We start from the raw sequence: 57,076 nt of genomic DNA on the forward strand, positions 1-57,076 counted from the left end.
CCGCCACTGCAGCAAGAATGTCCGCCGGCGGCAGGGACAGATCCAGCGGAAACTCCACAATGTCGATGTCTGTGTTGAGTATCCGCCGCAACTTCACCTCCCCGGCTCCTGCATAGATGAGCCAGGCGGTGGGCACACCGAGGGCCGTACAGTGGGCGAGCATCTGATAGTGGTCTGCGGTCAGGGACGCTCCCAGGTCCGTGGCGGCCTTGTATTTGGCGTTGTAGACCACTACAGGGCGTCCGCCCAGCAGGTGCACGGCATCCGGGCGCACCGAGAGCCTGTCGGTGTCGTGAACGGCCTCGCTGAGGAGCGCGTTGTAATGGAGCCGCATCTCCCCCGGATACGCCGCCATGGCCTCTCGGAGCGCCGCGCCCACGAAGTCCCCAAACACCTGCGCCATGTCCACCACGAACGATGCCGTGTGCTGCTTGCCGTGGCCGGCCTCGGCGGACGCGTTCCGTAGGATCAGCCCGGCGAGGCGCAGCACCGAGTGGTAGCGGACGTTCATCCTGTTCGGTGTCCACGGCGGCAGCGGCGCACCAGCCGGAAGGCGGGTGACGGCGTCGAGCTTTCCCTTGAGCTGGCGCAGGCGGCTCAGCACCTCAGGGCGGACGCGCGGGACCTGGCCCATGTGCTCCAACGCCGCGCGCAGGATCCGGTTTTCGGCGATGTCCTCGGTGAACCCGTCGTACGACACTTCCAGTGGCACCAGCATGCCGGGGCGGCGGGAAATCTGGTCCGAGATCCGGATGCGGCCTTTGACGGTGCGGAGGGACTCATCCACGGTCCGGTAGCCCTGAAGCACACCACGGCCCAGGGCACGCTCCGCCAACTGGGCCAGGGACTCCGCCAGCGCGCTCCAGAGTTCGCAGTCCTCGGCCGCCGCCACTGAATCAGGCAGGAAACCCTGGTTGCCGGCGTAGCTGAGGAGGAAGAGCAGCCGGCTCAACCCCAGCCGGTCCTTTGGCCGGACGTCCAGCTGCATGGTGGCAGTGCGGACTGACCCCACTTTGCCCACGGGCTCGATCCGGTAGAGGCCCATGCCCATGGGCGAGGCCTTGGCCAGGCCGCTGGCGTTCAGGAAAGCCGCGCTGGCAGCGTCGAGCCGGTCCACAACGCGGCCGGACAGCTCGTCGAGGACCAGGTGTTTTGTGCCCTTTGCCCGGCCGCCGTGCACCGGCGCCTGCACGGGCTTCGCTGGCAAGCGCCTGGCTGACTGGTGCTTGGCTGGCAACTGCTGAGCCGGCGCGGGTTCAACTTCCCCCAGCCGCCCACCTAATCCCGGCTGAGCCGGGAACCGCCTAGCCGGCGATCCCTTAGCCGGCAGCAAAGCGTCCCAGCAGCGGCTCCAGCCCGAACCGTTCCTCCAGTTGCGCCCGCGTCAATTGGCCGTGGTATTGCTCTTCGAGCAGCGGCATGAGCTCGTACTTCCAGATCCGGCGGAGCCCGGCCGGTGTCTGGGCAGCGGGCTTCATGAAGTACGACGGGCCGATCATCAGGTCCCGGTCCCACTCGTCAATGGCGGCGTTCAGCGCATCGAGCAGCAACGCCGGCGTGGTGTCCAGCTGCCGCGCCTGCAGGAACCGCAGCAGCGTGCCCTTCACAGGTTCGGTCTGCGGATGCAGTTCGATGAAGGCGAACCGGCGGCGGATGGCGGCATCCATCATGGCGATGGACCGGTCAGCAGTGTTCATGGTGCCGATGATGTACAGGTTGTCCGGCAGCGTGAACGGCTCGTTGGGGCTGTACTGCAGGTAGATCCGGTCATCGCGGTACTCCAGCAGGAAGTACAGCTCGCCAAACACCTTGGCCAGGTTGGCGCGGTTCATCTCGTCGATGATGAGGAAGTAGGGCTTCTTTTCGTTGCCGGCCTTCGCGGCTTCCTCAGCCAGGCGGCGCAACGGTCCCGCCACGAGCTTGAAGGACACCTGCCCCTCGTCCGTCTTGTCCGGCCGGTAGCCTTCGAAAAAGTCCTCGTAGGCGTACGACGGGTGGAACTGCACCAGCTTCACCCGCTCGTCGGTACTGTCCTGCGCGAGCTCCGCCGCAAGGTGCTTGGCCAGGTACGTCTTACCGGTTCCGGGCGGACCATAGAGAACCAGTTGGCGGTTCTCCGCCAACAGTTCCGCGATCTCCTGCAGCGGTTCGAGGTCCATGTGCAGCGAATCCGCGAAGCCGCGGCTCAGCGGGCGGAAGCCCTCCGGCACAGGGACGACTTCGACGGCGGCCGTGGCGGGGTCGTCGTCGTCCGGTTCCGCCTCGCCCGGGACGAGCGCCTGGAGCGCCTGCACCACTTTGGTGACATCCACGATGATCCCGGCCGTGGCCAGCTGGCGCTGGACGTGACGGGGCAGGTCGGCCGTGGCGTGGCCCTCGTCGTCGAGCCAGCGAACCTTGCGCCGCATTTGCCGGTTGTCCTCGTTGTGCTCTGGCTCGCCCAGAATCACGCCCAGCCGCACCGTGCCCGAGTTCTGGTACAGGACAAGGTCACCCGGCTTCATGACCGTCAGGAAGGCGAAGACCGCGGTCTTGGTGTCCTCCCGCTCCACATAGCCCAGGTGTTTGTAGTCCTCGTCCACCGCGTGCTGCACCAGCCCGGCAGTCACGCCTGGCTCGAGGTGGCGGAGATGTTCCACGTCGAGCGTCACCTTTCCCTCGTCCTGCCACGCGGTGAGGAGCTCGGCGTTGTCGCTGTGGGTCCGCGGCAGCCAGGCCCGACGGCCGGGGTCCCCGACTTTGCGCCACTGGCTGACCAGCTGGCGGGCGTACCAGTCGATGCGCTGGCCGGCCTGTTCGTCCAGGTGCTGGCGGATCCGCTGGATGTCCGCAGTGATGTCCTCGTCCGAATCCCCGTTGGCGCCGCCCACCAGGGAAGCAAACGCGTCACGGATTTCGCGGCGTTCGACGTCGGCCACCACCGGTTCGAAGTAGCTGGGCCAGGCGAGGTACTCGATGCTGCGGCGGATGGCAGGCTGGTCGTCCGGGGTGCCTATGGCCAGCTCGTGGAACTTCAGCGGGTCCTTCAGTGCCTTGGTGATTGCGGCCGGAATCTGCTGGTCCACATGCTGCACAAACCGGCAGAGCCATTTGAGGTGGTCCCAGATGGTCCAGTTGAATTCGGCGGTGCGGTCCCTGATCACGCCGTGGTCCGTCATGCCCTTGTAGAGTTCCTCGGGCAGTCCCAGTTCAGGCTCCAACCAGGACGCGGCTTCAGCCACGCGGGCACGCTTGACCTTGAGCGACTTGACCTCGTGGGCCAGAGGCAGCGACTGCAGGAAGAGCAGTTCGACTGCGAGCTGTTTAGCTTCGCGCGACGCATCCTCGAGGTTCTGCCGGAGGTTAGTCATCATGGGAGCCTTGGCGTCCGCCACTCCCCGCTCCAGGCGCTCCAGCAGCTCGGCTGCGGCCTCCGCCGTCCAGGTCAGGGTGCGGCTGTCCAGGGCCGAGGGCTTACCCTGCAGACCCGGTCCCAGCACAAACCATGCCGCGTCCTCGATCTCCTTCGAGACTCCGAGGGCGCGGTGCATTGCAGTCTTCGGGGCAGGGGTCATGGCTTCAAATTTACAGGCTCAAGCTGAGCTAGTGCTCCACGGTCCCAGCACGCGGGGAGGCGGCCGTGAAGCCCTATGTCATGGCTTCAGGCCGCTTGCGCCCCAGAACGAAGTAGCCGATGGGTCCGATGAAATTGATCAGCGCGGCCATCCGCCAGGCCGCCTTTGGCCCGTTGATCTGGTCCGCCGGGCGCTTGCTGATGTCCCGCTGGGCGGCCAGCATCAGCGATCCCTGCGCGATTCCGATGGCCACGAAACTTGCCCGTGCCGCCGGTGACATTTCCTTCCAGGTCTTTTTGGTTTTCTTGGGCATGCTTAAGCTCCTTAGTCGTCAGTCCCAGTCTCCGGTGTGCGCCCTGCCCGCGCAACGGATTCAGGGTATGTGTGCAGGGTGTTGGTGTGGGGGAAATCTACCCAGCTCAAAAGGTGAAAGGCGCCATCCGCCCCTTTTGCTCCGGGGTCAGGCGCAGAATACGCCCGGACGCCTCGTCCACAAACGCCAAATGGCTGCTGGCGCGCACGCAGTCCTCCCGGGTGACCGGGTCCTGCACCACATAGTGAATGTCGAAGCTGGCGCCCTTCACTGCACCGATCCAGACCTGGACCACGGCCGGGACGTTGCGGTATTCGAGGGTCTTCACGTAGCGGATCTTGTGGTCCACCACCAGCGCCAGGGTTCCCTCGGGCACCGCGTTGAAGAGGGCCACTTCAGGTTCGATCCCGGGCAGGCCGGTGCCCCGTGGCGGCCCGAACGCCGCGATCCGCGCCTCCTCCAGCATCCGGACAATCTGGACGTTGTTGATGTGCCCGTAGGCGTCCATGTCCCCCCAACGCATCGGGACCAGAACCTCGATGCGCCGGGGCTCGGAGTTGCTCTGACTGCCTGCGGTCAGGGGAACTGCTGCTGTGCCGTGGCCGTCGGCCCCGGCGCCCTGCGCGCTCAGCTGTGTACCGCCGTCGAATCGTCCACAACGGTTTCCCCCACGTCGGAACCTGCGAACTGGGACATGTACAGCCGGTAATACGCACCTTCGGCGGCCAGCAATGTCTTGTGGTTGCCCTGCTCCACGATCTGGCCGTCCTCCATTACCAGGATGGTGTCGGCGTCCCGGATGGTGGAAAGCCGGTGGGCGATCACAAAGCTTGTGCGGTCCGTCCGCAGCGCCGCCATGGCCTTCTGGACCAGCAGCTCCGTGCGCGTATCCACGGAGCTGGTGGCCTCATCCAGGATGAGCAGTGACGGGTTGGCCACAAACGCGCGGGCGATGGTGATGAGCTGCTTTTCACCAGCGCTGACGTTGTTGCCCTCCTCATCGATCACTGTCTCGTAGCCATCCGGCAGTGCGCGCACAAAGCGGTCCACGAATGTGGCCTTCGCCGCCGCCAAGACCTGCTCTTCCGTGGCGTCCAGGTTCCCGTACCGGATGTTGTCGTAAATGGAACCACCGAACAGCCAGGCGTCCTGGAGCACCATGCCCACTTTGGACCTCAGCTCGGAGCGGCTCAGCTTGGTGACGTCCACACCGTCCAGGGTGATGGACCCTGAATTAAGCTCGTAGAAACGCATTACCAGGTTGACCAGGGTGGTCTTGCCGGCACCCGTGGGACCGACGATCGCCACGGTGTGCCCGGGCTCGGCCGTGAAGGACAGATTTTCGATCAGCCTTTTGTCTTCGGTGTAGCTGAAGGTGACGTTTTGGAACTCCACGTGCCCGTCGGTCTGGGCCGGCAGGTGATCGGTGGCGGTCTCGGGGTCCTGCTCGTCGGCGTCGAGGAACTCGAAGACGCGCTCGGAGGAGGCAACGCCGGACTGCAGCATATTGGCCATGCCGGCCATCTGCCCCAGCGGCTGCGTGAACTCGCGTGAGTACTGGATGAACGCGGTGGCGTCGCCGAGCGACATCGAGCCCGAGGCCACCCGGAGGCCGCCCAGCACTGCGATACCCACGTAGCTGAGGTAGGAGACGAACTGCATGACCGGAAAGATCATGCCCGAAACAAACTGGGCGCCGAAGCTGGCCTTGTACAGGGCCTCGTTGCGTTCTTCGAATCGTTCCAGCATGTCGGCGTCACGGCCGAAGACTCGCACCAGGTCGTGGCCGGAGAAGGATTCCTCAATCTGGCCGTTGAGTGCGCCGGTGTTTTTCCACTGGGCGGCAAAGAGCTTCTGGCTGCGGGAGCCGATGATGCCGGCGGCCACACCGGAAAGAGGAAGCGCAATCAGGGCGATAAGCGCGAGCTGCCAGGAGACGATGAACATCATGATGACAATGCCGATGACGGTCAGGAGGGAGCTGATCAGCTGCGCGAAGGCCTGCTGCAGGGCCTGCTGGACGTTGTCGACGTCGTTCGTCACCCGGGAGAGGACGTCGCCGCGCTGGCGGGTGTCGAAGTAGTTCAGCGGGAGCCGGTTCAGCTTCTTTTCTGTGTCGTCGCGGAGCCTGCGGATCACCTTCATCACGATGCGGTTCAGCACGTAGCCCTGCAGCCACAGGAAGATGTTGGCCACGAAGTACATCAGCAGCACGATGGCAATCAGCACCGAGAGTCTCTGGAAGTTAATGCCCGTGCCGGGAACAAGCTCCATCCGCGACACCATGTCCGCGAAGTTGTCCTGCCCCTGCTGGCGCAGCCCCTCAACGAACTGTTCCTTGCTTGCGCCTGCGGGGAGCTGCTTACCCACTACCCCGCCGAAGATCAAGTCCATGGCCTGGCCCAGGATCTTGGGCGCGATGACGTTCAGGACCACGGAGACCACCACCAGGGCCACCACGGCGTAGATGCCGGCGGCTTCGGGCTTCAACAGGCCCAGCAGTCGCTTGGCGGACGGCCAGAAGTGTTCGGCTTTCTTGGCGGGCACGCCGCCGAACATGTCACCGTCGGCCTCGGAGGGCTTGTATTCCTCCTCGAACGATTCGTCCTCCTCCAGGAGTTCCTCGGGGGTTGCGGTGCCTGTTGCGGTGGCAGTTGTCTCGGTAGTCCCGGTAGTTTCGGGGGCAGTGCCCGTTGAGACATTCTTGGCGGCACTCATGCCATTTCCTCCACGCTCAGCTGGGATTCAACAATTTCCTGGTAGGTGGGGGATGTTTCCAGGAGTTCCTCATGCGTTCCGCGGTCAACAATCCGGCCGTTGTCCAGCACCAGGATCTGGTCCGCCTCGGTGATGGTGGAGATTCGCTGGGCCACGATGATCACGGTGGCGTCTGCGGTGGTCCGCTTCAGCGCGGCGCGGAGCCTGGCGTCCGTGGCCACATCCAGTGCCGAGAACGAATCGTCGAAGAGGTACACCTTGGGTTTGGTGACCAGGGCGCGGGCGATGCAGAGCCGCTGTCTCTGGCCGCCGGAGACGTTGGTGCCGCCCTGTGCGATGCGGGAGTTCAGGCCGTTTTTCTTCTCGCGGACAAAGTCTTCGCCCTGGGCGATGTGCAGCGCGTCCCAGAGTTCCTCATCCGTGGCTCCGGTCTTGCCGAAGCGCAGGTTGTGCTCGATGGTGCCGGAGAAAAGGTACGGCCGCTGCGGGACCAGGGCCACGCGTTTGGTGATCTCGGCCCGGTCCAGGTTGCTGACGGAGACGCCGTCCAGCAGCACCTCGCCCTCGGCGATGTCGTAGAGGCGGGGCAGCAGGGACAGCAGCGACGTCTTGCCTGCGCCGGTGGAGCCGATGATGGCCACCGTCTCGCCCGGCCTGGCGGTGAAGCTGATGTTGCTCAGCACCGGTGATTCGGCACCGGGGTAGGCAAAGGTGACGTTCCGGTACTCCACCACACCGGCCAGCGTGGCCGGCGTTTCGGGATGTTCGGGATCGTGGATGGAGGGTTCGACGTCGAGCACTTCACCGATGCGGTCCGCGCAGACTGAGGCGCGCGGGATCATCATGGCCATGAATGTGCCCATCATGACCGCCATCAGGATCTGCAGCAGGTACTGCAGGAAGGCAGTCAGGGCCCCTACCTGCATCTCGCCCGAATCCACGCGCTGGCCGCCGAACCACAGGACTGCGGCCGTGGAGATGTGCAGGATCATGCCGATCGCAGGGAACATCAGGACAAACAGGGCCCCGATCTTCAGGGAAACATCAGTCAGGTCCTTGTTGGCAACACCAAAACGGTCGGTCTCAAAGGGTTCGCGGACGAAGGCGCGCACCACCCTGATGCCGATGATCTGCTCGCGCAGCACGGCGTTGATGCGGTCAATCTTCTTCTGCATGGTGCGGAAGAGGGGCATCAGCCGGACCACCAGGTAGCCCACCACCAGGATCAGCACGGGCACGGAGACCCAGACCAGCCACGACAGGTTGAGGTCCTCGCGCAGCGCCATGATGATGCCGCCAATGCACATGATGGGGGTGGCCACCATAAAGTTGAGGCCCATCAGCACCAGCATCTGGACCTGCTGCACATCGTTTGTGCCGCGGGTGATGAGCGTGGGAGCACCGAAAATGTTGACGTCCCTGGCGGAGAAACTGGTGACCTTGCGGAACACCCCGCGCCGGAGGTCGCGGCCCACAGCCATGGCCGTTTTGGAACCGTAGTAGACGCCGGCGATGGCGGCGCCCACCTGCCCAATAGCTACCAGGAGCATCACGGAGCCGGTGCGCCAGATGAAGTCCGTGTCTCCGCGGGAAACACCTTCATCGATGATCTGGGCGTTAAGGCTGGGCAGGTAAAGAGCTGCGATGGTGGACGCCAGCTGGAAAACAATGACGGCCACGATGTACGGCGTATACGGCTTGGAGTAGCGCCGTATGAGGGTGAGAAGCATGCCCACGGATCCTTTAGGGAAAGAGCGCGAAATGGTGGGATAAGTAGTAGCAGCAGAGGCTGACATTTCTTAGCCTGTCTACTCTACAAAATCCGTTGCCCGGGCGAAACATCTGCGGGAAAAATCATCCCACCGGAGTACTGGGCCGTCTTTGCCCCGCGCATCTCCCTTAACGGCTGCTTGAGGCCCTGTTTGCAGGGCCTCAAGCAGCCGAGGGGGTCAGCACTCGGGAGTTGCCGCTCAGGTGGTTGCCGCCCAGGTCAGCGGTTCACGGAGGTAAGTTCCGGCGTCGTACGTTCTGCGTTTGCGTCCGGCTGGACTTCCGATTGGCTGTCCGGCTGGACCTCCGGCTGGATGTCCACCGTGCTCCGCAGCGGGCGTTCCTTGATGAACAGGACCGAAAGCAGTGCCACCACTGCCACGCCGGCGGAGATCAGGAAGATCTCGGCGGTGGCATCACCGTAGGCGGCGCGCATGATTTCGCGGACCGGTGCCGGCATGTCGACGAGGTCCATGCTGGCCCCGCCAGCGCCGCCCGACACCGGGATGCCGGCCGCCGCCAGACCCTGCGTCGCGAGTTCGGTGACCCGGCTGCTGAGCACAGCGCCGAGAACGGCGACGCCGATCGCCCCGCCAACCGACCGGAAGAAGGCCACAGACGCGCTGGCCGTTCCGATGTCCGAGGCGCGGACCGTATTCTGGACAGCCAGCACCAGGTTCTGCATCAACATGCCCAGTCCCAGGCCCAGGATGGCCGTGAAGATCCCGGCCTGCCACAGTTCGGTGGTGTGGTCCATGGTTCCTGCAAGGCCCAACCCGCCGATCAGCAGGATGGAACCACCGATCAGGTAGCCCTTCCATTTGCCGGTGCGGCTGATCAGGAGCCCCGAAACTACGGAGCCGGTCAGGTTGCCGGCAATCATCGGCAGGGTGAGGAGCCCTGCCTCGGTGGGGGTGGCGCCGCGGGCCACCTGGAAGTACTGGCCCAGGAAAGTGGTGGAGCCGAACATCGCGATGCCCACTGCAACGGAGGCGAGGATGGCCAGCGCGGTGGTGCGTTCGGAGATGATCTTCAGCGGGATGATGGGCTGCTCTACTTTGGATTCAACCAGTACCAGGAGGGCCAGCAGCACAACGCCGCCGCCCACCATGGCGGCCGATTGCCAGGAGACCCAGTCGTAGTAGGCGGGGTTGCCAGCGAACGAAACCCAGATCAGCAGGAGGCTGACGCCGGAGGTCAGCAGGATGGAGCCGAGCCAGTCGATCTTGGCAGGGCGTTTGATGTGCTGGATCTTGAGGGTGACCTGGAGCAGGATCAGCGCGACGACGGCGAGCGGCACGCAGACGAAGAACGTCCAGCGCCAGCCCAGCGGGCTGTCCACAATGAATCCGCCGAGCAGAGGTCCGCCGGCAGTGCCAACAGCCATCACGGCTCCCATGTAGCCGGAGTATTTGCCGCGGTCGCGGGGCGGGATCATGGTGCCGATGATGGACTGTGCCAACGCGGTGAGCCCACCCATGGCGACACCCTGGATCACGCGGGCAGTGAGCAGCAGTGGGATGGTCTCGGAAAGCCCGGCCATCACCGAACCGGCCACGAAGATGACAATGCTCAACTGGACCAGGAGCTTCTTGTTGAAGAGATCAGACAGTTTGCCCCAGATGGGTGTGGTGACGGCGTTGGCCAGCAAAGCGGCCGTGATCACCCAGGCGAAGTCCGTCTGGGTGCCGTGCAGATCGGACATGATGGTGGGCAGCGCGTTGGCCACGATGGTACTGCTCAGGATGGCGGTAAAAAACGCCGCCAGGAGTCCGGTGAGGGCTTCCATGATCTGGCGGTGGGTCATTGCCACGGGTGGTGCGGCGGTTGGCTGGCTGGACATATCAGTGCTCCTAAAGGTTCGCGGTGATGATGGGTCCGGCCGTCGCTGCCCGGGCTGATTGTTTGAGGGAATCGGAAAGTTTGCCCAGGCTCCGTGCTGCGTCTGCGGCGTCTTCCTGGCTCCAGTCGCTGAGATAGTGCTGCAGGGTTTCCGTGCGGTCCTCTTCGATCTGGCGCAGCTTCTCCACGCCCGCAGGTGACAAGGCAACCAATTGGGCCCGGCCGTCCTTGGGATCCTGCCGCCGGATGACATAGCCCTGCTCTTCAAGGTCCGCTATGTGGCGGCTGAGGACGGGGGCGCCGACCCCGAGCCGCTCCGCGAGGTGCGTAGCGCGGGATTCCCCCTCCCCCACATACCTGAGTACCCCCTGCAGCGCTACCCCGGTGTCCTGTCCGCGGAAGCTCGCCGCGGCAACGCAGCGGACCACCCTCTGGAGGTCAAAGATGCGGTAGACCAGGTCCGCAGCGGTGTCCGGCGCAAGTGCCATGATGGGAATCTCCTCAGTTGTTGCCTGAAGCAACTATATCTTAAATGGTTGCTTAGGGAAACTAAGGAGGCAAGTGAGGCCCCCGATCCTTACGGAAAGGGGGCCTCAGGAGTTGTTCTGCGCTGCCGCGGAGCGGATTTTTTTTGCTGTCCAGGTGGTTTAGTCGCCCAGGTGGGTAGGGCCGAACATCTTGAGCAGGGTTTCGACGACGACGACGTTGGGTCCGTCGGCGGCGAAACCAGCCCTGAGCGCGTCCCCCACATCTTCGGGGGCCACGCGCGTGGCCGGCACGCCGAACGCTTCCGCGAGCTTGACGAAGTCCGGCCGGGCGAGCTCGGTGGCCGTGGCCTTGCCGAACGCGCCTACCATGTATTCGCGCAGGATGCCGTAGCCGCCGTCGTCCACGATCAGCCAGGTGACCGGGATGTTGTGCTGCTTGGCGGTGGCGAGTTCGGAGATGGAGTACATGGACGAACCGTCCCCTGATACCGCGAGTACCCGCGACGAACTAGCGGGCCTGCCCAGCATTTCCAGCCCCACGGCGCCGCCGATGGCTGCCGGGAAACCGTAGCCCAGGCCGCCGGCGCCCTGGGCGGAGTGGAACTGGCCCTGGCGCGCATCCCAGCAGCTCCAGCCCCAGTACGCCGAGATGGTCATGTCCCAGAAGGTCTGCATGTCCGCCGGAACGGCTTCGCGGATGTCGGCCATGAACTTCAGTTCCTTGGCCAGGTCCTGCGATTCCAGCCGGGCGCCCACCCTGGCAAGGGACTCCTTGACCACCGCTTCGGGGGTGGTGCCGTGCCAGTTGGGCTGGGTTTCGGGTTCAACCACCAGCGCTTCGTCGAGGGCGGCGAGCGCCTGGCCGGCGTCGGCGCGGATGCCCAGGCCTGGGCGGTTTGATTCAAGCACACGCGGTTCGGCATCAATCTGGATGATCCGGCCGCGCGGTTCGAAGGTGAAGTAATTGGAGGTGACTTCGCCCAGGGACGAGCCGATCACAATCAGGACATCGGCATCTTCCAGCACGTCCGTCATGAAGCGGTCCTCGATCCAGGACTGCAGCGACAGCTCATGGTTCCAGGGAAACGCTCCGTTGCCGCCCGGCGTGCAGATGACCGGCGCCCGCAGCTTTTCGGCAATCGAGAGCAGCGACTTCTCGGCCCGGCCCCGGCGCGTACCGCCGCCGGCGATGATGGCTGGACGCTCCGCCGTCGACAGCCATTTCACGGCTTCGCGGACCAGCTCCACCCGCGGCGGATTGTCTGCAGCCTCGGCGAGCGCATCCTCCACCGGGGGGACCATGATGGGATCCAGCAGCACGTTCTGCGGGATTTCCAGCCACACGGGACCCTGCGGCGAGGAGATCGCCTCGGTCCAGGCGTCCTGGATGGCCGACGGGATGCCGGAGGCGTGCTGGATCAGGCGCTGGCTCTTGGTGACGTTTGCGGCCGAGGCCTTCTGGTCATCGAGCTGGTGCAGCATGCCCTTGCGGCGGGCGCCGAGCCCTTCGAGGGGGATCTGGCTGGCCACCACCACCATGGGCACCCCCGTTGCGTAGGCCTCCTGCAGGCCGGCCAGGGACGTCAGCGCGCCCGGCCCGGTGGACAGGAACAGCACTCCCACTTCCCCGGTGGCGCGGGAATACCCGTCCGCGGCGAAGGCTGAGTTGTTCTCCACCCGCGACGAGACAAAGCGCAGGTTGCCGCGGCCCATGGCGTCAAAAAGGCCCAGTGCGTGCTGGCCAGGAATGCCGAAGACAGTCTTGGCGCCGAGTGCTTCAAGCGTCTCGACGACGAGGTCCCCCCCGTTACGCTGGCTGGTCCGCTTGGCGTCCCCTGCAGTGGCAACTGCTGCGCCAGGATCGAAATCGATCATCTTGCCTGCTCCTTGATTCCGGCGGCGAAACCGGCCGGCTGGCGGACTTCCTGGCCGAGCGCCTGGGCTGCGTAGCCGGTGGCTGCCCCGAGGCGGTCGCCTTCAACAGCATTGTCCGCCATCAGGGTGACCAGTTCATAGGCCAGGTGGCTGGCTGCCACGCCGGTGATTTCGGCGTGGTCGTAGGCGGGGGCAACTTCGACGACGTCCGCGCCCACGAGGTTCATGCCGCGGAGGCGGCGGATAATCTCCAGGAGTTCGCGGCTGGTGATGCCGCCGGCTTCAGGGGTTCCGGTGCCGGGCGCATGGGCGGGGTCCAGGACGTCGATGTCCACGGAGATGTACAGCGGGCGGTTGCCGATCCGGTCGCGGACCTTGGCCACCGTTTCCAGCACGCCCTGGTAGTAGACGTCGGCGGAGGTGACAATGCCGAACCCGAAGCGATGGTCGTCGTCGAGATCCTTCTTGCCATAGAGCGGACCGCGGGTGCCGATGTGGCTGATCGCTTCGGTGTCCAGGATGCCCTCCTCCACGGCGCGGCGGAACGGGGTGCCGTGCGTGTATTCGGCGCCGAAGTACGTGTCCCAGGTGTCCAGGTGGGCATCGAAGTGCAGCATCGCGACGGGGCCGCCGGCGCGTTCGGCTGCCGCGCGCAGCAGCGGCAGTGCGATGGTGTGGTCACCACCGAGGGTCACCATTTTGCTGCCGGCAGCAGTGAGGTCCAGGGCGTTCTGCTGGATGGTTTCGATGGCTTCGTTGATGTTGAACGGGTTCACCGCCATGTCGCCGGCGTCCGCCACCTGCACGTTCTCGAACGGGCTGACGTCCCAGGCCGGGTTGTAGGGCCGCAGCAGGCGGCTGGCTTCCCGGACATGGTTGGCGCCGAACCGGGCGCCGGGCCGGTACGAAACGCCGGAATCGAAGGGCACGCCCACCACGGTTACGTCAGCCTTGGCCACCTGGTCCAGGCGCGGCAGGCGGGCATAAGTGGCGGCTCCCGCGTAGCGCGGGATGCGAGCAGAATCAATGGGGCCAAGGTTGCCGTTGGCTTCGATGCGCAGCTCTCTCACAGTGAGCCTCTCCTTCGAGGATTGATCCGCAGTTGTGACAGCCATCATAGCCTCAAGTTTCCTTATGCGCACCAGATGTTTACAATATGTACTCAACAGTTCACGTGGACAGCAGTGCTACCGGCTCGCGGCCGGGACGAGGACCCAGAGAACCTCGACGGGTTCGTCAGTGGGATTGACCCACGTATGGGGTTCCCGTCCGGGGAAGGTCACGGTGTCGCCGGTACCGAGTTCGTATTCCTCATTGGTCAGGATCAACCGGATGCGGCCCTTGATCACATGGAGCACATCCACGTCGCAGTCCACAGCGTAAAGCTCGGCCTCGCCCCGGCCGTGGGGCTCAATGACGGCTTGGATGATCTGGATGCGGCGCTCGGAACGCGCGGTCAGCAGCCGCTCCACAATGCCTTCGCCCCCCAGCGAGATCCGGGGTCCGTCATTCCGCTTGGTCAGGTGTGTTTCGGGGGCAGCAAACAGGTCACCGATGGAGATGGACAGAACCTGGCACAGGGTCACCAGCGAGGCGACCGACGGCGACGTGAGGTCCCGCTCCACACGGCTCAGGAAACCCTTGGTCAGGCCGGTCGCATCGGCCACCTGTTCGATGGTCAGCCGCTGTGACTGCCGGGCGGCACGGATTCTGGACCCGATGGCAACCGGAATGTTGCTCGGCTCTACTGGCAGTGCCTTCATGTGCGGACCTTTCATGGCCGGCGGTCCGGCCCCATCTCTGGGGCAATCCTAATAGCCAGCAGCAAGCGCGAAGCCGCGGGACGCCCTTCAACAACAAGATGGCGCGTCCATCCTTGCCTCATACGTCACTCGCGATCGTCAGCAAGGATCACCGAAGGGCAGAGCACGACGGCGGCACTTCCGTTCGCTTTCCCGGAACCGGAAGCGCCGCCGTCGTCCGTTTCTACTCGGTTTCGCGGAATTCGTCATCGTCCACGGGAACCACGCGCTCCTCGGCATCGGCTTCCACCGGGGTCGTCGGGACAACGGCCTCTTCGCCGTCCAGGAATTCGTCCTCTGCGTCCCAGTTGTCCTCGCTAGCGGGGACATCGTCGGCGTAGTCGTACGCCGGATCCGATTCAACGGCATCGAGGTGCGGCATGTCCGGGTGCTGTCCGGTGGTATTCATGATCCAACCTCCGTTTGATCGCCTGACGTGCTCTTTTCGGTGGGCGCGGGCGCGCTCCACTCCTTCATCAGAGCACCGCCCGGCAGCCCGGTCAAGGGCCAGTGCAGCGGCCCGGGGGCATGGCCGAAGTGGATGGATTTAAGGGAAACCGAAACTATGCAGTGAGGCCTGCCAGCCGAAAATCCACGGAAATACGCGGTAGGCTGGCTGTGCAATGGGGCCGAACCATGCCCCATCCAGCACAGGAGCCCCCGTGTCGCCGCACGCCAATTCAAGCCAAGCCCAGCCCGCGGAAACATGCCTCCGCGCCCAGCCCACACCGGCCGACATTCGCAGGTGGCGCCAGTACTTGGCGGACGAGCGCGCAGAGGCCGCCGTCTACCGGCATCTCGCGCAAAACCGCGAAGGCGAAGAACGCGAGATCCTGCTGGCCCTTGCCGAAGCCGAAGGACGGCACGAGGCCCACTGGCTCAAGCTCCTCGGTGAACAGGCACAAAAGTCCCGGCCCGCGTCGCTCCGCAGCCAGTTCCTGGGTTTCCTCGCCCGCCATTTCGGTTCCGTCTTTGTCCTGGCCCTGGCCCAGCGCGCCGAAGGCCGCTCCCCCTACGCCATGGATCCCAACGCCACCGACGCCATGGCCGCGGACGAACAGATCCACGAGGAAGTGGTCCGTGGCCTGGCAACCCGTGGCCGCAACCGCCTGGCTGGCACCTTCCGGGCGGCTGTCTTCGGCGCCAACGACGGCCTGGTCAGCAACCTGTCACTGGTGATGGGCATGGCCGCCTCCGGCGTGGCCAGCAGCGTGGTGCTCCTCAGCGGCGTGGCGGGCCTCCTGGCCGGTGCTATGTCCATGGCCGCGGGCGAGTTTGTTTCCGTGCGCTCCCAGCGTGAACTGCTGGCGGCCACCAAGCCCACCCAGATCACCCTCGCCGTGGCGCCGAAACTGGACATCGAACACAACGAACTCCTGCTCGTCTACCTGGCGCGCGGGATGACCCACGAAGCCGCCGAGCACCGCGTGGCCGAACGCATGGGCCTGCTCGGCTGCGACTGCGATCCCAGCCTGTCCCTCCGGCCCGAACTGCCGGAGCCGGAAGACCAGCACGAAGCAGTGGGCACTGCATGGGGTGCGGCGCTGTCCAGTTTCTGCTTCTTTGCCTCCGGCGCTGTGATCCCCATCCTGCCCTTCCTGTTCGGCCTGACCGGAGTTGCCGCCCTGGTGATCGCCGGCGTGCTCGTGGGACTGGCCCTGCTGGTGACCGGCGGAATCGTTGGCCTGCTCTCCGGGACGTCGCCCCTTACCCGCGGCCTGCGCCAGTTGGCCATCGGCCTGGCCGCCGCCGCCGTGACCTACGTACTGGGCCTCGCCTTCGGCACCGTGGTGGGCTAACGGGCGCTCATCCGCCCGTCCCTGCCCTGTCAAGCACCGCGAGTGCTTCGGCCACGCTGTCCACCAGGAAAATCCGGTCCGCCATGGCCCGCCCTGCCGCAAGTTTCTGGAGCATGGGCCACGCTGGCAGTTCTTCTTCCCAGTGCCGCCTGCCCACCAGCACCATCGGTGTGACCGCTTCACGGGCGCCGTAGTAGTTCTCGCACGCGTCCTGGAAGATTTCCTGCACCGTGCCCGCCGCTCCCGGCAGGAAGATGATGCCGCCGTCGCAGAGTTCCAGCAGGATCGCTTCTCGGATGGCGTTGGCGAAGTACTTGGCAATGTGGGTGGCGAAATAGTTGGGCGGCTCATGTCCGTAGAACCACGTCGGGATTCCCAGCGACGGCGTCCCGTCCGGATGGCGTTCGACGACGGCGGCCGCCTCGCGTGCCCACGCGGACACTGAGGGCCGGAACCCCGGGACGGACTGCAGGGCTGCGAGCGCCTGGTCGAAGTCACTGTCCGGGGTGTGGCTGAGGTAGGCGCCCAGGTTGGCGGCTTCCATGGCGCCGGGGCCACCGCCTGTGGCCACCAGCCGTCCGGATTGGGCGAGGAGCCGGCCCAGAAGGGCGGCCTGCGCGAATTCCTCGGTGCCCCGTTGAGCCGCGTGTCCGCCCATGACCCCCACGGCGGTCCGGCCTGCGCAGAGGTCTGAGTTCCTGAACTCATCAAGGGCGTCACCGATGGCATGGTCGTGAAGCGCAGAGGCAAGGGTGGCGTCCAGCCGGTGCCGCTGGCCGGCGCGGATGCTCCATTGATAGATGCAGGCATCCGGAAGGTCCTCATAAGGCGCCGATTCCAGCCCCGCGTAAAGTTCCTGCGGTGTGTACAGCCGGGCCCGGTACGGATCGAACGGCACACCGGCCAGCCTGGGGAAGATCAGTGCGCCGCGGTGCCGGAGCCCGTCCTCCACTCCGGGGTCGAAGGTGCAGCCGAGGAAAATGGCGCCCTCCACGGCCAGTGCCTCCAGGGCGGCCTTCCGGCCGCGCAGGTCGAGGGACTGGGCGTGCCAGCCACGCATGGCCACGGCCCCTGCCGCAATGAGCCGGTCGAAGCTGTCAAGGCTTTCGACTTCAAGGGTGCGCGGGCTGGGGGCCAGGCCGCCGGAAGGGTTCATGCCCCCGGACCTAGCGTGCTGTTCCGTCGGCGCCCGTCAGGTGCCGGTCCAGCCTGAGCAGGGTCTCCTCGATGCTGGCCGGGTGGCGGCGCAGGTAGCCTGCCAGCCGGAGGAAGAACTTGCCCCGGACTGCCCTGGCATCCCACTGTTCGGTGACCTTCGTCCCGGCGTTGCCGGCGCCGTCGGTGGCGGGTTCCAGGATGTACCGCCAGACGTGGCCGTAGAAATGGCGCCACGCGATGCGCCGGCCCTCCTCAAACTCGCAGACAGTGTTCAGGATCTTGTAGTCCACGGCCATGTTCATCTCCATGCCGAACCGGGCCCCGAGGTCCAGCCGCTCCGGGCCGCGCGGCTGGGCACCTTTGACGGTGCCGGAGCCGTCGATCACGCTGTGCAGCGCCGGCGTGGCCAGCACGTCAAAGATCTCTGCCGGTGCCGCGGGGATGAATCGCTCACGGGACACCAGGTATCGGTTATTCATCCCCCCAGCCTAGTCAGACCGGCTTTGACAGCCGGGAGGCAGGTCCGCGGCTTCACGCGATCGACCGGGCACCACCCACCCTCGAATTTTTGTCCAGATAATGTGCGCAAGCCACGTGGAACAGGCCATTATCTGGACAAAAACTCCTTGACCGGGAACGTCTGGCGGGAATATTCTTATTCAATCAACATGTTGATCAATGAATTAATTGATTATGGAAGGTTGATGGAGTAGAAAGGCCCGCAGCACATGAACCCCGACGACGGCACCCTGGACTCGGCCTTTATGGCCCTGGCCGATCCCGTGCGGCGCCGGATCATCGCCCGGCTCAGCCGGGGGCAGGCCACAGTCAACGAATTGGCGGAACCCTTCGCGATCACCAAACAGGCGGTCTCGAAGCACATCCAGGTCCTTGAGCAGGCAGGGCTCGTTACCCGAACACGGGAAGCCCAGCGCCGGCCCGTCCACCTGAATCCCGCACGGCTTGAGGCGCTCACAGCGTGGATCGACCAGTACCGGCTGGTCCGCGAGGGGCAGTTCCGCAGCCTGGAGGCCGTGCTTCAATCCAGCGCCGGGCAAAGCGGCGCCAAGGCAAAGGAAGTACAATGACCAATTCCCTGAAGCTTTCGGTCCCTGAAGGCCTCCCCTTCATTGACTACGAGCGTGAGTTCGACTTCCCCGTGGCGGATGTCTTCCGCGCCCACAAGGAACCGGACCTGATCTCCCAGTGGCTGGGCCCGCGCGGGCTGAAGATGGAGATGGACCACTACGATTTCCGCAGCGGCGGGAGCTACCGGTACATCCACACCGGGCACGACGGCGTGGCTTACGAGTTCACGGGGGTGTTCCACACCGTTCGGGAGAACGAGTTCGCCCTGCAGACGTTCGAATTCGGCGGCTACCCGGACGTCGTGAGCCTGGAATACATGACCTTCGAGGACCTCGGCAACGGCAGGTGCAGGCTCCGCGGCCACTCGGTCTATCCCAGCCTGGAAGCGCGGGACGGCATGGCGCAGTCAGGAATGGAGGGCGGCATGACTGAAGGCTATGAGCGGCTCGATGAGTTGCTCTCAAGCGCCAAGGTCTAGGACGCAAAAGTACGACGGCGGATGGTCACCTTCCCTTGGAAGGTGACCATCCGTCGTCGTACTTAAATAGCAACGCGGGGTCACTTTCGGCCCAACCCAGCAGTGGGAAAGCGCCGGGAGTGAGCCCGCGTTGCTATAGAAAGTGCTTAGAGGGCTGCGAAAACTTCGCGCAGCAGCGTGGCGGTCTCGGACGGCGTCTTGCCGACCTTGACGCCTGCAGCCTCGAGGGCTTCCTTCTTGGCCTGGGCGGTTCCAGCGGAACCGGAGACGATCGCGCCGGCGTGGCCCATGGTCTTGCCTTCGGGAGCGGTGAAGCCGGCCACGTAGCCGACAACCGGCTTGGTGACGTTGGCCTTGATGAACTCCGCAGCGCGCTCTTCAGCGTCGCCACCGATTTCGCCGATCATGACGATCGCCTTGGTCTCGGGATCAGCTTCGAACGCAGCCAGGGCGTCGATGTGCGTGGTGCCGATGACGGGGTCGCCGCCGATGCCGATGGCGGTGGAGAAGCCGAGATCACGCAGTTCGTACATCATCTGGTAGGTCAGGGTACCGGACTTGGAAACCAGTCCGATGGGGCCCTTGCCCGTGATGTTGTTCGGGGTGATGCCTACCAGGGCTTCGCCCGGGGTGATGATGCCGGGGCAGTTGGGTCCGATGATCCGGGTGACCTGCTTGCCGTCGGCGTCAACCGTGGACTGGGCCAGTGCCCAGAACTCGGCGGAATCCTGGACCGGCACGCCTTCGGTGATGACAACCACCAGGCCGATGCCGGCCTCGATGGCTTCAACGACGGCATTCTTGGTGAAAGCCGGCGGCACGAAGACGATGGAGACGTCGGCGCCGGTTTCAGCCATGGCTTCCTTGACCGTGCCATAGACGTTGATTTCAGCATCGCCGTGCAGGACGGTGGTGCCAGCCTTGCGGGCATTGACGCCGCCCACAATGTTGGTGCCAGCCTTGAGCATCAGGGCGGTGTGCTTGGTGCCCTCGCCGCCGGTGATGCCCTGGACGATGACCTTGGAGTCCTTGTTCAGATAGATAGACATGGTGCGTCCCTTTACTTAGCTGCGTTGGCGAGCTCGGCGGCCTTGTCGGCGCCCTCGTCCATGGTGGCGGCCAGGGTAACCAGCGGGTGGTTGGCCTCGGCCAGGATGCGGCGGCCTTCCTCAACGTTGTTGCCGTCGAGGCGGACTACCAGCGGCTTGTTCGCGTTGTGGCCCAGCTCGGCCAGCGCGCCAACGATGCCCTTGGCGACGGCGTCACACGCGGTGATGCCACCAAAGACGTTCACGAATACGGATTTGACCTGCGGATCGCCCAGGATGACGTCGAGGCCTGCAGCCATGACCTCGGCGGAAGCTCCACCACCGATGTCCAGGAAGTTGGCGGGCTTGACGTTGCCGTGGTTTTCACCGGCGTAGGCGACGACGTCCAGGGTGGACATGACCAGGCCGGCACCGTTACCGATGATGCCTACTTCGCCGTCCAACTTGACGTAGTTCAGGTCCTGCGCCTTGGCCTTGGCCTCGAGCGGATCTGCAGCGTCCTTGTCCTCAAGGAGGGAGTGCTTGGCGTGGCGGAACTCGGCGTTCTCGTCCAGAGTCACCTTGCCGTCCAGTGCAACAACGTCCCCGGCGCCGGTCTTGACCAGCGGGTTGACCTCCACGAGGGTGGCGTCTTCCTTCTTGAAGACGTCCCAGAGCTTAAGGATCACGGCGGCGACCTTGCCGCGCAGTTCCTCGGCGAAGCCTGCGGCTGCAACGATTTCGTCAGCCTTGGCCTGGTCGATGCCAACGGCAGGATCAATAGCGATCTTGGCCAGGGCATCAGGGCGTTCGACGGCGAGCTGTTCGATTTCCATGCCGCCTTCAACCGAGCACATGGCCAGGTAGTTGCGGTTGGCCCGGTCCAGCAGCACGGAGAAGTAGTACTCCTCGGCGATGTCGGCACCCTGGGCAATCATCACCTTGTTGACGGTGTGGCCCTTGATGTCCATGCCGAGGATGTTGGTGGAGTGCTCAAGTGCCTCATCAGCGGTCTTGGCTACCTTGACGCCGCCAGCCTTGCCGCGACCGCCTACCTTGACCTGTGCTTTAACAACGGTCACGCCGCCGATTTTTTCGGCTGCTGCTTTTGCTTCTTCTGGGGTGTACGCCACGATGCCGGCAAGCACGGGTACACCGTGCGCCTCGAACATATCGCGCGCCTGGTATTCAAACAGGTCCACGGTTTAGTGTCCTTCTACGTCGAAGTAGTTTCTGTACAGTCGGGCACCGTCGGAGACGAGGACCGGGCTGCGGATTGCAAGCACTTGCGACCAGTTCGAAAACGGGCCGCAGCGCGCCATGCTCCACTCGGAACTCTAGTCCTCTCCAAGGACCGGCCCGTTCCACAGTACCGCTTATGTGAGTAAGCACACTATTCTATGGAGCGTAGAAAAATCCCTAGATTACGGGGTTTTTGGGGCGTCAGTCGGTGCTGGAGCGGCGGTTTCGGCACCCTTGGAAAAGGCTTCGTATTGATCCCTGGCGACGAAGAAGGCGACACCTGCGGAAACGTTCCCGCACGCTACGCCATGTTTATACGGCGAGCAGCGGATGCCGTTCCGTTCCAGGTTGGCGCCGTCGGCCAGGACAGGCAGTTCGCTGAGCGGGCCGGTCTTGCTCCCCTTGGGCCCGTAAGCGGCCTCCATTTGTGTGACGCCGGAACGGCATTCCCCGTACGTTGCCTTGTCCGGCGTGAGCAGCGCCGTGCCGCCGAGGTAGCCCAGGCCGGTGCCGGCGCAATCGTCCTTGATGTCGACGGCGGCAGGTTTGGGATAGTTCGCCAACTGGCAGTGTGCCACCGGAACAGTCGCCAGTTTGTCGTTGGCGCTGTCGGTAAAGCTGTTCAGCTCGTACGGGAGGTTAAGGTGCTCCCCCTTGGCGGACGTCAGGGAGCACACGATGTTCCGGTCCTCGGTGATGAACGAGAGGACGTCCTGGCCGGCCCGGAACCCCGCGGGTCCACCAGAGCCGCCCGTTCCAGCTGTTCCAAGGGCGGCAGCGGCAGCGGAGCCACGTAGCCCGGGTCCTCGGTGGTGATGCTGCAGGCAGTGCCTGCCAGCAGGAAGAAGGCGGCCAGGATCCCCAATACAGTCCTTCTCATGGCCTCCATTATGCCCCGGCAGCGGTCTCAGCCCCGCGTACGCCTGCCTGCGGCCTCCACGACTGCGGCAGCAGCTTCCGCGGGATCCTCGCGGTCGAACTGCTCCTGCATCTTCCGGGCGCGGGATTTCCAGCCGGGATCCGCCAGGACCTTTCCCACTGCTGCGGCGATGTCGGCGGGCTTAGGTGACTCTGTCCTGAGGTTAATGCCGACGCCGGCGTGTTCCACCCGGGCGTTAACATCACTTTTGCCCTCGTTGATGCCCGACACCACCAACGGAACACCCTTCGACAGGCTCAGCTGAACACCGCCAAATCCACCGTTGGTGATGAAGACATCCGTGAAGTCAAAGACCTCCGCGAAGTCCACGTAGTCCCGCACCACTACGTTGGACTGTGGGTAGCGGGCCTTCAACTCCTCGGTGCCGTGCCCGCCGGTTGCGACGATGACCAATGCATCCATTTCCTTGACCGCCTCAAGCGACCGAAGGATGAGTTTGTCCTGGTCCAGGTTGTCCACAGTTCCCTGGGTGACAACGAGTGTTGCGGGGTAGGACCGGGGAAACCCGCCATCCCCGCCGGAACCGGTGGCGGGCTGGCCAAGCCCCCGGAATGGCAGGAGCGCGCCGACATAGTGCACTTTGGGGTTGACCCGGCGCCGCGGGAAGTCGAGGGATTCCGGGCCGGTCTGGATAATGGCGTCCGAGCACCGATAGGGCTCGTCCGTCAGCCGGCCTTCCCGCGGAACAGCCTGGCCGTAGGCGGCGTGCTGCCGGCGGTAGCTTTGGCTGGCAGGCCGAAGGATAACTTTGTCGGACAGCAGGCCCGCCAGTCCGTGGACCGCCTTCTCCACGGGATGGCGTGGCGGCCGGAACCCGAAGAAGAGCGGGGGTACCTGCGGGTCACTCTCCATGTTGGGGATGGCGACAAAATTCACCAACGGCTTGCCCAGCAAATGGGAGACGAGGCGGTGAATGAACATGGAACTGTCCGCCACCACAACGTCAAAGGGATACTGCTGCGCGACTTCACGGATGTCCTCGAAGAAGTGGCTGACATTGCAGGCGAAAATTTTCTCGCCGTCGAAGCCGATGGCCCGTGGGCCCTTGAGCTTGGCCCGCTCCGGATAGAGCTCATAGAGGTTGTCCGCGCGGTGCTCGATGGCCCTGCGGAGGGGAAGTGCTGGATTCCCATTTCTCCGAGCCTGTCTGCATAGACGGAACCCGTGTACCAGGCCACGTCGTGGCCACGGCCCTTAAGCCGCATCGCCACGCCCGTCATGGGGTTGAAATGGCCGTCCATGGCCTGGCTGGCGAACAGGATCTTCACAGTGGTGCCCCGAATCTGCTGTGCTCAAATAGCCTGCGCGTCACCGGCTTCCCGGCTACGGGCGAGTTCCTGAACTGTAAGCCAGCCGGGGTCCGCGGACAAGGGTGAGCGCGGCTACGCGTCCAGCTTTGTGAGGGGCGCGTACCGGAGCAGGAGACGCTTCTCGCCGACGTCGAACTTCACCTTGGCCACCGTTTTGTCCCCCGCGCCCTCCAGCGCCAGCACCGTGCCGTTGCCGAAGCTCGTGTGGTTGACTTTGTCCCCCACAGTGACGGCCACAATTTCCTTCTGTGGCTGCACACGGTTCTTGGCGATGGCGGCGGGAACGTCCGCATTGAAACCTGCAGATGAATCGGCGGCGGCCCCCCGGGAAGGGCCTGCGCCCCAGAAGGATCCGCTGTAGCGGCTCGACCCGATGGATCCGCCGCTCCCCCACCCGCCGGACTGCCGGCTGGTGCCTTCGCGCTTCCATTCCACCAACTCGGACGGGATTTCCTCGAGGAACTGGCTGGCCGGGTTGTACTGGCTCTGGCCCCACATGCTGCGAACTTCGGACCGGGTGACATAGAGCCGCTTGCGGGCGCGGGTCAGGCCCACATAGGCCAGCCGGCGTTCCTCGGCGAGCTCCTTGGGGTCCGTGGCCGAACGCTGGTGCGGGAACAGCCCGTGCTCCATGCCGCTCAGGAACACCACCGGAAATTCAAGGCCCTTGGCGGTATGGAGGGTCATCAGGGTGACCACGCCCAGGCGTTTGGCCTCCGCCACGGCGGCGGCCAGTTCGTCCGCGGTCCCCGCGGGGGCGTCCGGGATCTGGTCCGCATCAGCCACCAGGGACACCTGCTCCAGGAAGGCGCCCAGCGACCCTTCCGGGTTCTCCTGTTCGTATTCACGGACGACAGCGACGAGTTCCGCCAGGTTCTCCACGCGGGACTCGTCCTGGGGATCGGTGCTTATACGCAGCCCGGCAAGGTAGCCCGTCTGCTCCAGCACGGCTTCCAGCGCGGCAGCGGCACCCGAGCCGGCCGCGACTTCGGCGAGGTCGTCCAGGAGTTTCACGAACCCCAGGACTGCGTTGACTGAGCGCGTTGCCATGCCTGGGGCGTCCTCGGCCCGCCGGGCGGCTGCCATAAAGGACATCCGCTCGCGCTGGGCGAGCGCTGCCACCGCACCCTCGGCGCGGTCACCGATGCCGCGCTTGGGTTCGTTGAGCACCCGGCGCAGGTTGACGTCGTCGTCCGGGTTGACCAGGACCCGGAGGTACGCGAGTGCGTCCTTGATTTCCTTGCGCTCGTAGAAGCGCGTGCCGCCCACCACCTTGTACGGAAGGCCCACCCGGACCAGCACGTCCTCAATGGAACGGGACTGCGCGTTGGTGCGGTAGAAAATTGCGACGTCGCCAGGGCGGAGGTTGTCCTCGTCCTGGAGCCGGTCGATTTCCTTGGCGATGAACTGGGCTTCGTCGTGTTCGTTCTCGCCCACGTAGCCGATGATTTTGTGGCCCTCGCCCTCGGCTGTCCACAGCCGCTTTTCCGGGCGGTTGGGGTTGCGCGAGATCACGGAGTTTGCCGCGCTGAGGATGTTCTGCGTGGAGCGGTAGTTCTGCTCCAGCTTGATGGTGCGGGCGTCCGGGTAGTCCTTCTCGAACTCCACGATGTTGCGGATGTCCGCGCCGCGGAAAGCGTAGATGGACTGGTCCGAGTCGCCGACGACGGTGAGCTCGGACGCGCCGGGGCCCTCGCCCACAATTTCGCGGACCAGGGCGTACTGGGCGTGGTTGGTGTCCTGGTACTCGTCCACCAGGACGTGCCGGAACCGCCGGCGGTAGGAGTCCGCTAGCGCCGGGAAAGCCCGGAACATGTAGACGGTTTCTGCGATGAGGTCGTCGAAGTCCATGGCGTTGGCCTGGCGCAGCCGCTGCGTGTAGCCCTTGAAGACCTGGGCCACGGCCTGCTCGAACGGATCGTTGTAGTTGGCCGAGTTTGTGTACGAATCGGCATCGATGAGCTCGTTCTTGAGCGCCGAAATCTTGTGCTGGATGGCCTTCGGAGCGAACTTTTTGGGGTCCAGGTCCAGGCTCTTGGATACCTGGGTGACCAGCCGCAGGGAGTCGGCGGAGTCGTAGATGGAGAAATTTGACTTCAGGCCCACGTTCGACGCTTCCTGGCGCAGGATGCGCACGCAGGAGGAGTGGAACGTGGAGATCCACATGATCTTGGCCCGGCCGCCCACCAGGGCCGCGATGCGCTCCCGCATCTCGGCGGCAGCCTTGTTTGTGAACGTGATGGCCAGGATCTCGCCGTAATGGGCGCGATGGGTGGCGATCAGGTAGGCGATCCGGTTGCTGAGCACGCGGGTTTTACCGGAGCCTGCGCCTGCCACGATCAGCAGGGCACTGCCGGCGTGTTTGACGGCTTCCTCCTGTTGGGGATTGAGTCCCTGCAGCAGTTCAGCAGCATTGGGCCGATGGTGCGCCTGCTCCGGGGTTCCGTCACCGTGGGACTGCTGGCTGGCCCAGCCCCCCTGACCACCAGCGGAGCCGCCGCCAGACGCGCCACCACCGAATTCGGCGGCCGCGGCGAGGCCTTCCGGGCGCGACTTGGTGCGGGGGGCGGCTGCCGGAGCGGCCTTGAACGGTCCGTCAGAGTACGGGTCAAACAACATATCCATGGTGCCTACAAGTCTAGGCGGTGGGTCCGACACCCAGTTCCAGCCTGTGGATAACTGATGCCCAGCCGCTCCCTCTCCCGGTCAAAGGAGTTTTTGTCCAGATAATGCCCCTCAGAGCGTCAGCACAGCGCATTATCTGGACAAAAACTCCTCGGCCCCGGCTCAGGTCACCGAGCCCGACTGGAGGGCCGCACGCAACTCCCGCACCGCCGTCGTGCCTCCCGCCATGAACCACTGAAGGCCGTTCACCAGCACTGTGTCCGTGGCGCCGCCGGCGGCCCGGACAATTGCCTTGCCCGGCAGCCAGTCCCACTCCGGGCAACTGTGCTGGAACCAGCAACCCAATTGGCCGTCGGCCACGCGGCCCAGGTCGCAGGACCCTGAGCCGAGCATCCGCAGCGCAGCGGCCGATGTGGCGGCGGCGTGCCACGGCATGGCACACAGGGGATCCAGCAGCCAGGTGGGGTGGATGTAGGTGGCTGCGCCGACTTCCGCGAGGGCAGCACCGCTGCGGGAACCGGCGCCCTGGGAAGCGCCGCCGGCAGGGAGTCCGGCCGGCTCCGCAAAACCGTTGAGCACCTCTCCGTTCAGCGTGGCAGCGCGGGCAGTTCCGCCAAGCCACAACTTGTCCTCCTCAGGCTGGAAAATAGCCCCCAGCAGCACGTCCGTGGAGTCCTTCAGGGCGATGGCCGAGCACCAGTACGTGGAGCCGTGCAGAAAGTTGTACGTTCCGTCCACGGGGTCGATCACCCAGGTCCGGCCGGTGGTGCCGGCCACGGAGGCGCCCTCTTCGCCGAGGATGCCGTCATCGGGGCGGCAGCGCTGCAGCTGCTCGAGCACATAGGCTTCGGCGGCATGGTCGGCGGCTGTCACCACATCTGAGATGGACGTTTTCTGCTGCGCCTCGAGGCCGGCCATCCGCATCAAAAGCGCCAACTGGCCTGCTTCGCGCACCAGCGCGGAGGCCAGCTGGTAATCGTCCAGGGCGGGGTCGAGTTCGAGGGCGGTGTGCCGGCCAGTGGTCATGGAACCAGTCTATGCAGCGCGATAATGGTGCCATGGCCAAAACCCCAGCGCAGCGGATCAAGAAGCACGGCTCCAAGGCGGCTGTTCCAGAGCACAGCCTTCCGCCGGTGATCAACCCCACAACTAAACGTTCGCCGCAGAAGGCCCAAAGCAACAGCAACCTGATCCTGATTGCCGGCGTGGTGGCCAGCCTGTTCCTGTTCTGGTACCTCCACCTGCTCGTGCTGAACCAGCTGACGCAGCTGTCCGGTGGGCTCGCAATGCCGGATTCACTGCTGGGCGGCTTCGACGCCGGCTACGTCGGCCAGTTGAACGCCGCCATGGACGACGACGCCCGCGGCCAGCTCAACTACGTCCACAAGACCGCCGGGACACTATTCCCGCTCATCTTCGGCTTCACCTGGCTGCTGCTGATCGGCACCAATGTCGCGAGGAAGTCCCTCCGCTGGGCCCTGTGGGCAGTCCCGCTGCTGTTTGTGGTGGTCCGGTTGTGGGGCAACGTCACCATCGATGCGGTGGTGGCCGCGGAAACGGCCGACGCCGGTCAGGTCGCTCTGGCGTCCGGGCTCACCGTTGCGGGCTGGGTGCTGCTCGTCCTGAGCCTGCTGGCCGGGGGTTCCGCAGTGTTCCTGAAGCGGAAGCCGCCGTCGGGATCCGCTCCCCCGCGCCGCCGCAGTAGCCCCGCGCCGCCGCAGTAGCCCCGCGCCGCCGCGGTAGCCCCGCGGGGTCACTTGTGGCCCAATGGACGGCACTTTTGGGCTTCTAGTGACCCCGTGTTGCCCTCAGACGCCGTGAGGTCCGCTCGTGGTGTACGCGCTGGGCAATCACCAGTCCAGCGGCGGCCATCCCTGTCGTGACCGGGTAGCCCATCAGCCGTTCCAGGGTGCCCGGCTCCGGCACGTCCATCCCCGTCAGTCCGCCGGTCACCAGCGCTGCGAACGACGCCAGCCCGCACACCAGGACAAACCAGCCGAGCGGCGTCTGTCGCAGCCACAACGCGCCCAGCACCAGCAGGGCAAGCGCACCGGCGAGGAAGTACATCACGGCGCCGGTGAAGTGCCAGCGGGAGCCCACATCCTCCGGCGCCAGTCCCACGATCATGGTCCCGGCACCTGCCGTTCCGGTCAGGATCCGGACCCAGATTGCGGCCCACCAGGGCTTTCGGCGCCCCGGCTGGACCCGTGCCCCGGCCCTGGCAGCGACGCACAGCAGCCCCGACCCCAACAGCAGCGCCCCCAGCAGCATGCCCAGCCCCTGGACAACAAAGGAGGCGTTCATCAGCCAGTGCAGCGGCGAACACACATCCCGGCCCTCGTAAATGCCGCAGTGGACTGCACCGAGGTCGCTGATGTAGCCGGTCCGGCGGTCGTAGGGCTGCCGCCCGCCCCAAGCTCCGATCACGGCAGACTCGGCCACAAAGTACTGCAGCACGCTTAGGACGGACCAGGCACCGATGTACTGGCGGATGGAGGCCGTGTTCGGGATGAAGCCCACGGCGGGAGCGGACGTCGGGGCTGAACTCATGCCATGAGCGTAGTACGGCCTCCCACCTTGTATGCTTGTATCCGTGTCCGGACGGACCGGCCCTGCCGGAACAGCGGACACGCGCCCTCGTAGCTCAGTGGATAGAGCACGGCTCTCCTAAAGCCGGTGTCGTTGGTTCGATTCCAATCGAGGGCACTTGAACCTTCTTGCCCCGGAAACGGGGCTTCGCGCTTACCTGCTCGGTCCCTCGAAGACCGGCCGCTGGACCGTGGAACGGGACCTGCTGGACCGCTCCACAGGCACCCGCGGAACCTTTTCCGGCGTCGTACATTTCACGCCAACGGACGACGGCGGCCTCGCCTTTCGTGAAGAAGGCACCATGCGCTGGCCCACCCTCACCGGTCCCGCCTACCGTGAATACCTCCTGAAGGCCGCCGACCGGCCCGACGCCCTGGACGTGTTTTTCCCCGACGGCCGGCTCTTCCACCGGATGAGCTTCACCCCGGAAGCCAGCCTGGACCAGCACTGGTGCGATCCCGATACCTACCGAGTGGCGTACAGCTACGGAGGCCCGGACGAGTTCGGCTACACATGGGATGTGAGCGGGCCGCGCAAGGACCTGCTGCTGGCCTCGGCGTTGAAGCGGCTGGGCTAAGCGGGGGCTCGAAGCGGCGAAGCTGAACAGGCTAGGCTCGAAGCCGTGAAAGCCCGCATCGTTGTCTCCGCCGTCTGCGTCTTCGACGACGCCGGGCGGCTCCTGACCGTCCGCAAGCGCGGGACCGGCATGTTTATGCACCCCGGCGGCAAGCCCGAGCCCGGCGAAACCGCCGTCCAGGCTGCGTCCCGCGAGCTCCAGGAGGAAGTGGGGATCATCATCGAGCCGCGCGACCTGGAACTCATGGGCATCTGGATTGCCGACGCCGCGAATGAAGCCGCCACGGACATTGAAGCCACGGTGTTCCTGGCCCCGGGCACCTGGACGGCGCACCCGTCGGCCGAGATCGCCGAGATCCGCTGGCTGGACCTGGCCGAGCACCACCGGGGCATGCCGCTGCCCGCCGACCTCGCCCCGCTGCTGACGGACCACATCCTGCCAAAATTGGCCGCCAGGTAGGCTCCGGCCCAGGTCGGTGGGGAACGGCTGACCCCTAGAACTCGGGAACGGCCTCCTCGGCCACTGCGGTGGCCTCGGCGAACTGCGTCTGGTACAGCTCGGCGTACCGGCCGTCGGCGGCCAGCAGCTCAGTGTGGCTCCCGCGCTCCACGATCTGTCCGCCCTCCACCACCAGGATGACGTCGGCGGCACGGATCGTGGACAGCCGGTGGGCAATCACGACGGCGGTGCGCCCCTCGAGCGCTGCACCCAGGGCCGCCTGCACGGCGGCTTCGTTCGTGGAATCCAGTGCGGCGGTGGCCTCGTCCAGGATGACCACCCGGGGCTGGGAAATCAGCAGCCGGGCGATGGTGAGGCGCTGGCGTTCGCCGCCGGAGAGCCGGTAGCCACGCTCCCCCACCACGGTGTCCAGGCCATCGGGCAGGGAGCGGATCATGGTCTCGAGGCGGGCCTGCCGGATGGCGTCCCACATGTCCTCTTCGGTGGCGTCAGGCCGGGCGAGCCGGAGGTTGGACGCGATCGACTCGTGGAAAAGGTGCCCGTCCTGGGTGACCATACCCAGGGTGTCCCGCAGGGAATCGAAGGTGGCGTCCCGGACGTCCAGCCCCGTCCCGGGAAGGGTGCCGCCGAGCCGCACAGCGCCGGAATCGACGTCGTACAGCCGGGAAAGCAGCTGCGCGATAGTGGACTTTCCGGCACCCGATGAACCCACCAGGGCAACGGTCTGCCCCGGTTCCACGCGGAAACTGATCCCATGCAGCACCTCTTCGCCGCCGCGGGTGTCCAGCGTGGATACTTCCTCGAGCGAGGCCAGTGAGACCTTGTCCGCGGAGGGGTAGGCGAAGCGGACGTCGTCGAACTCCACCGAAACGTGTCCCGGCGGGATGGCCACGGCGTCGGGCTTCTGTTGGATCAGGGGCTTGAGGTCCAGGATCTCGAAGACCCGCTCGAAGCTGACCAGTGCACTCATGATTTCCACGCGGGCGTTGGACAGGGCGGTGAGCGGGGCGTACAGGCGGGTCAGCAGCAGTGCCAGCACCACGACGTCGCCCGCGGCGAGCTGCCCGCCAATGGCCAGCCAGCCGCCCAGCCCGTAGACCAGCGCCAAGGCGAGCGCGGAGACCAGCGTCAGCGCGGTGACGAAGGTGAACTGCAGCATGGCGGTGCGGACGCCGATGTCCCGGACACGTCCGGCCCGGAGAGCGAACTCGCTGGATTCCTCATCCGGCCGGCCGAAGAGCTTTACCAGCGTGGCGCCCGGAGCGGAGAACCGCTCGGTCATCTGGGTGCCCATGGCTGCGTTGTGGTCTGCTGCCTCACGGCGCAGGTCCGCGAGCCGGGAGCCCATCCGGCGGGCGGGGATGAGGAAGATCGGCAGCAAGATCATGGCGAGCACGGTGACCTGCCAGGAGGTCCCGAGCATCACGATCAGCGTCAGGATCAGGGCCACCACGTTGCTGACCACACCGGAAAGGGTTCCGGCGAAGGCGGACTGGGCGCCGATGACGTCGTTGTTCAGCCGGCTGACCAGGGCCCCGGTGCGGGTACGGGTGAAGAACGCAATGGGCATCTTCTGCACATGGTCAAAGACCCGGGTGCGCAGGTCCACGATCACGCCTTCGCCGATGTTGGAGGACAGCCAGCGGCTGACGAGTCCCACCCCTGCTTCGGCTACGGCCACCACGGCGATCAGTATCGCCAGCCGGATCACTTCGTCGGTACCCGCCCTGGCCACGATGGTGTCAACCACCTGGCCGGCAAGCACGGGCGTGGCGACAGCCAGGAACGCCATCACAATGGACAGCGCCACAAACGCGATCAGTTTTGTCCGGTGGGGGCGGGCGAAACCCAGCACCCGCTTCAGCGTTGCCTTGGAGAAGGGCCGGGAGCCGTTCTTGGCCCGGGAGATGTTGTATAGGGAGTGCCAGGCAACGCCGTCCATGCTCATCGCTGTAGCTCCGTTGCGTCTGCCATCAGTTCAGTTACCGTTCCGTTGTCCACATTCCACCGTACATCCAGCCGTACATTCTCCAGCAGCCGCCGGTCATGGGTGACCAGCAGCAGCGCGCCCTCGTAGCTTTCCAGGGCCTCTTCCAGCTGCTCGATGGCGGGCAGGTCAAGGTGGTTGGTGGGCTCGTCCAGGACCAGCAGGTTCACACCACGCGCCTGCAGCAGGGCCAGCGCGGCGCGGGTGCGTTCGCCGGGCGAGAGGGAATCCACAGCGCGGGCTGTGTGGTCCGCCTTCAGGCCGAACTTGGCCAGCAGAGTACGGACCTCAGCAGGCGTCAGGTCAGTCAGGACAGCTTCGACGGCGTCCGCCAGGTTGAGGCGGCCGGCCAGCAGTCCGCGGGCCTGGTCGATTTCGCCGATGGCCACCGAGGCGCCCATCGCGGCATTGCCTGAGTCCGGCGCCTGGACACCCAGAAGCAGGCGCAACAACGTTGACTTACCCGCTCCGTTGGGTCCGGTGATGCCGATCCGCTCCCCTGCGTTCAGCTGCAGGTTCACCGGGCCCAGCGTAAAGCTGCCCTGGTTCACGACGGCGTCCCGCAGGGTGGCCACCACCCCGCTGGACCGCGGCGCCTGGCCGATGCTGAACTGCAGCTGCCATTCCTTCCGCGGTTCTTCCACCACGTCCAGCCGGGCGATCCTGGACTCCATCTGCCGGACTTTCTGGGCCTGCTTCTCGGAGGATTCGGTGCTGGCCGCGCGGCGGATCTTGTCATTGTCCGGGCTCTTTTTCATGGCATTCCGCACACCCTGGGAGCTCCACTCACGCTGGGTCCGGGCACGGGACACGAGGTCTGCCTTGGTGGACGCGAACTCCTCGAACTTTTCGCGCACGTGCCGCCGGGCCACCGCGCGTTCCTCCAGGAACGCCTCATAGCCGCCGTCGTAAACGGCTACGGAATTCTGCGCCAGGTCCAGTTCCACAATGGTGGTGACACAGCGGGCCAGGAACTCCCGGTCGTGGGATACCAGCACCACGCCGCCGCGCAGGCCCTGGACAAAGGCTTCCAGTTTGGCCAGCCCGGCCAGGTCCAGGTCGTTGGTGGGCTCGTCCAGCAGCACCACGTCGAAGCGGCTGAGCAGGAGGGCAGCTAAGGCCACACGGGCTGCCTGGCCGCCGGAGAGGCCCGCCATGGGGGCTTCCGGGCCGGTTTCGAGGCCAAGGTCGGCCAGGACAGCCGGGATGCGTTCGTCCAGGTCCGCCGCGCCGGACGCCATCCAGCGGTCAAAGGCAAGGGAGTAGGCGTCGTCAGCGCCGGGGGCCCCGGAACCCAGCGCCTCGGCGGTGGACTCCATCTCCGCCGTCGCCTGGGTGCAGCCGGTGCGGCGTGCGATGTAGCCGGCCACCGACTCTCCCGCCACGCGCTCGTGCTCCTGGGGCAGCCACCCCACAAAGGCGTCAGCCGGCGCAAGGCTCACACTGCCGCCCTGGGGCTGGTCCACGCCGGCCAGCAGGCGCAGCAGGGTGGATTTTCCGGCACCGTTGGCACCCACCACACCCACTACATCGCCGGGGGCCACCGTGAGGGAAAGCTTGGAGAAAAGCGTCCGGTGGTCGTGGCCCCCGGAAAGGTCTTTGGCCACAAGGGTTGCAGTCATGAGTTGGTTCATCCTCTCGCCGCCCGGCCGGAGGAACCCGCCTGGATCGGCCGAAAACTGCGGTGAATCCGCACTGTGCCACCCGGGAAAGTGCCGGGGCACTAAAGAGCCCGCCGGTCCGGACTTGGGGGGTGTACGGACCAACGGGCTCGACCATCAAGCATAGTCGACTCCGGAGTCCGCATCAAACCGCCGGCACGCATTCAGGCTAAAATCAAGGGCAATCATCCGTTCAGCAGAGAGCCGATATGCCCATTCCTGCCAAGGCGTTCCAGCGCTGGCTGCACGGCATCGCCCCCCACACGAGCACGTCAGACGTCTGCCGTGTGTCCGGCATCAAGCGGAGCACCCTGGCCCAGCAGCTTGTCCGGGGCAAGGTGGCAGAGACAACAGTGGTCAACATCAGCCGCGCGTATAACGTCAACCCCGTGTCTGCGCTGGCGGCGTTCGATGCCTACAGCCTGCTCACGGACCCGCACCCGCCTACAAGGCCAGAACTGGTCAGCCAGATCTCCACCGCGGACCTCCTGCGGGCAGTTTTGGCCCGTTCAGCCGCGGACCCCGGCGGCGCGCCGGCCGGTTCGTCGGCGTTGGAGCCGGCCCCGCACGCCACCTCGGTCAAGAACTGGGTGGAGGCCATCGACGACGGCGAACTGCGGCACCGGGTCTCCGCCGCCACCGGAATCGCCCCGCAGAACTATTCGGCGCAACTGACCGCGAACCGGATGGCGCCCGAACTGGCGGTTGCCACCTCCCTTGCCGCCGGCGTCGGCCCTGCCAGCGGCCTGGTGGCCACCGGGCTGGTCACGGAGGCGGAGGCAGGCTGGCTTCCCGAAGCCCGGCAGTCCGCGCTCGACAGCCTGTCCGACGGCGAACTGACCACGCTGGCCGGTGACCGGCTGCAGACACTCGGCCGGGCCCTCCGCCGGCAGGAACATGACCATGAAAAAACCGAAAAGATCTGGGAGAACCTGGGATGATCGAAATCCTGCAGTGGTCCACGCTGACTGTCTGCGGCCTGGTAGCCATCGCGCGCGTTCCCAGTGCCCTGAGGGGGAAGAACAGGACAGTCTTCTACATCTTTGCCCTGATGACGCTCGCCACCCTGCTCAGCATCCGGGCGCCGTACTTTGCCATCGACCAGGCGCTCGGCGGGGTTAACGTGGCCAATTTGCTGCTCCGCTTTGTCATCTTCGCCGCTATCTTCTTCGTGGGTATCCGCGTCACCCGGGGCTTTGGGGCCGACAGCGCTTACCGGCTGCTCACGGGACGGATCGGGATGGCGGTGCTGGCGCTTACCTCGCTGGTGGTGGTGATTGTCTTCCTGATGATGGATACCACGGGGTCGTCCGCTGGCATGGCTGCCTTGTCCAGCCAGAGCACCAGGAACGTTCTTCTGCTTGAGTACTACGGCGCCGCCGGCCGCGCCTTTCCGGCCTATGTAGCGGTGGTCCTCCTGCCGGCCATGGTGGGCGCAGTGCGCAGTTCGTTCCCGGCCCTGGTCCGCATCGCCGCCTCCCTGCTGGGCGTCGGCTCGATCGCTGTCGCGTTGACATTGCTCTTCCCGTTTTTCCCGTCAGACTGGGGAGCAGCGATGTTTGTGATCAATTACAGCGCCATTTTGTGCTTTGTTTTTGGACTGGCCCTGATCGGTATCGCTGGCCTCGTGCACGGTCGCGGCGGCCGGCGCCAAAAGACTTCTACTGCAAACTAGCCGTCATAGCTTTCACAGAATCATTAGACATGGAACAATCATGAATGTGTGAAGGCGGTGCGCCGGTGTTTGCGAACGGGGATAACCTCTTGGATGCCGCGCCCCGAAAGCCTTTGCACTCATTGGGGGGATGAGTGGTGGCGGCCGTTGGGGACCGCCCCCACTCAGCCTGATTAAGGCGCCGTTTGGCTTAGGGCCTCAGTTCCCGTTCCACCGGCACCGCCCAGCTCACGCAGGACGAGCGGAAGCACCTCGGTACCCAACAGTTCGATAGCTTCGAGCACAATCTGCTGCGGGACTGACGACAAATCCAGCTGGAAGATCTGCCGGTCATGCTGCAGATGACCGTGCATCCTGACGATTTTTTCGGCCGCCTGCTCCGGGGTGCCCACAAAAAGGGCGCCGCTGGGCGCGGTCTCCAGGTTGTAGGTGACACCGCTGGGCGTGGGAAAGCCCCGCTCGGCCGAGATCCGGCGCATGCTGTCCAGCCAGTACGGCTGAAAGACTTCCTTGGCCCGGCCCGCACCCGAACCCGAGCCCAGGTCCCGCAGCACCAACCACGGGGCGCTGACGCCCACCCTCAGCGCTGCATTGTTGTGCCCGTGTTCGACGGCGGTCTGCCGGTACAGGGCGACGTGCCGCTCGAAGTTCCGTACGGATCCGCCCAGCAGGCGTACATGGCGTTCTGGCGCAGGGTCGCAGCCCGCACGGATGACTTCAGAGTCCCGCCCGTGGCGATCCAGATGTCCAGTTCACACCGGCCGTCAGCGGCCGGGAACGGACGCGGCAGGATGAGGGCGTCGTCCAAGCCGGAGCGGAACCGGCCGTTCCAGGTGACGCGTTCCTGTGCATCGAGCTTGACGGGATCGCGGCGGATGTCGCCGAAGGTGAATATTCCCAGTTCCATGCCCCGCACAAGCTGTCCATGCATACGCATATTCCCCCGGGGCGCGACTAGGCAGGCAAGGAGACAGTGACAGCCGCTGTTCCGACGACGCTCCGCAGCGACTGCCTGGCGAACAGCTCCCAGCAGCTCGTACCTGGCGTACAGCTCCTACCGGGCAAACCTCAGTGTGACCAGTTGGAAGGGCCGCAACGCCAGGCTGACGCTGCCCTCGGCACCGGGTGTCACCCCGGGCGCTTGGACGGGGCGTTCCAGCAGGTCCGTTGCCTGCACGTCCTTGACCGGAAAACCAGCCGAAATGACCCCGGCCGACCGCTGCCCCCGGGATTCATAAAGCCGGACCACAACATCGCCCGAACTGTCCTCGGCAAGCTTGACCGCCTCAATGACCAGCGCCGGGTTGTCCACCGTGAACAACGGCTCCACGTCCCGTCCGCCGCGGACCAGCCGCGGAGCGAGGTTGGTCCGGTAGCCCTCCTCCACGGCCTCGGCGATTCCAGCGCCGGGCCGGATGGTGACCGCCAGCTCCTGGTGGCCGCGGTCCGCCGTCGGGTCCGGGAACTTCGGAGCCCGCAGCAGGGAGAGCCGCACTGTGGTGGTGGTCCCGCTGTCGGCCTCCCTGACGTTCATGGTGACATCGTGTCCGTAAGTGGCCGCGTTGGAGATCGCCACGCCATAACCGGGCTCCCCCACGTGGATCCAACGGTGCGCGCAGATCTCGAATTTCGCCGCCTCCCATGAGGTGTTCACGTGGGTGGCCCGGAAGACGTGCCCGAACTGCGTCTCGGCGGCAGAGCGGTCCGCCTTGACGTCCAGCGGGAAGCCAAGCTTCAAGAGTTTCTCGCTCTCCTGCCACTCAACAGCGGTACTGATGGACAGGGAATCGCTGCCGGCACCCAGCGTGATCCGTTGGGTGACCGGCGATGAGCCTGCCACCCGGTCCACCACCACCACGGCGCTGCCGCCAACGTGCTCCAGCCGGAGATCCTGCGCAGCCGTCACGGCCGTGACGTTACGGCGGTAGAACTCGTCAATGTCCCAGGCATCCCATTCGTTGGGGGTGTCCCGGTGCAGTTCCAGCAGGTTGCCGCGCGACCCGGGCGCAATAGCTTCGCGTCCCGTGGCGTAATCGGTGAGGGAGGCGAGGAGGCCGTCAGCATCAAGGACAGCCCGGATGATGCCATTGTCGAGTACATAACCGCCCTCCAGGGCGGTTGCCTTGACGGGCTGGCCGTGGACCGCCGGTTCTGCGGCCCCGAGCGCAGGTACTCCGTTCCGTGCGTGGGGCGCGGCGTTGAGCAGGAGCGTCCTGGACCCCTCACCCAGGAGGGCGGCCGCCGCCTGGCCAATGATGGTTTCGAGGCTGGTGCCGATGGCGGCGTAGTTGCGTTCCGCGTCCTGGTGGACCCACGCGATGGAGCTGCCCGGCAGGATGTCGTGGAACTGCTGCAGGAGCACCAGCCGCCAGAGCCGCTTCAGTTCGGCGGCAGGGTACGCGAAGGAGCTGCGGACGGCGGCCGTAGTGCACCAGAGTTCGGCCTCGCGAAGCAGGTGTTCACTGCGCCGGTTTCCGCGTTTTGTTTGGGCCTGGCTGGTGTAGGTGCCGCGATGGAGTTCAAGGTACATCTCCCCCACCCACACGGGCAAAGTGTCGTAGCCCTCCTCCGCCTCGGCGAAGAAACTCTCGGCGGAACCGACGCGGACCTTGGGCGAGCCCTCAAGGTCCCCGGTGCGCCTTGCGGCGGCCAGCATTTCCCGCGTGGGTCCCCCGCCGCCGTCGCCGTAACCGAACGGCACCAGCGAGGTGTTGGCTCGCCCATGCTCGCGGAAGTTCCGTTCGGCGTGGGCCAGTTCGCGCCCGCTCAGCTCGGCGTTGTAGGTGTCAACGGGTGGGAAATGCGTGAAGAGCCTGGTGCCGTCGATGCCTTCCCAGTTGAATGTATGGTGTGGCATCCGGTTGACCTGGTTCCACGAGATTTTCTGGGTGAGGAACCAGCGGCTGCCGGCCGACCTGACAATCTGCGGCAGGGCTGCGGAGTAGCCGAACGAGTCCGGGAGCCAGGCTTCGCGGCATTCGACGCCGAACTCCTGGAGGAAGAAGTTCTTGCCTTCAATGAACTGGCGGGCCATGGCCTCGCCGCCTGGCATATTGGTGTCCGATTCAACCCACATGCCACCAACCGGAACGAACTGGCCCGCTTTGACCTTCTCGCGGATCCGGCCGAAGAGTTCGGGGTAGAACTCCTTCATCCAGGCCAACTGCTGGGCTGATGAGCACGAGAACACAAAGCCTGAATCCTCGTCCATCAGCGCCACCACGTTGGAGAACGTCCTGGCACATTTGCGGATGGTTTCACGTACCGGCCACAGCCACGCGGAGTCAATGTGGGCGTGCCCGGTGGCTACCATGTGGTGGGCGGAAGCATATGCAGGCCGGGACAGGACATCTGCCAGGGCTTCGCGCCCGGCAGCCGCGGTACCGGCGACGTCGTCGGGGTCCATCAGGTCCATCATGCGCTCCAGCGCGCGGAGGATTACATGGCGCCGCGGCAGCTCGAGGGGAAGTTCGTGCATCAGCCCGGAGAGCGTCCAGATGTCCTGTTGGAGATCCCAGACCGTCTGGTTCAGTTCTGCAATGGCGATCCTGCCGAGCCGGTATTGCGGTGCCGTGCCAGCCGTTGCTTTGTCCCCGTAGGGCGTGGCGGCGAAGGTCCAGCCCTGCGCCATGTCCGGGTTGGCGGCGGCTTCAACGTAGAAGTCAACGGCCATGCCGCTGCCGAGCAGTTTCAGCGGGATGTACTGGTTCCGGGGCGAAATCGCTTTAATGATGGTGCCGTCAGGGCGCCACGCGATGCCCTCGCACTGGAAGCCGGGGGCTTCGTTGATGAAGCCGAGATCCACCACGATTTCCACCGTGGTGTCCGGGCCGGTCCCCCAGGCCTCGGGCACGTCGCCCTGCAGCCGGAGCCATTTGGTGCCCCACGGCTGGCCCCAGGCAGCACCGTGCTCCTGCGGCAGGAAGATATGCCGCAGGGCGTCCATCACGTTGACCGGCTCGCCCGGCGCATCCCAACTGCTGAGGTTCAGGGGAACGCTTCGGGTGTATACGGCGGGCTTGATCCGCTCGCGGACAAACCGATCCAGGCGGACTTCGGTAATCCGGCGGTCGTCATGCACTGTAAACCCTCTTAGGTACGCGAATTTGAGTAGTCGAATCCGGACAATGCCGTCCAATCGATGGATAAAATCTACCGGCTAGTAGCTCAATAGCCAAGTACCAGTTTTGCCGCAGGGGGCGGCGCAGCCCTATCCCCGAACCTCGGCGGCCTCTACAGGAACATTCGCCGCGGGCAGGGTGATCCTGCCCTGGCCGGCGTAAACGTTCAGGCTGGTGCCCCGACTGAATCCGGCCAGCGTCATCCCGCTGGCCTCCGCCAGTTCCGCGGCGAGGCTTGAGGGTGCGCTCACGGCCGCCAGGACAGGTATTCCAGCCAACGCCGCCTTCTGGACCAATTCGAACGACGCCCGCCCCGATACCTGCAGGACCAAACCGGTCAACGGCAGCAGCCGCTCCCGCAAGGCCCAGCCCACCACCTTGTCCACGGCGTTGTGGCGGCCCACATCCTCACGGAGGCACAACAGCTCCACGCCGCCGTCGTCCGATATCCGGAAGAGGCCGGCGGCATGCACGCCGCCGGTGATTTCAAAAACCGCCTGTGCTTCGCGGAGCCGGGTGGGCAGGGAGGCGAGGACGTCCGCCGGCACTGTCACAGGATCCGAAGCCGGGCTGTAGTGGGAGGATTTCCGCACGGCTTCGATCGAATCGGTGCCGCAGATACCGCAGGAACTTGAGGTGAACACGTTCCGTCCGGTGGCGGGCATTTCGACGTCGGGCCGCAGCTGGGCCTCCACCACGTTGAAGGTCTGAACGCCATTTTCGTCCTCACCGGCGCAGAACCGCAGTGAAACCAGCTGCTCGGGAGTCCAGATGATCCCCTCGGAGACCAGGAAGCCGGCCACGAGGTCAAAGTCGTCCCCGGGAGTTCGCATTGTCACGGAAAACGACAGCTGGCCAATCCTGATCTCCAGCGGCTCTTCAACGGCGAGGACGTCCTCACGGCAGCGGACCGGAAACTCCAAGGCATTGGGCGAGCCGTCCAAAACGTACTTGTGCACCTTGCGGCGCTGGGTCATGCGTCCCATCAGCGTCCTGCACTGCTTCGAAGGCCCTTGCAGGCGTTCCGGACTGGGCGGCTGGGAGTGTTCATAGCTCAATCATCGCACCACGGCCGGGCTGTGGAGCACCGCCAGAGCCATGGAGCAGGGCCGCGCAGCACGGCAGCTCAGTCCAGCAGGGCACTCCAGTCCACCGGACCGGCAGGCTTCGCCGCGTCCTTGTCCGCCGTCTTACTGCCAGGCTTGGCCGCAGGACGGGTTTTGGGCTTGGTGCCGGCCGGTTCGGGCACAGGCAACGGCGGTCCCCACGGCAAAGCGAACGCCGGCACAGGCTCGCCGAGATGCACTCCGTGCGGCGGGACAACTATCACCCCGTGGGCCGAGGCCAGCCCGCGCATCATCCCCGGTCCGGTGTGCTTGGCCGGGGAAGCCATCCCGTACAGGAGCCGGAAGGGCATCAGCCGGGTCCGTCCTGGCTCCGGCTCGAGGGTTGCACCGCAGGGGACGTCCTGCACGGGCGGCAGGGGGCCGTGGCCCAAAGCCGCTAGCAGGGGTTCGCCCACAGTGGACAATGCCATCATGGCAGCCAGCGGGTTCCCGGGCAGCCCCATGACAAAGCGTCCGTCCGGGAGTTCGGCCAGGACGGCAGGATGCCCGGGGCGCATCGCAATGCCGTCGATGATCAGCCGCCCGCCCAGTTGCGCCACTGCGCGGCGGAGGTGGTCGGTATCGGAACGTCCCGTCCCGCCGGTAGTGATCACGACGTCGGCAGGCAGCGCGGCGGGGTCCGGAACCTCAGGCGCGAGGTCCTCCAGGCCAGCCAGCCACTCCGGATAGGAGTCGCCGATTCTTTCCTGGCCGGCGTAGATGCCGCCGAGCATGGCCACCACTGCTGCGAGCTGCGGGCCGAAGGTATCCCGGACCTGCCCTGGCACGGGCAGGCCTTCCGCCACGACTTCGGATCCGGTGAGCAGAAGCTTCACCACCGGCTTCCCGCGCACCAACAGGTCATCGTGCCCCGCCAGGGCGGCGACGGCCAGATGGGCCGGGTTCAGGGTGACGCCCGCCTTGACCAGGACGTCCCCCGCAGCTGCTTCCTCACCCGCTTTCCGGATATGCTGGCCGTTCTTGGGCTCGCCGGGGCGGGCGGTGCCGCCTGTAAGCAACAGCGGCAGGCCGTCGTCGTCCGTGCCCAGCACCGCACTCTCGCTGCGCAGCACCCCCTTGGCTCCGGGCGGAATCAATCCCCCAGTGACAATCCGGCTGGCCTGATGCGGAGCCAGCCGCCGGCCGGCCTCCGCCACAATCCACGGACCGCCGCCGTTGACCGCCCAGCCGTCCATCGCGGAGGACGCATAATGCGGCATATCGTGCAGCGCGGTGATGGCTTCAACCAGGACCCGCCCCAGTGCCTGGTCCAGCGGGACCCGTCCGGGCGGAATCGGCGTGGCACTGTCAAAGGCGGCTTGGCGCGCCTCGTCCCAGGTATGGGCCAGGTGCGTTGCGTGCGCCTCAGCGGCGTGCACCTCAGGGGCAGGAAGGGAATGCTGCGGGTCGGGGCTCCCGGGTTCGTCGCCGGAGGCGGCGGTCATTCGGCGGTGATCATTCGACGGGTACCCCGGTGGGTTCGGAATCGTAGTCTGCAGCGAGGGCCCGGGCGCGGTCCATGGCTGCGGTCATGGCGGCAGCGTCCGTAACCTGTCCCGATCCCGCTGCCAGGCCCGCCGCCAGCCCGGCAATAAAAGTTGTCAGCGGTGCCGCCGGGCGGACCACCGAGTGGGCGGCCACTCCAGCCAGCGACAGGATGGCGTTCACGTCAATCTGGACGTCTTCAAGTTCGTATGCCTGCAGCAGCGCCCGGCACCACTCTTCCAGCGTCTCGTCCTGACTCTTCACGCTCTGCCTCCCAAATCATCTGCGGCCGCGTTGCTCCGGGATCCACTGAGCGGATCCGGGCCGGCCACACCAAGTGCGGCGGCGTCGTCCCAGGTGTCCACGTCAGCTGTGGAGCCGGCCGGAACGGCGACAGGCTGTAGGTCAAGACTAGCAAGGAGCGCCCCGACCGAACCGTTGATTAAGCTTCCTTTAGCGGCAAGCTCGGCCACTGAACGTTGTAGCGCAGCCGTGCTATAAAAGCCCACCAACGGCTGTCGCCGGCCATCCTGCGAGACAGCCACCACTCCGTCCGCGGCCACTGCCGGTCCGCCGGCTTCCAAGGCCTTCCGGAGGGCGGCCACCGCGTGCCGAACATTGGGCATGTCACAGGCCAGCACCAAAGTCAACCGGGGACGGCATCCGCCGGTGGCGTCCCCTGCCGCGGCACCTCCTACGACAGAGAGATCCTGCACTGCCGCGAGCCCGGCCGCGATGGCGGCCGCCGGACCGCCGAACGGCGGCTCCTCACGGCAGCTGAGGATCCCGGCCGGCATGTTCCCGGGGCCAGGACCCACGACGGCGATGGCCCGGGCACCTCCGGCAGCGGCGACCGAACGGCGCAACAGCGTATCGCCGTCGTATGTCAGGCTTTGCTTGGGCACGCCGCCAAGGCGCGCGGAACGGCCACCGGCGAGAATGACGGCATCAAAACTTAGGGGGTCAGCGTCCACCCTCCCAGCCTAACGGCGGTGGCGCGGTCAGGCCGCCCGTTCAGGCAGCAGGAAGGGGTCCCAGGCCGGCGTCGGCTTCTCCAGCTCCTTGATCTGCCAGATGGTGCCATGCGGCGGCTCCGGCACAACCTTCAGCTTCCACCCCATTTCGGCAGGGGTGTGGTCGCCCTTGGTGTTGTTGCACCGAAGGCATGCGGCCACGAGGTTCTCCCACGAGTCGGCGCCACCCCGTGATTTGGGCTGCACATGGTCGATGGTGTGGGCACCTTTGCCGCAGTATGCACACCGGTGACCATCACGCCGCAGGACTCCGCGGCGGCTGACCGTAGTGCTCTGGTTGTATCGGGGGCGGATGTAGCGGTTCAGGAGAATCACGGACGGGCGGCCCAAGATTTCCTGCGGACCCACTACAGGGTCATCGCCTTCGGCAATAACGCTGGCCTTGCCCGTGAGCACAAGCACCAGCGCCCGGCGGAAGGTGACAACCGCCAGCGGTTCATATCCAGCATTCAGAACGAGAGTGCGCATGCACGTACCTCTTCGTGGCCGCACCCGTCAGGGGCACGAGGGCCGGCTGCCCCCGGCATATCCGGGCTATGGATCGACACCACAAGAGTAAACAGAAAATGCCGGTATCAACTAATTACCCGTTCCGTGGCGCTACGTGTCGGGCCCGCCGGGCGTCCAGTCCGGGGTGGAACGGCAGGAGCAAGCAAAGGGACCCCCGCCATCAGGCGGAGGTCCTTTGAAAGCTCAATCAACTACTAGGACACGCGGATGAAGACCGGTCCCGAACCAACGTTGGCGCTGAATACAACGGTCTGGTTGCCGTTGTAGCCGCCGTGCACAGCCTGGCCGTTGCCGGCGTAGACCGCGATGTGGGCCATGCCGGCTCCGCCGTCTGCGTAGTAGATCAGGTCGCCGGGCTGGGCTTCGGCTGCACTCACGGTGCGGCCCAGGGAGAGGTAGCCAGCGGGCCAGTCGTGGAAGTTGATGCCCACTGCGGCGAGCGAGTTGGTCACCAGCATGGTGCAGTCCTGGCTCACACCCAGCTGTGCGTAGGCTGCGGACAGGATGGCCTGGCCCTTGCCGCTGGCAGCCACCGGAGCGGCGTGCGCGGACGGAGTGGACGCCGCCACCTTGATAGTGGCTGCGGGCTTGGCAACCGGAGCGGCCGGAGCCTCAACAACGGGCTCCGCCACCTTAACGGGAGCCGGTGTGGTGGTCACAGCAGGCTTCTCGTAGGAGATGGCGATGGTGGAAGAGGCCGAAATGATGGCCGGCGCGGAGACCCCAACCTCAAGGTTGGCGGTGGAGACTGCTTCGCGCTGAACGTTGGTCTCTGCCGCGTTCGCCGCGATACCACTGGTCAGGACCAGGCCGGAGGCTGCAGCGATAACCGCGGCCTGGCGGCCCATGCCGCCGGCGTTGTCGCCGACAGCCTTGGCAATGACAGCCAGCGAGTTGGTCTTGGTGACCTCGGCGCGGTGGCGTGCAACAGTTGCACGTGTAGTCATTTAATTTCTCTCTTTCGTGTTCCTAAGGACCGCGTGGGCAGCCCAACGGCGTTGGACGCGCCGGCATCTTGGGGGTACGCCGGCACGCCCCGAACGGGGATGTGATGAAGAGTTCCAGTGAAGAAACGGTTGCAGCCCAGGGCTGCGGGGGTTACAGCGCCGGGGTGAAGAACGAGGACGTGCCGGTGGCTGCAGCCGCGTGCAGCAGGGTGCCCTGCGACGGGTTCAGCGCACTGATCATCATGCCGTTGCCGACGTAGATGCCAACGTGGGCTCCACCGTTCTGCATAACGAGGTCGCCGGGAGTAGGGGTTGCGGTAGGCCGCATGGCCGTCCAGGCATTCGTGCGGGGGATGCTAATGCCGGCCTGGGCGTAGACCCACTGGGTGAAGCCGGAGCAGTCCCAGCCATTGGGAGTGGTGCCACCCCAGAGGTAGGGGTGACCGATGCCGGTGTACGCAATTGCTGCCAGACCCGAAGCCGCGGCGGAGGAAACGGTGTCCGCGAGCTTGCTCTTGACAGCACCCGCAGCTTCCGTTGCCGTTGCTGCTGTTTCCGTAGCCGTGGACTGCGCCCGGACCCGCTCAATCCTCGGAGCTGCAGTGGTTTTGACCACGGGGCGCTCGAAGGAAACAGTGGCCGTGGGTGCGGCAGTTACGGCTAGTGCAGTCTGCGCGGAACCGGACTCGGTGGACGCGGACACACCAGCGGTGGTGTCCGCGGCGTTGGCCGGAAGCCCCAAGGTCAGGATGAGACCCGACGCAGCTGCGATGACAGCAGCCTGGCGACCTACGGTCCCGGCATTTGCACTAACGGCCTTGGACACGGAGCCCAAGGGGTTGGTGCGAACCGTTTGCGCGCGGTGACGCGCAGAATTATGACGTGAAGACACGAAGGTAGCCTCTCCCAATGCCTGCGAGGTGAGCTGTCGGATTCGGATGGGAGTTCACCCGGCCGCGCTGCTTCCTGGGAAGCTTTGCGACTTAACCCCAAGGCCTTCAAAATCGAAGACCAAAATTGGTTCCCCCGCCCCTGCCAGACGATGTAATGCGAACGGACCTTGAGCGGTGGCAGAGCTAGGCAATCCACTCAAGAACGTCAACTTCGGAAAAGTTGACGCGCTTTAGACGGTACAGGAGTTCAAGGACAATGTCACATTCAGGTCACGGCTTGTCACTGTGATCTGAGAGTTGACCATCATTTAATGCTCAGAGCCAGCCTGTGGGGTCAACAACTTCGCCGTTGACCTGTACCTCGAAGTGGAGGTGGCAGCCGGTGGAGGCGCCCGTGGTGCCACTGAGGGCAACAACCTCGCCGCGGGTCACTTTCTGTCCTACCTTGACGGTAGCGGAGGACAGGTGGTTGTACGTGGTTTCCAGGCCATTGCCATGGTCCACCACAACCCGGTTACCGCCGCCGTACTGGTGCCAGCCGACGAACGTCACGGTGCCGCTGGCAGCAGCCAACACGGAAGTGCCGCACTGGGCCACATAGTCCTGGCCGCGGTGGAAGTCACCGGAACCGCCGGTAATGGGGCTGATCCGGAATCCGAACGGAGAGGCGGTGATCAGCTGGGCAAGCGGTGCGCCCAGGCTGCCGGCGGAGGACGCGGGGGTAATGGATCCAGCCGATTGTGCGCTCAACAGCTGCTTCAGCTTGCCGTCGGGATCGCCCTGCGTAACAACGGCGGAGCGACTGAAATCGATCTTGGCGGCTGCTTCCGCGGAAACCTCGGGCTGCGGGAGCCCGGACACCGCAGCGACGGACTGGCCAGGCTGCTGATCTGCCATCGACGGGCCCGCTACCGGAACCGTCACGGTAAGGACCAGGCCAGTGGCCGCAAGCGCAATGCCGGCCTTCTGGCCGATGCCGCTGGCGGCGGCGAAATCGGTGATCTGCCGGAATGCCCCCCGGCGGTTACGGCGCGCTTCGCGCTGCGGATCGCGGGGCCTCTCCGCAGAGAAACCCTCGGCCGCCCGCGGCGCCGGAGCGGGGCCTGCCGCACGCCGGCGGCCCCTGGAGTATTGCGTGGTCAAGAATGTTCCTCTCTGGATAGCCTGCGAAGTTAGCTGTCGGATTCGGGTCAGAGAGTGCAAAGACCCGGTCCGCCGTAACAAGCACTTGGCGCAGAGATATCCGGTGAGGATCCTTCGCTGGAAGAGGCTTGCTGCTGACGGACTTCACCCCAAGGCGTCTTGCGACTGCCGGTTGTGGTTCCCCCGCCTCTGCCAGTTGGTGACTCGTGCACCTGATCCGCTGGCAGAGCTCGGCTCCGGATCAGGTAACGTTTTTGTATCGACGCTTGGGTTAACTATATGCGATCAAGATACCCAGTAACAATTCCGTTATCTTTTGCGGAATGGCCACTGATGCGCTACTGGACATCCCGAATCAAGCCTTTACCCGCTCTTTTCGCAGGCCAGCAACGGCGCCTCTCCCGGCGGTCAGCCTCGCCGCAACTTCACCCCGGCGGCAACCCGGCGCTGACTCAGGCTCCTCAGCGGATCGCAACGAAAACGTGGGCTGCCACTTCGGGAGGCAACTCGAGAGCACCCTCAATCCCGGGAACCCGGACGGAGATGTACTCCCCTACACGCTCCAGTAAGACCGAGGCGCCAGGCCGGATCCCACCTTCATCCAGCTGTACCAGCAACTCCGGCTCCACCTGGATAGGTTCAGCCAGCCGGCTGACCGTCACGTTCGACGTCGGGCCGTATGCGAGCATGGCCGCAACGAGATTAATAACACCGTCTTCAGGGACCGAGGGCTTTCCACCCAACGCGGCCAGCCCGGGGATGGGATTGCCGTAGGGCGATTCGGTGGGGTGGTCCAGCAGTTCGTAGATGCGCCGCTCAACCCGCTCGCTCATCACGTGCTCCCAGCGGCAGGCTTCCTCATGGACGTAGGCCCAGTCCAGGCCAATAACGTCAGCCAGGAGGCGTTCAGCGAGCCGGTGTTTGCGCATGACCTCCGTGGCGCGCTTGCGCCCGGTCCCGGTGAGTTCCAGGTGACGGTCCCCGGAGACCACTACCAGGCCGTCGCGCTCCATCCGGCCGATGGTTTGGGACACCGTGGGTCCGGAGTGCCGCAGCCGCTCGGCGATGCGGGCGCGAAGTGCAACGATGTTCTCTTCTTCAAGCTCCAAAATGGTTCGAAGATACATCTCCGTGGTATCGATCAGATCCGTCATCCAGCTCAGCTCCTCGAGCGCAGTACCTAGCGTTGTCCCACCGTATCGTGTCCCAGTCGAGGCGAGGTCCGGTGAAAAGCTTAGCCTATTTTGAGTTTGTCCGGATAATCGCCGGGCGGCCCCCGATCGTCTCGTTGACTGAACTATGACGCTGCCGGTTCCCGCCCGATCTACTGTTTCAGGCAGAATAAAAGCGGCCCTCGTTACAGTCGCTGCTGACTGCCGGCCACCCCACTGTCCCGGACGCCAACCCCGTCCCCGCCGAATTTGGAGCCCTTGTGAGCGAAACCAGCATCACTATTCCTGCCGATCTGCTGCCCAAGGACGGACGCTTCGGCGCGGGACCCTCCAAGGTCAGGCCGGAGCAGCTTGAGGCGCTCTCTGCAGCCTCACGGACCATCCTTGGCACCTCGCACCGCCAGGCGCCCGTCAAAGACCTCGTGGGTTCCGTCCGCGAGGGCCTCAGCCAGTTCTTCCGCGCTCCCGAGGGCTATGAGGTTGTCCTGGGCGTCGGCGGCTCCACTGCTTTCTGGGATGTGGCAGCCTTTGGCCTGGTGGAGAAGAAGGCCCAGCACCTGTCGTTCGGCGAGTTCGGTTCCAAGTTCGCCTCGGCCACCAACAAGGCCCCGTTCCTGGACGGGTCCTCCATTATCAAGTCCGAGCCCGGCACCCGCCCGGTGTCACAGGCCGAGGGTGGCGTTGACGTTTACGCTTGGCCACAGAACGAAACGTCCACCGGCGTGGCAGCTCCCGTCAAGCGCGTTGCAGGCGCCGACGCCGGCGCCCTGATGCTGGTGGACGCCACCTCCGCGGCTGGCGGCCTGGATGTGGATGTTGCCGAATCGGACGTCTACTACTTCGCCCCGCAGAAGAACTTCGCGTCCGACGGCGGCCTGTGGCTTGGGCTGTTCTCCCCCGCCGCGCTGGAACGCGCCGCGCGGATCAAGGCCAGCGACCGCTGGATCCCGGACTTCCTGGACCTGCAGACGGCCATCGATAACTCCAAGCTGAACCAGACCTACAACACGCCCTCCCTCTCGACGCTGGTGACGCTGGACGCGCAGGTGCAGTGGTTGAACGCCAACGGCGGACTGGACTTCGCCAGCACGCGGACAGCCGACTCTGCGGGCCGGATCTACGCCTGGGCCGAAGCGTCCGAATACGCCGCCCCGTTTGTAGCCAAGGCCGAGGACCGTTCCAACGTCATCGCCACCATCGACTTCGATGACTCCATCGATGCCGCGGCGATCGCCAAGGTGCTGCGCGCCAACGGCGTGGTGGACACCGAACCGTACCGCAAGCTGGGCCGCAACCAACTCCGGATCGCCACCTTTGTTGCCATTGAGCCCGATGACGTCTCCGCCCTGCTGGCGAGCATCGACTACGTGGTGGGCGAACTGCGCAAGTAACGTCCACGCGCCCCGCCTGCTGCAGTACTGCGGGGCGTCAGGATCCTACGGCGTCGCCCGGGTCTTCTTCCGGGGCGGCGCCGTTTGCGTTGTCCCCCAACTGGGACACGACACGGAAGTAGCGCAGGCCGCGGGCCCGCCGGTTGAAGGCCAGCCGAAGCCGCTGGGCGCGGATGATCCACACCATGCCAATCAGGGCGGCGGTGAGCCCGGAGGCGGCGGCTACGGCCAGTGACCATCGGGCCCCGGCGACGTTGGCCACCCACCCCACCAGCGGCGCCCCTATTGGTGTTCCGCCCATAAAGATGGCCATGTACAACGCCATGACGCGGCCCCGCATAACGGGATCGGTAGTGGTCTGGACGTAGCCGTTGGCGCTGGTCATCATGGTGATGGCGAACAGCCCCACCGGCACCAGCGCTACGCCGAACCAGAAGTAGTCCGGGGCCAGCGCCGCGAGGCCGGAGGTCACCCCAAAGGCGGCGGCGGCGCCGAAGATCATCCGCAGCCTCGGCTTGCCCCGGCCGGCGGACAAGAGTGCACCCGCCACTGACCCGATGGCCATGATCGAGTTCATCAGCCCGAAGGCGCTCGCATCCAACCCGAATTCCGTGCCCACCATGGCGGCGATGAACAGGACGAAGTTCAGCCCTAGGGTGCCCACGATAAAGACCGCCACCAGGACCACCACGATGTCCGGCCGGAACTGCACGTAGCGCAGGCCCTCGCGGATACGGCCCTTTCCGGGAGCCGCCCGGGGAAGCTGCCGTAAGGACGCCGTCGGGATCTTCCACAGGCTCAGGAGCATGGCCAGGAACGTGGCGGTATTGATCAGGAACACCCACCCGGGCCCCACCGCCACCGTCAGGATCCCGGCCACCGCGGGCCCGATCATGCGGGCCACGTTGAACGAGGCGCTGTTCAGGGCGACGGCGTTGGGAAGGTAGTCGTCCCGGACAAGCTCCGATACGAAGGTCTGGCGGACTGGCGCGTCGAGTGCGGACACCATGCCCAGCAAGAGCGCAAAGCCATAAACATGCCACAGCTGCCCGGCACCGAGGACCACCAGGACACCCAGCCCGGTGCTTAGGAGGGCCATCACGGACTGCGTCACGATCAGCAGCTGCCGGCGGCTGTACCGGTCCGCCACGAGGCCAGCTACAGGGGCCAGGAAAAGCTGGGGCCCCAGCTGGAGTGCCATGGTGATGCCCATGGCGCCGGCGTCGTGATCAGTGAGGTGGTCGAAGACCAGCCAGTCCTGGGCAGTACGCTGCATCCAGGTTCCGATGTTGGAGACCAGAGCGCCGATAAACCAGATCCGGTAGTTGAGGATGTGCAGGGATTTGAAGGTGGACATCATGGCCGGCCCTCGTGGTGATCAACCCTGCGTATTACCAACTTCCTAGTCAGCCTCGCGTGCTGGTTCGTCTTCCTGGGGAACGGGTTCCCCAGGCACTTCGTCCTGGTCTCCGGGCCCGGACGTGTCAGCCTCGGCAGTGGGAGGCTGTTCATCCTCCGCTTCCTGGGCGTCTTCGGGGCGGACGCGTTCGGCCCACGGCACCCAGTCCGGCGACAGGATGGAGTCTTCCGACGGCAGGAGGCCCAGCTCGCTGACGGTAACCACTTTCGAACGGGAGTTCCGGGTCACTACTGCGTACCACTGCCAGCTCTGGTAGCCGGGCAGCCTGGATTCGAAAAGGTGGGTGACCAGGCGGTCGCCTTCGCTCTTGGCCGCGATATGTGCACCGATGTCCGCCGGCGCCGTGATGCCTTCGACGGCGGCGCGTGCCACGTCAACGGCCGCCGCGAGGAAGGCATCCGGCTTGCCGATCCGCCACACGGTCACGCCGGCGCGGCGCTTGGCCTCAGGCTCGGCCCCTGCCTGCCCTACTGCAGGTATCTGCTCGCCCGAGGGCGGCTGCTCCCCTGCCGCGGTGTCCTGCTGTTCAGCTTCCGGGTTCATGGACAAGGCCTAAACGTCCAGCTCGTCGGCAACCTTACGCAGGGCCGCCGCGATGGCCTTGCCCTTGTTGCCTTCCGGGTACTTGCCCGCGGACAGGGTGCCGGAGAGGTTGTCCAGCACACTGACCAGGTCCTGGACCAGCGGTGCCAGGTCCCGCGCGCTGGGCCGTTTGGCTTTGGCGATGGAAGGGGTCTTGTCCAGGACACGAAGGCCCAGCGCCTGGGCGCCTTTGCGGCCGTCGGCGACGCCGAACTCAACGCGGGTGCCGGCCTTCAGCTCCGTGACGCCCTCGGGCAGCGATGATTTGGGCAGGAAGACTTCCTGCCCGTCTTCGCCCGCGAGGAATCCGAAGCCCTTTTCCTTGTCATACCATTTGACCTTGCCGGTAGGCACGTAATCAACCTTCTTCGTTCTGACGTCTTGAGACACGGCCGGCAGTCACCGCATCCGCACTGATATGCGGGTTCAGGGTATGACAGCGACGGACCGTGTTGGTCTGTTCCTTCAAGGTTATCCTGCCGGGGCAGGATTACTGCTTTCGTTGGCCCTTCTTCATGCCTGTCACCGCGGTCCGCCGCCAACCCCCCAGACCGGCATCACACGTCCCGCGGCAGCCTGCCTGTAGCGTTACGTGCATGACACGCTCGCGATACCGGCGCCCCCTGATGATCTGTGCAGCGGTTGTTGCCATCCTTTCCCTCTCAGCGGTGGGAGCAGTGATGGCACTGGCCTTCGCCGGCACCGCTGCCCCGGTCTGGGTCACGTCCACCGCCTTGTACGGCCTGCCAGCCGCCTTCCTGCTGATGCTCTTCCTAGTCCTGGACAGCGTTGCCGGGCGGCGCCGGGCGGGAAAGTCCGGCGGCCTGTAACGTTGGACTGATGTCCCTGATCCGCGCCCTCAGCAAAGAACTGGCAGCCCGCAGCGATGACTCGTTGCGGGGCCTCTTTGCGGCCCGGCCGGATCTGATGTCCCCCCCGGTGCCGGACTTTCCCGCACTGGCGGCAAGGGCCAGCGCCCGCGTAAGCGTCCAGCGCGCCCTCGAGCGCCTCAACAGGCCGCAAATGCAGGTGCTGGAGACGCTCTATCTGTGCACCAACCCGGACACTGAACACAGCGCCTCGGCCGCGGGAATCCGGAAACTCATAGCCGGGTCCTCGGTGGCCGCCGTGGAACGTATCCTGGCCTCGCTCCAGGAACTGGCCCTCGTGCACCGGGCTGAGCCGCCGCATGGCACGGTGGTGCCGGGTCACCGGCAGCGCTTTTACCTGCCGGTGGGATGCCTCAAGGACGTTGTCGGCATCTATCCTGCCGGCCTGGGGCGCAGCTACACCGAACTGGTCCGGCTTCAGCCCGCGTTCGGCCAGCGCGCGGTCCAGCTGGTTGCCGAGCTGCACCGCAGCGGCGTCGCCATCCAGGCAGCCACCACACCCATGGAAGCAGCGCTGGCGCTGCAGCACTGGACCTCCTCGCCGGAGGCCCTCGCACAGGCATTGGCCGGAGCCCCGGAACGGACGACGGCGCTGCTCGCCAAATTCCGCAACTGGGCCATGGGTGCCGTCCCCCAGGCGCAACGGAAAGCGTCCGTTTCGAACCAGGGCGCCGACGTCGGGCCCGTTGACTGGCTGCTTGCCCGGGGACTCCTGGTGCCCCTGGACGCCGCGCACGTTGAACTTCCGCACAGTGTGGGGCTGTCCCTGCGGGGCGGTGCCATCATCAACGATTTCACTCTCTCCCCTCCCATTCCCCAGCTGGGCAGCACCACCGCTGCGCTGCGCCGGAACGCAGCGCTGGGCGCCATCGCCGAAACCCTTCGGCTGGTGGGCGAACTCCTGCACGCTGTCAGGGAACAGCCACTGGCCACGCTGCGCAGCGGCGGCGTCGGGGTCCGCGAAATGAAGCGCCTGGCCGAAGCCCTGCGCCTCGACCAGCACCGGGCCGGCCTGCTGCTGGAGCTCAGCGCGCTCTCCGGCCTGCTGCGCCTGGATGTGGATTCGTCCTCGTGGGTGCAGCCACCGCAGCTGGAGTGGCTGGTCCTTACACGCCAGGAACAATGGCTGTGGCTGGTCAACGCCTGGCTCGCGAGCGAGCGGGTGCCCTCGCTGGTGGGCCAGCCCGTGACCGGACCCATCGGCGCGTCCGCCGCACACCGGGCCCTGGCCGGGACCACCGTCAACGCCCTGTCTGCCGAGGCGCAGCGGCCCGACGCCCCGGTGGTCAGGAAGCGGATCCTGGAAATATTGAACGAACTCACCCACGAGGCGGGTGCAGCGGACGGCACCGCCCCGGTCCTGGACGCGGCAGCGGTGCTGCAGCGGGCCGAATGGGCGCAACCCCGGATGGCGCGCCGCTTCAGCTCCCTGATCAAGGGCGTGCTGGCCGAAGCGGAACTGCTAGGCCTGATCGGCTCCGGCGCGCTGAGCCAGCTGGGGGGCGCCATCGCGGATGACAAGCCCGAAGGAGCCCTCGGTATCCTGGGCGAGCACCTGCCCGCCGCACTGAACCACGTCCTCCTCCAGGCGGACCTCACGGCGGTTGCCCCCGGATACCTGGCGCCGGAGCTAAGCGAAAAACTCCTGCTGATGGCCGACGCCGAGGGCCAGGGCCCCGCCACCATCTACCGGTTCTCGACGAACTCCATCAGGCGCGCGCTGGACGCCGGCCACGACGCGTCCAGCCTCCTGGGTTTCCTGCGTGAACATTCAGCCACGGCCGTTCCCCAGCCCTTGGAGTACCTTGTGGAAGACACGGCGTCCCGGCACGGCCGGCTCCGCGTGGGAACGGCGGCCAGCTTCATTCAGAGCGACGACGAGGCCGCGGTGCTGGAGCTGGCTGCCGAAACGAGGGCGGCCAGCCTGGGACTGGCCCGCATTGCCCCCACCGTCCTGATCTCCACCGCTCCGCCGCGCGAAACTGCCCAGATCCTGCGCGGCCTGGGCCTCTCCCCGTCGGTGGAGGAATCCCACCCTTCTGTGGTCCGGCTCCGACGTACCACCAGCGCCCCGGGCAGCGCCCGGCCGGTCTACACCGCGCCGCGGACCGCGCCCGCCGAGGACGACGTCGACACCCAGCTGGCCGTCCTGCGGAACGGCCAGACGGCCACCAACGGTACGCATCCGGGTTCCGGCACTGGCTCCGGCGATGCGTCGACCCAGCTCGGCCTGGAGACCCTGGAGCGGGCCATCCGGCTCAAGCAGTTGGTGAGCATGAATGTGGTGGATAGCCAAGGGAATTCCAGCCTGGAGACAGTTGTTCCCCTTTCAGTAGGCGGCGGCCGTGTGAGGGTATTCGATCCTGCCAAGGAAACCGAGCGTGTACTCTCCGTCCACCGCATTATCGATGTCGAAGCCGCAGAGGAACTGCACCAGTGAAGGATTTCCCCGCGTGAACGACGGACCGCTGATTGTCCAAAGCGACAAGACCATTTTGCTCGAAGTGGACCATGAACTGGCTACCGAGGCCCGCCATGCGATTGCCCCGTTCGCCGAGCTGGAACGCGCCCCCGAGCACATGCACAGCTACCGGCTGACGCCCCTGGGCCTGTGGAACGCACGCGCCGCCGGACTGGACGCCGAAAAAGTCCTGGACACCCTGCTCAAGTACTCCCGGTTCCCGGTGCCGCATTCACTGCTTATTGACGTCGAAGAGACCATGTCCCGGTACGGCCGGCTGCGGCTCGAGAAGGACCCCCAGCACGGTCTGGTGATGCGCACCGATGATTATCCGGTGCTGGAGGAAGTAATCCGCGCCAAGAAGATCCAGCCCTTGCTGGGCCCGCGGATCGACGGCGAAACCATCGTGGTCCACTCCTCCCAGCGCGGCCAGCTCAAACAGCTGCTCCTGAAAATCGGCTGGCCCGCCGAGGACCTGGCCGGTTACGTGGACGGCACACCCCACCTGATTGCCCTGAACGAGGACGGCTGGAAGCTGCGTCCCTACCAGCAGATCGCCACGGAAAACTTCTGGGCCGGCGGCAGCGGCGTGGTGGTGCTGCCCTGTGGCGCGGGAAAGACCCTGGTGGGTGCCGCAGCCATGGCCACCAGCTCCACCACAACGCTCATCCTGGTGACCAACACGGTGGCCGCCCGGCAGTGGAAGGACGAACTGCTCAAGCGCACGTCCCTCACGGAGGATGAAATCGGCGAGTACTCGGGCGCGGTCAAGGAGGTCCGACCGGTGACCATCGCCACCTACCAGGTGCTCACCACCAAACGCGGTGGCCTCTACCCGCACCTGGAGCTCGTGGACGGCCATGACTGGGGCCTAATAATCTACGACGAAGTGCACCTGCTGCCGGCTCCGATCTTCCGCATGACCGCCGATCTCCAGGCTCGCCGCCGGCTGGGCCTGACAGCGACCCTGGTCCGGGAGGACGGCCGTGAAGGCGAAGTCTTCAGCCTGATCGGGCCCAAACGGTATGACGCGCCCTGGAAGGACATCGAGTCCCAGGGCTACATCGCACCCGCGGACTGCGTGGAGGTCCGCGTTGACCTGCCCCGGGACGAGCGCGTGGCCTACGCGATGGCCGAGGACGCGGACAAGTACCGGCTGTGTTCGACGTCGGAGTCCAAGACCCTGGTCGTAGAACAGCTCGTGGCCAGGCACCAGGGCGAGCAACTGCTGGTGATCGGGCAGTACATCGACCAGCTGGACGAAATTGGCGAGCGCCTCAAGGCCCCGGTCATCAAGGGCGATACCTCGGTCAAGGAACGGCAGAAACTCTTCGACGCCTTCCGCGCCGGTGACGTGCATACCCTGGTGGTCTCCAAGGTGGCCAACTTCTCGATTGACTTGCCGGAAGCCTCGGTGGCCATCCAGGTGTCGGGATCGTTCGGGTCCCGCCAGGAGGAAGCGCAGCGGCTGGGCCGGCTGCTCCGCCCGAAGAAGGACGGCCGGGCCGCGCGCTTTTACTCGCTGGTGGCCAGGGACACCCTGGACCAGGATTTTGCGGCCAAAAGGCAGCGTTTCCTGGCCGAACAGGGGTACGCCTACCGGATTATGGATGCCAAGGACTTGAACCAGCCCGGGTAGGACTAAGGGCTCAGGTAATGCCTCGGGAACCGTCACGTTCGGTAGTGCCGGTGCGCGGATCAAACTGGGGCCGCTGGTAGGCCAGTTCCCCACCGCTGCGGCCGCCGAACGGCCTGCCGTGATCGGCAAACTCTTCCCGGAAGAACGCCACGCACCACTGGCCCAGCTTGATTCTGGCGCCGGTGCGAAGCACGGAGGGACCGGACCGGTTTACGCTGCCGCTCACTGCACCATGCGGTACCAGGACGTATTCGTCATTCTCGTCGTGCTGGATCTGTGCGTGCACCGGATCCAGGCCGGAGAGCTGCAGATCCGACCCCGAAGCAGCGCCAATGCTGAAGGTCTCCTGGTCCAAAGTCACTTCCCGGGGGATCTGGCCGGTCCACTGGGCGGCGTCCTGCACGAAAATCAGCCTGGGCCGGCCACTGCCACGGGTGTGATGCGTGGTGGTGACACGGCGCGTGATCTTACGCTTGACCGTGGGAATCAGGGGCAGCGGGGTCTCGGGAGGAAACAGCGGGAACGCCCGGGACTGGCGTTTGCCTCGCCTCCCTAAGGGGACCAGGGCGCCGAGCTTTCCCAATTTGATGTTCGGCGACCGGGTGACCAGCCGCTGCGACGCCGGGCTGTGGACCGCGCCGAGGCTGACGATGCTTCCGTCCGGGCCGTTGACGGTGATGCTGAGTCCCTCGCCGGAAAGCATCTTGGCGAGAGGACGGATCTCTTTCAGCGAGGGCATCGATCCCGCGCTGAAACCATCCAGGCCGTCCAAGGTTATGGTGACCGCCGTTCCCGCCGCCCGGGCGCTGCCGCGGGTGACGGCTCCGGATTCGTCCGTATAGGAGAAATCCAGATCCATGTCCAACTGGTATCCGGTCACGGCGGTTACGAGCGGTTCTGGTCGGATCCTGCGGCGTCCCTGTCACTGGTGGTGACCCGAAGGCTACCGTTGAGCTTCCACGTGGCACGGGGAGCGTCGGGGCCGATGTCCCGCGGGACCTCTACGGTCATGTCGACGAACTGGTAATTGATGGCTGCGCCCTTGCCGGTGAGATAGGACCACATCTCCTCTGCCAGGTCTGCCCAGTCGCGGATGCTGCGGTCGGTCGTGGCGGTATTCTCGGACGCGTTGAACTCAGTCATCTTGGTAACTCCCCTTAGGTTGCAGTGCAGTAGTTTGATACTGATTAGTGCGGCAGAATCCGCCTCCGACGGGCCCAATAGCCCCACTGTATTCCCGGCTCACACGCAGGGGAACCCAAAGAGCAAAAAACGTTTCGGAGCCAAAATTGGTTCCCGACGC

At 65.5% G+C, this 57,076-nt stretch carries 52 protein-coding genes, 1 tRNA gene, 1 pseudogene and 2 riboswitches (1 of these 56 running past the window's edge); of the genes and pseudogenes, 14 read left to right on the forward strand and 40 right to left on the reverse strand.

Going from position 1 to position 57,076, the window contains the following annotated elements; all coding sequences use genetic code 11:
• From ABIB27_RS13165 to ABIB27_RS13220, 12 genes are all read right to left on the reverse strand, one after another.
• Positions 1–1,207, reverse strand: the 5' portion of a protein-coding gene (locus ABIB27_RS13165; protein WP_354254010.1) for a 5-methylcytosine restriction system specificity protein McrC. Its footprint begins 56 nt before the window's first position; the window shows 1,207 of its 1,263 coding nt (coding positions 1–1,207); the start codon lies at positions 1,205–1,207; its stop codon lies beyond the left edge, outside the window.
• 112 nt (positions 1,208–1,319) lie between these two features.
• On the reverse strand, positions 1,320–3,554 hold the full coding sequence (locus ABIB27_RS13170) for an McrB family protein (RefSeq protein ID WP_354254012.1): 2,235 nt from the start codon (positions 3,552–3,554) through the stop codon (positions 1,320–1,322).
• Between the two features lie 73 nt (positions 3,555–3,627).
• Entirely contained in the window at positions 3,628–3,867 is a 240-nt protein-coding gene (locus tag ABIB27_RS13175) for a PLD nuclease N-terminal domain-containing protein (protein WP_354216163.1), read from the reverse strand.
• A gap of 106 nt (positions 3,868–3,973) precedes the next feature.
• Complete coding sequence (locus ABIB27_RS13180) at positions 3,974–4,390, reverse strand: acyl-CoA thioesterase (protein WP_354254014.1); 417 nt, start codon at positions 4,388–4,390, stop codon at positions 3,974–3,976.
• 104 nt (positions 4,391–4,494) lie between these two features.
• Complete coding sequence (locus tag ABIB27_RS13185; protein ID WP_354216246.1) at positions 4,495–6,426, reverse strand: ABC transporter ATP-binding protein; 1,932 nt, start codon at positions 6,424–6,426, stop codon at positions 4,495–4,497.
• A gap of 155 nt (positions 6,427–6,581) precedes the next feature.
• Positions 6,582–8,315: an ABC transporter ATP-binding protein gene (locus ABIB27_RS13190; RefSeq protein WP_354254016.1), complete on the reverse strand. Its 1,734-nt coding sequence runs from the start codon at positions 8,313–8,315 to the stop codon at positions 6,582–6,584.
• Between the two features lie 260 nt (positions 8,316–8,575).
• Positions 8,576–10,198 carry an MFS transporter gene (locus ABIB27_RS13195; protein ID WP_354254018.1) on the reverse strand — a complete coding sequence of 541 codons (1,623 nt, stop codon included), beginning with the start codon at positions 10,196–10,198 and terminating at the stop codon, positions 8,576–8,578.
• A gap of 10 nt (positions 10,199–10,208) precedes the next feature.
• Positions 10,209–10,685 carry a MarR family winged helix-turn-helix transcriptional regulator gene (locus tag ABIB27_RS13200; protein ID WP_354254020.1) on the reverse strand — a complete coding sequence of 159 codons (477 nt, stop codon included), beginning with the start codon at positions 10,683–10,685 and terminating at the stop codon, positions 10,209–10,211.
• Positions 10,686–10,844: 159 nt separating this feature from the next.
• Positions 10,845–12,560, reverse strand: coding sequence for a thiamine pyrophosphate-binding protein (locus ABIB27_RS13205; protein ID WP_354254021.1), 1,716 nt, complete (start codon positions 12,558–12,560; stop codon positions 10,845–10,847).
• Positions 12,557–13,630, reverse strand: coding sequence for an agmatinase (gene speB, locus ABIB27_RS13210; protein WP_354254023.1), 1,074 nt, complete (start codon positions 13,628–13,630; stop codon positions 12,557–12,559). Before speB ends, ABIB27_RS13205 begins: the two co-directional genes overlap by 4 nt.
• A 117-nt stretch (positions 13,631–13,747) precedes the next feature.
• Positions 13,748–14,323 carry a helix-turn-helix domain-containing protein gene (locus tag ABIB27_RS13215; protein WP_354254025.1) on the reverse strand — a complete coding sequence of 192 codons (576 nt, stop codon included), beginning with the start codon at positions 14,321–14,323 and terminating at the stop codon, positions 13,748–13,750.
• A gap of 223 nt (positions 14,324–14,546) precedes the next feature.
• Positions 14,547–14,771 (reverse strand): hypothetical protein, encoded by a 225-nt coding sequence (locus ABIB27_RS13220; RefSeq protein ID WP_354216171.1) that lies wholly within the window; start codon positions 14,769–14,771, stop codon positions 14,547–14,549.
• A 253-nt stretch (positions 14,772–15,024) separates the two neighbouring features.
• On the opposite strand from ABIB27_RS13220, the gene ABIB27_RS13225 reads away from it, so the two are divergent.
• Positions 15,025–16,161 (forward strand): VIT1/CCC1 transporter family protein, encoded by a 1,137-nt coding sequence (locus ABIB27_RS13225; protein ID WP_354254027.1) that lies wholly within the window; start codon positions 15,025–15,027, stop codon positions 16,159–16,161.
• Positions 16,162–16,168: 7 nt separating this feature from the next.
• On the opposite strand, the gene ABIB27_RS13230 is transcribed toward ABIB27_RS13225, so the two are convergent.
• A complete protein-coding gene (locus tag ABIB27_RS13230) occupies positions 16,169–17,317 on the reverse strand; it encodes an LOG family protein (RefSeq protein ID WP_354254029.1) in 1,149 nt (382 codons plus the stop codon).
• Positions 17,318–17,327: 10 nt separating this feature from the next.
• On the reverse strand, positions 17,328–17,798 hold the full coding sequence (locus tag ABIB27_RS13235) for an SRPBCC family protein (RefSeq protein ID WP_354216174.1): 471 nt from the start codon (positions 17,796–17,798) through the stop codon (positions 17,328–17,330).
• Between the two features lie 249 nt (positions 17,799–18,047).
• Here ABIB27_RS13235 and ABIB27_RS13240 point away from each other — a divergent pair, with 249 nt between their 5' ends.
• The gene (locus ABIB27_RS13240) at positions 18,048–18,407 is read left to right on the forward strand and encodes an ArsR/SmtB family transcription factor (protein ID WP_354216175.1); all 360 of its coding nucleotides are present in this window, start codon (positions 18,048–18,050) and stop codon (positions 18,405–18,407) included.
• The gene (locus ABIB27_RS13245; RefSeq protein ID WP_354216176.1) at positions 18,404–18,886 is read left to right on the forward strand and encodes an SRPBCC family protein; all 483 of its coding nucleotides are present in this window, start codon (positions 18,404–18,406) and stop codon (positions 18,884–18,886) included. The genes ABIB27_RS13240 and ABIB27_RS13245 overlap by 4 nt, the downstream gene beginning before the upstream one ends.
• 146 nt (positions 18,887–19,032) lie before the next feature.
• Here ABIB27_RS13245 and sucD read toward each other — a convergent pair whose 3' ends face one another.
• The 4 genes and pseudogenes from sucD to ABIB27_RS13265 all read right to left on the reverse strand — a co-directional run bounded on the left by sucD (position 19,033) and on the right by ABIB27_RS13265 (position 23,017).
• Complete coding sequence (gene sucD, locus ABIB27_RS13250) at positions 19,033–19,935, reverse strand: succinate--CoA ligase subunit alpha (RefSeq protein WP_354216177.1); 903 nt, start codon at positions 19,933–19,935, stop codon at positions 19,033–19,035.
• An 11-nt stretch (positions 19,936–19,946) separates the two neighbouring features.
• A complete protein-coding gene (gene sucC, locus ABIB27_RS13255; RefSeq protein ID WP_354216178.1) occupies positions 19,947–21,116 on the reverse strand; it encodes an ADP-forming succinate--CoA ligase subunit beta in 1,170 nt (389 codons plus the stop codon).
• 222 nt (positions 21,117–21,338) lie between these two features.
• Positions 21,339–22,045, reverse strand: a pseudogene (locus ABIB27_RS13260) (hypothetical protein).
• An 18-nt stretch (positions 22,046–22,063) separates the two neighbouring features.
• Entirely contained in the window at positions 22,064–23,017 is a 954-nt protein-coding gene (locus tag ABIB27_RS13265) for a glycosyltransferase (protein WP_354216180.1), read from the reverse strand.
• Here ABIB27_RS13265 and ABIB27_RS13270 point away from each other — a divergent pair.
• Positions 23,006–23,251, forward strand: a complete 246-nt coding sequence (locus ABIB27_RS13270) for a hypothetical protein (protein ID WP_354254030.1) — start codon at positions 23,006–23,008, stop codon at positions 23,249–23,251. The two genes, ABIB27_RS13265 and ABIB27_RS13270, sit on opposite strands and share 12 nt — an antisense overlap.
• A 227-nt stretch (positions 23,252–23,478) precedes the next feature.
• Here ABIB27_RS13270 and pcrA read toward each other — a convergent pair whose 3' ends face one another.
• Positions 23,479–26,025 (reverse strand): DNA helicase PcrA, encoded by a 2,547-nt coding sequence (gene pcrA, locus ABIB27_RS13275; RefSeq protein ID WP_502909216.1) that lies wholly within the window; start codon positions 26,023–26,025, stop codon positions 23,479–23,481.
• Between the two features lie 168 nt (positions 26,026–26,193).
• Positions 26,194–27,057, reverse strand: coding sequence for an inositol monophosphatase family protein (locus ABIB27_RS13280; protein ID WP_354216183.1), 864 nt, complete (start codon positions 27,055–27,057; stop codon positions 26,194–26,196).
• Between the two features lie 32 nt (positions 27,058–27,089).
• Here ABIB27_RS13280 and ABIB27_RS13285 point away from each other — a divergent pair, with 32 nt between their 5' ends.
• Positions 27,090–27,755: a hypothetical protein gene (locus ABIB27_RS13285; protein WP_354216184.1), complete on the forward strand. Its 666-nt coding sequence runs from the start codon at positions 27,090–27,092 to the stop codon at positions 27,753–27,755.
• 64 nt (positions 27,756–27,819) lie between these two features.
• Here the strand turns inward: ABIB27_RS13285 and ABIB27_RS13290 are convergent, their stop codons facing one another.
• Positions 27,820–28,581 (reverse strand): DUF998 domain-containing protein, encoded by a 762-nt coding sequence (locus ABIB27_RS13290; protein WP_354216185.1) that lies wholly within the window; start codon positions 28,579–28,581, stop codon positions 27,820–27,822.
• A gap of 83 nt (positions 28,582–28,664) precedes the next feature.
• Here ABIB27_RS13290 and ABIB27_RS13295 point away from each other — a divergent pair.
• The 3 genes from ABIB27_RS13295 to ABIB27_RS13305 all read left to right on the forward strand — a co-directional run bounded on the left by ABIB27_RS13295 (position 28,665) and on the right by ABIB27_RS13305 (position 29,656).
• Positions 28,665–28,737 (forward strand) — tRNA-Arg (locus ABIB27_RS13295).
• A gap of 1 nt (position 28,738) precedes the next feature.
• Positions 28,739–29,197: a DUF6314 family protein gene (locus ABIB27_RS13300; RefSeq protein WP_354216186.1), complete on the forward strand. Its 459-nt coding sequence runs from the start codon at positions 28,739–28,741 to the stop codon at positions 29,195–29,197.
• Between the two features lie 45 nt (positions 29,198–29,242).
• The gene (locus ABIB27_RS13305) at positions 29,243–29,656 is read left to right on the forward strand and encodes an NUDIX hydrolase (protein ID WP_354216187.1); all 414 of its coding nucleotides are present in this window, start codon (positions 29,243–29,245) and stop codon (positions 29,654–29,656) included.
• Positions 29,657–29,690: 34 nt separating this feature from the next.
• Here the strand turns inward: ABIB27_RS13305 and ABIB27_RS13310 are convergent, their stop codons facing one another.
• Together ABIB27_RS13310 and ABIB27_RS13315 are read right to left on the reverse strand one after the other, a co-directional pair.
• Positions 29,691–31,604, reverse strand: a complete 1,914-nt coding sequence (locus ABIB27_RS13310; protein ID WP_354254034.1) for an ABC transporter ATP-binding protein — start codon at positions 31,602–31,604, stop codon at positions 29,691–29,693.
• Complete coding sequence (locus ABIB27_RS13315) at positions 31,601–33,265, reverse strand: ABC-F family ATP-binding cassette domain-containing protein (protein WP_354216189.1); 1,665 nt, start codon at positions 33,263–33,265, stop codon at positions 31,601–31,603. Before ABIB27_RS13315 ends, ABIB27_RS13310 begins: the two co-directional genes overlap by 4 nt.
• A 248-nt stretch (positions 33,266–33,513) precedes the next feature.
• Between ABIB27_RS13315 and ABIB27_RS13320 the strand changes: the two genes are divergently transcribed.
• Positions 33,514–34,245: a hypothetical protein gene (locus ABIB27_RS13320; protein WP_354216190.1), complete on the forward strand. Its 732-nt coding sequence runs from the start codon at positions 33,514–33,516 to the stop codon at positions 34,243–34,245.
• Entirely contained in the window at positions 34,242–34,979 is a 738-nt protein-coding gene (locus ABIB27_RS13325; protein WP_354216191.1) for a hypothetical protein, read from the forward strand. Before ABIB27_RS13320 ends, ABIB27_RS13325 begins: the two co-directional genes overlap by 4 nt.
• A gap of 173 nt (positions 34,980–35,152) precedes the next feature.
• Here ABIB27_RS13325 and ABIB27_RS13330 read toward each other — a convergent pair whose 3' ends face one another.
• The 12 genes from ABIB27_RS13330 to ABIB27_RS13385 all read right to left on the reverse strand — a co-directional run bounded on the left by ABIB27_RS13330 (position 35,153) and on the right by ABIB27_RS13385 (position 47,372).
• On the reverse strand, positions 35,153–35,557 hold the full coding sequence (locus tag ABIB27_RS13330) for a hypothetical protein (RefSeq protein ID WP_354216192.1): 405 nt from the start codon (positions 35,555–35,557) through the stop codon (positions 35,153–35,155).
• A 2-nt stretch (positions 35,558–35,559) separates the two neighbouring features.
• Positions 35,560–35,910 (reverse strand): hypothetical protein, encoded by a 351-nt coding sequence (locus ABIB27_RS13335; RefSeq protein ID WP_354216193.1) that lies wholly within the window; start codon positions 35,908–35,910, stop codon positions 35,560–35,562.
• Between the two features lie 123 nt (positions 35,911–36,033).
• Complete coding sequence (locus ABIB27_RS13340; protein WP_354216194.1) at positions 36,034–39,060, reverse strand: alpha-mannosidase; 3,027 nt, start codon at positions 39,058–39,060, stop codon at positions 36,034–36,036.
• A gap of 129 nt (positions 39,061–39,189) precedes the next feature.
• Entirely contained in the window at positions 39,190–40,086 is an 897-nt protein-coding gene (gene fdhD / locus ABIB27_RS13345) for a formate dehydrogenase accessory sulfurtransferase FdhD (protein ID WP_354254035.1), read from the reverse strand.
• 140 nt (positions 40,087–40,226) lie between these two features.
• A complete protein-coding gene (locus tag ABIB27_RS13350) occupies positions 40,227–41,651 on the reverse strand; it encodes a molybdopterin molybdotransferase MoeA (RefSeq protein WP_354216196.1) in 1,425 nt (474 codons plus the stop codon).
• 10 nt (positions 41,652–41,661) lie between these two features.
• Positions 41,662–41,955 (reverse strand): DUF6457 domain-containing protein, encoded by a 294-nt coding sequence (locus ABIB27_RS13355; protein ID WP_354216197.1) that lies wholly within the window; start codon positions 41,953–41,955, stop codon positions 41,662–41,664.
• Positions 41,952–42,665, reverse strand: coding sequence for a molybdenum cofactor guanylyltransferase (mobA, locus tag ABIB27_RS13360; RefSeq protein ID WP_354216198.1), 714 nt, complete (start codon positions 42,663–42,665; stop codon positions 41,952–41,954). Before mobA ends, ABIB27_RS13355 begins: the two co-directional genes overlap by 4 nt.
• A gap of 27 nt (positions 42,666–42,692) precedes the next feature.
• On the reverse strand, positions 42,693–43,193 hold the full coding sequence (locus ABIB27_RS13365) for an HNH endonuclease (protein ID WP_354216199.1): 501 nt from the start codon (positions 43,191–43,193) through the stop codon (positions 42,693–42,695).
• Between the two features lie 236 nt (positions 43,194–43,429).
• Complete coding sequence (locus ABIB27_RS13370) at positions 43,430–44,182, reverse strand: NlpC/P60 family protein (protein WP_354216200.1); 753 nt, start codon at positions 44,180–44,182, stop codon at positions 43,430–43,432.
• A gap of 151 nt (positions 44,183–44,333) precedes the next feature.
• A complete protein-coding gene (locus ABIB27_RS13375) occupies positions 44,334–45,008 on the reverse strand; it encodes a C40 family peptidase (RefSeq protein ID WP_354216247.1) in 675 nt (224 codons plus the stop codon).
• A 70-nt stretch (positions 45,009–45,078) separates the two neighbouring features.
• Positions 45,079–45,251, reverse strand: a riboswitch (cyclic di-AMP (ydaO/yuaA leader).
• A 139-nt stretch (positions 45,252–45,390) separates the two neighbouring features.
• Complete coding sequence (locus ABIB27_RS13380) at positions 45,391–46,218, reverse strand: M23 family metallopeptidase (RefSeq protein WP_354216201.1); 828 nt, start codon at positions 46,216–46,218, stop codon at positions 45,391–45,393.
• A 3-nt stretch (positions 46,219–46,221) separates the two neighbouring features.
• Positions 46,222–46,439, reverse strand: a riboswitch (cyclic di-AMP (ydaO/yuaA leader).
• A 240-nt stretch (positions 46,440–46,679) separates the two neighbouring features.
• Positions 46,680–47,372, reverse strand: coding sequence for an iron-dependent transcriptional repressor DtxR (locus ABIB27_RS13385; protein WP_354216202.1), 693 nt, complete (start codon positions 47,370–47,372; stop codon positions 46,680–46,682).
• A gap of 278 nt (positions 47,373–47,650) precedes the next feature.
• Between ABIB27_RS13385 and serC the strand changes: the two genes are divergently transcribed.
• On the forward strand, positions 47,651–48,781 hold the full coding sequence (gene serC / locus ABIB27_RS13390) for a phosphoserine transaminase (protein WP_354216203.1): 1,131 nt from the start codon (positions 47,651–47,653) through the stop codon (positions 48,779–48,781).
• 37 nt (positions 48,782–48,818) lie between these two features.
• Here serC and ABIB27_RS13395 read toward each other — a convergent pair whose 3' ends face one another.
• Genes ABIB27_RS13395 through ABIB27_RS13405 form a run of 3 tightly spaced genes read right to left on the reverse strand, consistent with a single transcriptional unit; the run spans position 48,819 to position 51,137 of the window.
• Positions 48,819–50,138, reverse strand: a complete 1,320-nt coding sequence (locus ABIB27_RS13395) for an MFS transporter (protein WP_354216248.1) — start codon at positions 50,136–50,138, stop codon at positions 48,819–48,821.
• Between the two features lie 45 nt (positions 50,139–50,183).
• Entirely contained in the window at positions 50,184–50,744 is a 561-nt protein-coding gene (locus ABIB27_RS13400) for a DUF3027 domain-containing protein (protein ID WP_354216204.1), read from the reverse strand.
• Between the two features lie 9 nt (positions 50,745–50,753).
• Positions 50,754–51,137 (reverse strand): cold-shock protein, encoded by a 384-nt coding sequence (locus ABIB27_RS13405; protein ID WP_066286899.1) that lies wholly within the window; start codon positions 51,135–51,137, stop codon positions 50,754–50,756.
• A 242-nt stretch (positions 51,138–51,379) separates the two neighbouring features.
• Between ABIB27_RS13405 and ABIB27_RS13410 the strand changes: the two genes are divergently transcribed.
• Genes ABIB27_RS13410 through ABIB27_RS13420 form a run of 3 tightly spaced genes read left to right on the forward strand, consistent with a single transcriptional unit; the run spans position 51,380 to position 55,773 of the window.
• Positions 51,380–51,613 (forward strand): hypothetical protein, encoded by a 234-nt coding sequence (locus ABIB27_RS13410; protein ID WP_354216205.1) that lies wholly within the window; start codon positions 51,380–51,382, stop codon positions 51,611–51,613.
• Between the two features lie 10 nt (positions 51,614–51,623).
• Positions 51,624–54,113 (forward strand): helicase-associated domain-containing protein, encoded by a 2,490-nt coding sequence (locus ABIB27_RS13415; RefSeq protein WP_354254037.1) that lies wholly within the window; start codon positions 51,624–51,626, stop codon positions 54,111–54,113.
• Positions 54,114–54,126: 13 nt separating this feature from the next.
• Positions 54,127–55,773, forward strand: coding sequence for a DNA repair helicase XPB (locus ABIB27_RS13420; protein WP_354216207.1), 1,647 nt, complete (start codon positions 54,127–54,129; stop codon positions 55,771–55,773).
• A gap of 10 nt (positions 55,774–55,783) precedes the next feature.
• Here the strand turns inward: ABIB27_RS13420 and ABIB27_RS13425 are convergent, their stop codons facing one another.
• Together ABIB27_RS13425 and ABIB27_RS13430 are read right to left on the reverse strand one after the other, a co-directional pair.
• On the reverse strand, positions 55,784–56,653 hold the full coding sequence (locus tag ABIB27_RS13425) for an FHA domain-containing protein (protein WP_354254039.1): 870 nt from the start codon (positions 56,651–56,653) through the stop codon (positions 55,784–55,786).
• Positions 56,654–56,658: 5 nt separating this feature from the next.
• Entirely contained in the window at positions 56,659–56,916 is a 258-nt protein-coding gene (locus tag ABIB27_RS13430; protein WP_354216209.1) for a hypothetical protein, read from the reverse strand.
• Between the last annotated feature and the right edge of the window lie 160 nt (positions 56,917–57,076).

The organism is Arthrobacter sp. UYEF21 (assembly GCF_040546085.1).
Classification (GTDB): Bacteria; Actinomycetota; Actinomycetes; order Actinomycetales; family Micrococcaceae; genus Arthrobacter.

Bases quoted from the DNA above. Each gene is read 5' to 3' on its own strand.
- ABIB27_RS13170 (WP_354254012.1), bottom strand. From the start codon at position 3,554: ATGACCCCTGCCCCGAAGACTGCAATGCACCGCGCCCTCGGAGTCTCG.
- ABIB27_RS13175 (WP_354216163.1), bottom strand. From the start codon at position 3,867: ATGCCCAAGAAAACCAAAAAGACCTGGAAGGAAATGTCACCGGCGGCA.
- ABIB27_RS13180 (WP_354254014.1), bottom strand. From the start codon at position 4,390: ATGCGTTGGGGGGACATGGACGCCTACGGGCACATCAACAACGTCCAG.
- ABIB27_RS13185 (WP_354216246.1), bottom strand. From the start codon at position 6,426: ATGTTCGGCGGCGTGCCCGCCAAGAAAGCCGAACACTTCTGGCCGTCC.
- ABIB27_RS13190 (WP_354254016.1), bottom strand. From the start codon at position 8,315: ATGCTTCTCACCCTCATACGGCGCTACTCCAAGCCGTATACGCCGTAC.
- ABIB27_RS13195 (WP_354254018.1), bottom strand. From the start codon at position 10,198: ATGTCCAGCCAGCCAACCGCCGCACCACCCGTGGCAATGACCCACCGC.
- ABIB27_RS13200 (WP_354254020.1), bottom strand. From the start codon at position 10,685: ATGGCACTTGCGCCGGACACCGCTGCGGACCTGGTCTACCGCATCTTT.
- ABIB27_RS13205 (WP_354254021.1), bottom strand. From the start codon at position 12,560: ATGATCGATTTCGATCCTGGCGCAGCAGTTGCCACTGCAGGGGACGCC.
- ABIB27_RS13215 (WP_354254025.1), bottom strand. From the start codon at position 14,323: ATGAAGGCACTGCCAGTAGAGCCGAGCAACATTCCGGTTGCCATCGGG.
- ABIB27_RS13220 (WP_354216171.1), bottom strand. From the start codon at position 14,771: ATGAATACCACCGGACAGCACCCGGACATGCCGCACCTCGATGCCGTT.
- ABIB27_RS13230 (WP_354254029.1), bottom strand. From the start codon at position 17,317: ATGAACCCTTCCGGCGGCCTGGCCCCCAGCCCGCGCACCCTTGAAGTC.
- ABIB27_RS13235 (WP_354216174.1), bottom strand. From the start codon at position 17,798: ATGAATAACCGATACCTGGTGTCCCGTGAGCGATTCATCCCCGCGGCA.
- ABIB27_RS13240 (WP_354216175.1), top strand. From the start codon at position 18,048: ATGAACCCCGACGACGGCACCCTGGACTCGGCCTTTATGGCCCTGGCC.
- ABIB27_RS13245 (WP_354216176.1), top strand. From the start codon at position 18,404: ATGACCAATTCCCTGAAGCTTTCGGTCCCTGAAGGCCTCCCCTTCATT.
- sucD (WP_354216177.1), bottom strand. From the start codon at position 19,935: ATGTCTATCTATCTGAACAAGGACTCCAAGGTCATCGTCCAGGGCATC.
- ABIB27_RS13265 (WP_354216180.1), bottom strand. From the start codon at position 23,017: ATGTTCATTCACCGCCTCGTCTCCCATTTGCTGGGCAAGCCGTTGGTG.
- pcrA (WP_502909216.1), bottom strand. From the start codon at position 26,025: ATGTTGTTTGACCCGTACTCTGACGGACCGTTCAAGGCCGCTCCGGCA.
- ABIB27_RS13280 (WP_354216183.1), bottom strand. From the start codon at position 27,057: ATGACCACTGGCCGGCACACCGCCCTCGAACTCGACCCCGCCCTGGAC.
- ABIB27_RS13285 (WP_354216184.1), top strand. From the start codon at position 27,090: ATGGCCAAAACCCCAGCGCAGCGGATCAAGAAGCACGGCTCCAAGGCG.
- ABIB27_RS13290 (WP_354216185.1), bottom strand. From the start codon at position 28,581: ATGAGTTCAGCCCCGACGTCCGCTCCCGCCGTGGGCTTCATCCCGAAC.
- ABIB27_RS13310 (WP_354254034.1), bottom strand. From the start codon at position 31,604: ATGAGCATGGACGGCGTTGCCTGGCACTCCCTATACAACATCTCCCGG.
- ABIB27_RS13315 (WP_354216189.1), bottom strand. From the start codon at position 33,265: ATGACTGCAACCCTTGTGGCCAAAGACCTTTCCGGGGGCCACGACCAC.
- ABIB27_RS13320 (WP_354216190.1), top strand. From the start codon at position 33,514: ATGCCCATTCCTGCCAAGGCGTTCCAGCGCTGGCTGCACGGCATCGCC.
- ABIB27_RS13325 (WP_354216191.1), top strand. From the start codon at position 34,242: ATGATCGAAATCCTGCAGTGGTCCACGCTGACTGTCTGCGGCCTGGTA.
- ABIB27_RS13335 (WP_354216193.1), bottom strand. From the start codon at position 35,910: ATGCATGGACAGCTTGTGCGGGGCATGGAACTGGGAATATTCACCTTC.
- fdhD (WP_354254035.1), bottom strand. From the start codon at position 40,086: ATGGGACGCATGACCCAGCGCCGCAAGGTGCACAAGTACGTTTTGGAC.
- ABIB27_RS13350 (WP_354216196.1), bottom strand. From the start codon at position 41,651: ATGACCGCCGCCTCCGGCGACGAACCCGGGAGCCCCGACCCGCAGCAT.
- ABIB27_RS13365 (WP_354216199.1), bottom strand. From the start codon at position 43,193: ATGCGCACTCTCGTTCTGAATGCTGGATATGAACCGCTGGCGGTTGTC.
- ABIB27_RS13370 (WP_354216200.1), bottom strand. From the start codon at position 44,182: ATGACTACACGTGCAACTGTTGCACGCCACCGCGCCGAGGTCACCAAG.
- ABIB27_RS13385 (WP_354216202.1), bottom strand. From the start codon at position 47,372: ATGACGGATCTGATCGATACCACGGAGATGTATCTTCGAACCATTTTG.
- ABIB27_RS13395 (WP_354216248.1), bottom strand. From the start codon at position 50,138: ATGTCCACCTTCAAATCCCTGCACATCCTCAACTACCGGATCTGGTTT.
- ABIB27_RS13400 (WP_354216204.1), bottom strand. From the start codon at position 50,744: ATGAACCCGGAAGCTGAACAGCAGGACACCGCGGCAGGGGAGCAGCCG.
- ABIB27_RS13410 (WP_354216205.1), top strand. From the start codon at position 51,380: ATGACACGCTCGCGATACCGGCGCCCCCTGATGATCTGTGCAGCGGTT.
- ABIB27_RS13415 (WP_354254037.1), top strand. From the start codon at position 51,624: ATGTCCCTGATCCGCGCCCTCAGCAAAGAACTGGCAGCCCGCAGCGAT.
- ABIB27_RS13430 (WP_354216209.1), bottom strand. From the start codon at position 56,916: ATGACTGAGTTCAACGCGTCCGAGAATACCGCCACGACCGACCGCAGC.